The 57,671-nt window shown below is 43.2% G+C and carries 60 protein-coding genes, 1 other RNA gene and 2 other annotated features (2 of these 63 running past the window's edge); of the genes, 49 read left to right on the forward strand and 12 right to left on the reverse strand.

Going from position 1 to position 57,671, the window contains the following annotated elements; all coding sequences use genetic code 11:
- From minD to CSV77_RS07315, 13 genes are all read left to right on the forward strand, one after another.
- On the forward strand, positions 1-660 hold the 3' portion of the coding sequence (gene minD / locus CSV77_RS07255; RefSeq protein WP_099629818.1) for a septum site-determining protein MinD. The gene continues 141 nt to the left of window position 1, outside the view; the window shows 660 of its 801 coding nt (coding positions 142-801); the start codon falls outside the window, past its left edge; the stop codon is at positions 658-660.
- Between the two features lie 99 nt (positions 661-759).
- Positions 760-1,302, forward strand: a complete 543-nt coding sequence (locus tag CSV77_RS07260) for a peptidoglycan DD-metalloendopeptidase family protein (RefSeq protein WP_099629819.1) — start codon at positions 760-762, stop codon at positions 1,300-1,302.
- Positions 1,299-1,916, forward strand: coding sequence for a metalloprotease (locus CSV77_RS07265; RefSeq protein ID WP_099672900.1), 618 nt, complete (start codon positions 1,299-1,301; stop codon positions 1,914-1,916). Before CSV77_RS07260 ends, CSV77_RS07265 begins: the two co-directional genes overlap by 4 nt.
- A gap of 70 nt (positions 1,917-1,986) precedes the next feature.
- Positions 1,987-2,063 (forward strand) — a sequence feature (ribosomal protein L21 leader region).
- A 13-nt stretch (positions 2,064-2,076) separates the two neighbouring features.
- Complete coding sequence (rplU, locus tag CSV77_RS07270; RefSeq protein WP_085131022.1) at positions 2,077-2,385, forward strand: 50S ribosomal protein L21; 309 nt, start codon at positions 2,077-2,079, stop codon at positions 2,383-2,385.
- 6 nt (positions 2,386-2,391) lie between these two features.
- A complete protein-coding gene (locus CSV77_RS07275; protein ID WP_085131021.1) occupies positions 2,392-2,718 on the forward strand; it encodes a ribosomal-processing cysteine protease Prp in 327 nt (108 codons plus the stop codon).
- Positions 2,719-2,730: 12 nt separating this feature from the next.
- The gene (gene rpmA / locus CSV77_RS07280; RefSeq protein WP_099672901.1) at positions 2,731-3,024 is read left to right on the forward strand and encodes a 50S ribosomal protein L27; all 294 of its coding nucleotides are present in this window, start codon (positions 2,731-2,733) and stop codon (positions 3,022-3,024) included.
- A gap of 331 nt (positions 3,025-3,355) precedes the next feature.
- A complete protein-coding gene (locus CSV77_RS07285) occupies positions 3,356-3,889 on the forward strand; it encodes a Spo0B domain-containing protein (protein WP_099672902.1) in 534 nt (177 codons plus the stop codon).
- Positions 3,890-3,892: 3 nt separating this feature from the next.
- On the forward strand, positions 3,893-5,185 hold the full coding sequence (obgE, locus tag CSV77_RS07290; protein WP_099629822.1) for a GTPase ObgE: 1,293 nt from the start codon (positions 3,893-3,895) through the stop codon (positions 5,183-5,185).
- A gap of 31 nt (positions 5,186-5,216) precedes the next feature.
- Positions 5,217-5,672 carry an ACT domain-containing protein gene (locus tag CSV77_RS07295; protein ID WP_029053700.1) on the forward strand — a complete coding sequence of 152 codons (456 nt, stop codon included), beginning with the start codon at positions 5,217-5,219 and terminating at the stop codon, positions 5,670-5,672.
- 31 nt (positions 5,673-5,703) lie between these two features.
- A complete protein-coding gene (gene pheA, locus CSV77_RS07300; RefSeq protein ID WP_099672967.1) occupies positions 5,704-6,588 on the forward strand; it encodes a prephenate dehydratase in 885 nt (294 codons plus the stop codon).
- A 574-nt stretch (positions 6,589-7,162) separates the two neighbouring features.
- The gene (locus tag CSV77_RS17000) at positions 7,163-8,305 is read left to right on the forward strand and encodes a LysM peptidoglycan-binding domain-containing protein (RefSeq protein WP_199203717.1); all 1,143 of its coding nucleotides are present in this window, start codon (positions 7,163-7,165) and stop codon (positions 8,303-8,305) included.
- 6 nt (positions 8,306-8,311) lie between these two features.
- Entirely contained in the window at positions 8,312-9,181 is an 870-nt protein-coding gene (locus CSV77_RS07310; RefSeq protein WP_099672903.1) for a phosphotransferase, read from the forward strand.
- A 12-nt stretch (positions 9,182-9,193) separates the two neighbouring features.
- The gene (locus CSV77_RS07315; protein WP_099629824.1) at positions 9,194-9,919 is read left to right on the forward strand and encodes a YebC/PmpR family DNA-binding transcriptional regulator; all 726 of its coding nucleotides are present in this window, start codon (positions 9,194-9,196) and stop codon (positions 9,917-9,919) included.
- Positions 9,920-10,108: 189 nt separating this feature from the next.
- Here CSV77_RS07315 and CSV77_RS07320 read toward each other — a convergent pair whose 3' ends face one another.
- From CSV77_RS07320 to CSV77_RS07335, 4 genes are all read right to left on the reverse strand, one after another.
- Entirely contained in the window at positions 10,109-11,857 is a 1,749-nt protein-coding gene (locus CSV77_RS07320) for a GMC family oxidoreductase (RefSeq protein ID WP_099629825.1), read from the reverse strand.
- Between the two features lie 17 nt (positions 11,858-11,874).
- Entirely contained in the window at positions 11,875-12,714 is an 840-nt protein-coding gene (locus CSV77_RS07325; RefSeq protein WP_099629826.1) for a gluconate 2-dehydrogenase subunit 3 family protein, read from the reverse strand.
- A gap of 74 nt (positions 12,715-12,788) precedes the next feature.
- A complete protein-coding gene (gene tatA / locus CSV77_RS07330; RefSeq protein WP_099672904.1) occupies positions 12,789-12,992 on the reverse strand; it encodes a twin-arginine translocase TatA/TatE family subunit in 204 nt (67 codons plus the stop codon).
- 564 nt (positions 12,993-13,556) lie between these two features.
- Positions 13,557-14,096: a hypothetical protein gene (locus CSV77_RS07335; protein ID WP_099672905.1), complete on the reverse strand. Its 540-nt coding sequence runs from the start codon at positions 14,094-14,096 to the stop codon at positions 13,557-13,559.
- Positions 14,097-14,334: 238 nt separating this feature from the next.
- Here CSV77_RS07335 and CSV77_RS07340 point away from each other — a divergent pair, with 238 nt between their 5' ends.
- The 7 genes from CSV77_RS07340 (at position 14,335) to CSV77_RS07370 (ending at position 20,727) form a co-directional block, all read left to right on the forward strand.
- Positions 14,335-14,901, forward strand: a complete 567-nt coding sequence (locus tag CSV77_RS07340; protein ID WP_099672906.1) for an NADPH-dependent FMN reductase — start codon at positions 14,335-14,337, stop codon at positions 14,899-14,901.
- Positions 14,902-15,834: 933 nt separating this feature from the next.
- Entirely contained in the window at positions 15,835-16,440 is a 606-nt protein-coding gene (gene ruvA, locus CSV77_RS07345) for a Holliday junction branch migration protein RuvA (RefSeq protein WP_099629830.1), read from the forward strand.
- 19 nt (positions 16,441-16,459) lie between these two features.
- Positions 16,460-17,458 carry a Holliday junction branch migration DNA helicase RuvB gene (gene ruvB, locus CSV77_RS07350; protein ID WP_099629831.1) on the forward strand — a complete coding sequence of 333 codons (999 nt, stop codon included), beginning with the start codon at positions 16,460-16,462 and terminating at the stop codon, positions 17,456-17,458.
- Between the two features lie 18 nt (positions 17,459-17,476).
- Positions 17,477-18,523: a tRNA preQ1(34) S-adenosylmethionine ribosyltransferase-isomerase QueA gene (queA, locus tag CSV77_RS07355; RefSeq protein ID WP_099672907.1), complete on the forward strand. Its 1,047-nt coding sequence runs from the start codon at positions 17,477-17,479 to the stop codon at positions 18,521-18,523.
- A gap of 6 nt (positions 18,524-18,529) precedes the next feature.
- Positions 18,530-19,669, forward strand: coding sequence for a tRNA guanosine(34) transglycosylase Tgt (gene tgt / locus CSV77_RS07360; RefSeq protein ID WP_099672908.1), 1,140 nt, complete (start codon positions 18,530-18,532; stop codon positions 19,667-19,669).
- A 50-nt stretch (positions 19,670-19,719) separates the two neighbouring features.
- Positions 19,720-19,983, forward strand: coding sequence for a preprotein translocase subunit YajC (gene yajC / locus CSV77_RS07365; RefSeq protein WP_099630010.1), 264 nt, complete (start codon positions 19,720-19,722; stop codon positions 19,981-19,983).
- Positions 19,984-20,091: 108 nt separating this feature from the next.
- Positions 20,092-20,727: a DUF421 domain-containing protein gene (locus CSV77_RS07370; RefSeq protein ID WP_099672909.1), complete on the forward strand. Its 636-nt coding sequence runs from the start codon at positions 20,092-20,094 to the stop codon at positions 20,725-20,727.
- Here CSV77_RS07370 and CSV77_RS07375 read toward each other — a convergent pair.
- Entirely contained in the window at positions 20,724-22,241 is a 1,518-nt protein-coding gene (locus tag CSV77_RS07375; protein WP_099672910.1) for a putative polysaccharide biosynthesis protein, read from the reverse strand. The genes CSV77_RS07370 and CSV77_RS07375 overlap by 4 nt on opposite strands.
- A gap of 131 nt (positions 22,242-22,372) precedes the next feature.
- Here CSV77_RS07375 and CSV77_RS07380 point away from each other — a divergent pair, with 131 nt between their 5' ends.
- The 12 genes from CSV77_RS07380 (at position 22,373) to CSV77_RS07435 (ending at position 38,853) form a co-directional block, all read left to right on the forward strand.
- Positions 22,373-22,684 carry a post-transcriptional regulator gene (locus tag CSV77_RS07380; protein ID WP_158232037.1) on the forward strand — a complete coding sequence of 104 codons (312 nt, stop codon included), beginning with the start codon at positions 22,373-22,375 and terminating at the stop codon, positions 22,682-22,684.
- A 130-nt stretch (positions 22,685-22,814) separates the two neighbouring features.
- Positions 22,815-25,082, forward strand: coding sequence for a protein translocase subunit SecDF (gene secDF / locus CSV77_RS07385; protein ID WP_099672912.1), 2,268 nt, complete (start codon positions 22,815-22,817; stop codon positions 25,080-25,082).
- Between the two features lie 72 nt (positions 25,083-25,154).
- Entirely contained in the window at positions 25,155-25,514 is a 360-nt protein-coding gene (locus CSV77_RS07390) for a LapA family protein (protein WP_099672913.1), read from the forward strand.
- Between the two features lie 981 nt (positions 25,515-26,495).
- The gene (recJ, locus tag CSV77_RS07395) at positions 26,496-28,850 is read left to right on the forward strand and encodes a single-stranded-DNA-specific exonuclease RecJ (protein ID WP_483315661.1); all 2,355 of its coding nucleotides are present in this window, start codon (positions 26,496-26,498) and stop codon (positions 28,848-28,850) included.
- Positions 28,841-29,353, forward strand: a complete 513-nt coding sequence (locus tag CSV77_RS07400; RefSeq protein WP_099629840.1) for an adenine phosphoribosyltransferase — start codon at positions 28,841-28,843, stop codon at positions 29,351-29,353. Before recJ ends, CSV77_RS07400 begins: the two co-directional genes overlap by 10 nt.
- 149 nt (positions 29,354-29,502) lie before the next feature.
- On the forward strand, positions 29,503-31,701 hold the full coding sequence (locus tag CSV77_RS07405) for a RelA/SpoT family protein (RefSeq protein ID WP_099672915.1): 2,199 nt from the start codon (positions 29,503-29,505) through the stop codon (positions 31,699-31,701).
- A 15-nt stretch (positions 31,702-31,716) separates the two neighbouring features.
- On the forward strand, positions 31,717-32,157 hold the full coding sequence (dtd, locus tag CSV77_RS07410; protein WP_099672916.1) for a D-aminoacyl-tRNA deacylase: 441 nt from the start codon (positions 31,717-31,719) through the stop codon (positions 32,155-32,157).
- 237 nt (positions 32,158-32,394) lie between these two features.
- Positions 32,395-32,613: a binding site (T-box leader), on the forward strand.
- Between the two features lie 74 nt (positions 32,614-32,687).
- The gene (gene hisS, locus CSV77_RS07415; RefSeq protein WP_099672917.1) at positions 32,688-33,950 is read left to right on the forward strand and encodes a histidine--tRNA ligase; all 1,263 of its coding nucleotides are present in this window, start codon (positions 32,688-32,690) and stop codon (positions 33,948-33,950) included.
- Positions 33,951-34,492: 542 nt separating this feature from the next.
- Positions 34,493-36,262: an aspartate--tRNA ligase gene (gene aspS, locus CSV77_RS07420; RefSeq protein WP_099672918.1), complete on the forward strand. Its 1,770-nt coding sequence runs from the start codon at positions 34,493-34,495 to the stop codon at positions 36,260-36,262.
- Between the two features lie 76 nt (positions 36,263-36,338).
- Positions 36,339-36,519, forward strand: a non-coding RNA gene (gene ssrS, locus CSV77_RS07425) — 6S RNA.
- A 133-nt stretch (positions 36,520-36,652) separates the two neighbouring features.
- A complete protein-coding gene (locus CSV77_RS07430; RefSeq protein WP_099672919.1) occupies positions 36,653-37,420 on the forward strand; it encodes a tRNA threonylcarbamoyladenosine dehydratase in 768 nt (255 codons plus the stop codon).
- A 14-nt stretch (positions 37,421-37,434) separates the two neighbouring features.
- Positions 37,435-38,853 (forward strand): NAD-dependent succinate-semialdehyde dehydrogenase, encoded by a 1,419-nt coding sequence (locus tag CSV77_RS07435; RefSeq protein WP_099672920.1) that lies wholly within the window; start codon positions 37,435-37,437, stop codon positions 38,851-38,853.
- A gap of 47 nt (positions 38,854-38,900) precedes the next feature.
- On the opposite strand, the gene CSV77_RS07440 is transcribed toward CSV77_RS07435, so the two are convergent.
- Together CSV77_RS07440 and ilvA are read right to left on the reverse strand one after the other, a co-directional pair.
- Positions 38,901-39,443, reverse strand: a complete 543-nt coding sequence (locus CSV77_RS07440; protein ID WP_158232038.1) for a GDYXXLXY domain-containing protein — start codon at positions 39,441-39,443, stop codon at positions 38,901-38,903.
- Positions 39,444-39,737: 294 nt separating this feature from the next.
- The gene (gene ilvA, locus CSV77_RS07445) at positions 39,738-41,006 is read right to left on the reverse strand and encodes a threonine ammonia-lyase IlvA (RefSeq protein WP_099629848.1); all 1,269 of its coding nucleotides are present in this window, start codon (positions 41,004-41,006) and stop codon (positions 39,738-39,740) included.
- A 699-nt stretch (positions 41,007-41,705) separates the two neighbouring features.
- Between ilvA and yhfH the strand changes: the two genes are divergently transcribed.
- The 4 genes from yhfH to CSV77_RS07465 all read left to right on the forward strand — a co-directional run bounded on the left by yhfH (position 41,706) and on the right by CSV77_RS07465 (position 43,719).
- The gene (gene yhfH, locus CSV77_RS07450; protein ID WP_099636683.1) at positions 41,706-41,837 is read left to right on the forward strand and encodes a protein YhfH; all 132 of its coding nucleotides are present in this window, start codon (positions 41,706-41,708) and stop codon (positions 41,835-41,837) included.
- Between the two features lie 281 nt (positions 41,838-42,118).
- Positions 42,119-42,535 (forward strand): NAD(+)--rifampin ADP-ribosyltransferase, encoded by a 417-nt coding sequence (gene arr, locus CSV77_RS07455; RefSeq protein WP_099672922.1) that lies wholly within the window; start codon positions 42,119-42,121, stop codon positions 42,533-42,535.
- A gap of 247 nt (positions 42,536-42,782) precedes the next feature.
- Positions 42,783-43,205, forward strand: a complete 423-nt coding sequence (locus CSV77_RS07460; protein WP_158232039.1) for a DUF948 domain-containing protein — start codon at positions 42,783-42,785, stop codon at positions 43,203-43,205.
- Between the two features lie 19 nt (positions 43,206-43,224).
- Positions 43,225-43,719: a DUF948 domain-containing protein gene (locus CSV77_RS07465; protein ID WP_099672923.1), complete on the forward strand. Its 495-nt coding sequence runs from the start codon at positions 43,225-43,227 to the stop codon at positions 43,717-43,719.
- Between the two features lie 454 nt (positions 43,720-44,173).
- Here CSV77_RS07465 and CSV77_RS07470 read toward each other — a convergent pair whose 3' ends face one another.
- Together CSV77_RS07470 and CSV77_RS07475 are read right to left on the reverse strand one after the other, a co-directional pair.
- The gene (locus CSV77_RS07470; RefSeq protein WP_099636681.1) at positions 44,174-44,611 is read right to left on the reverse strand and encodes a DUF948 domain-containing protein; all 438 of its coding nucleotides are present in this window, start codon (positions 44,609-44,611) and stop codon (positions 44,174-44,176) included.
- Positions 44,612-44,616: 5 nt separating this feature from the next.
- On the reverse strand, positions 44,617-45,030 hold the full coding sequence (locus tag CSV77_RS07475; protein WP_233189586.1) for a DUF948 domain-containing protein: 414 nt from the start codon (positions 45,028-45,030) through the stop codon (positions 44,617-44,619).
- 223 nt (positions 45,031-45,253) lie between these two features.
- On the opposite strand from CSV77_RS07475, the gene CSV77_RS07480 reads away from it, so the two are divergent.
- Both CSV77_RS07480 and CSV77_RS07485 read left to right on the forward strand, forming a co-directional pair.
- On the forward strand, positions 45,254-46,252 hold the full coding sequence (locus CSV77_RS07480; protein WP_099672924.1) for an EAL domain-containing protein: 999 nt from the start codon (positions 45,254-45,256) through the stop codon (positions 46,250-46,252).
- 81 nt (positions 46,253-46,333) lie between these two features.
- The gene (locus tag CSV77_RS07485; RefSeq protein WP_099672925.1) at positions 46,334-47,086 is read left to right on the forward strand and encodes an SDR family NAD(P)-dependent oxidoreductase; all 753 of its coding nucleotides are present in this window, start codon (positions 46,334-46,336) and stop codon (positions 47,084-47,086) included.
- 388 nt (positions 47,087-47,474) lie between these two features.
- Here the strand turns inward: CSV77_RS07485 and CSV77_RS07490 are convergent, their stop codons facing one another.
- Positions 47,475-47,900: a MarR family winged helix-turn-helix transcriptional regulator gene (locus tag CSV77_RS07490; protein WP_099629857.1), complete on the reverse strand. Its 426-nt coding sequence runs from the start codon at positions 47,898-47,900 to the stop codon at positions 47,475-47,477.
- A gap of 232 nt (positions 47,901-48,132) precedes the next feature.
- On the opposite strand from CSV77_RS07490, the gene CSV77_RS07495 reads away from it, so the two are divergent.
- Both CSV77_RS07495 and CSV77_RS07500 read left to right on the forward strand, forming a co-directional pair.
- Positions 48,133-49,845, forward strand: a complete 1,713-nt coding sequence (locus CSV77_RS07495; RefSeq protein WP_099672968.1) for a methyl-accepting chemotaxis protein — start codon at positions 48,133-48,135, stop codon at positions 49,843-49,845.
- Positions 49,846-49,952: 107 nt separating this feature from the next.
- Positions 49,953-50,303 carry a YolD-like family protein gene (locus CSV77_RS07500; protein ID WP_158232041.1) on the forward strand — a complete coding sequence of 117 codons (351 nt, stop codon included), beginning with the start codon at positions 49,953-49,955 and terminating at the stop codon, positions 50,301-50,303.
- Positions 50,304-50,337: 34 nt separating this feature from the next.
- Here CSV77_RS07500 and CSV77_RS07505 read toward each other — a convergent pair whose 3' ends face one another.
- Positions 50,338-50,715 carry a nucleotide excision repair endonuclease gene (locus CSV77_RS07505; protein ID WP_099629859.1) on the reverse strand — a complete coding sequence of 126 codons (378 nt, stop codon included), beginning with the start codon at positions 50,713-50,715 and terminating at the stop codon, positions 50,338-50,340.
- Positions 50,716-50,834: 119 nt separating this feature from the next.
- Between CSV77_RS07505 and CSV77_RS07510 the strand changes: the two genes are divergently transcribed.
- From CSV77_RS07510 to CSV77_RS07530, 6 genes are all read left to right on the forward strand, one after another.
- Positions 50,835-51,452 (forward strand): DUF3298 and DUF4163 domain-containing protein, encoded by a 618-nt coding sequence (locus tag CSV77_RS07510; protein WP_099672927.1) that lies wholly within the window; start codon positions 50,835-50,837, stop codon positions 51,450-51,452.
- Between the two features lie 87 nt (positions 51,453-51,539).
- Positions 51,540-52,550 carry a proline dehydrogenase family protein gene (locus CSV77_RS07515; protein ID WP_099672928.1) on the forward strand — a complete coding sequence of 337 codons (1,011 nt, stop codon included), beginning with the start codon at positions 51,540-51,542 and terminating at the stop codon, positions 52,548-52,550.
- 658 nt (positions 52,551-53,208) lie between these two features.
- Entirely contained in the window at positions 53,209-53,679 is a 471-nt protein-coding gene (locus tag CSV77_RS07520; RefSeq protein WP_099672929.1) for a GNAT family N-acetyltransferase, read from the forward strand.
- A 19-nt stretch (positions 53,680-53,698) separates the two neighbouring features.
- Positions 53,699-53,917 (forward strand): LPXTG cell wall anchor domain-containing protein, encoded by a 219-nt coding sequence (locus tag CSV77_RS07525; protein ID WP_099672930.1) that lies wholly within the window; start codon positions 53,699-53,701, stop codon positions 53,915-53,917.
- 22 nt (positions 53,918-53,939) lie between these two features.
- Positions 53,940-54,116: a hypothetical protein gene (locus tag CSV77_RS17005; protein WP_199203718.1), complete on the forward strand. Its 177-nt coding sequence runs from the start codon at positions 53,940-53,942 to the stop codon at positions 54,114-54,116.
- 186 nt (positions 54,117-54,302) lie between these two features.
- Positions 54,303-54,740 (forward strand): hypothetical protein, encoded by a 438-nt coding sequence (locus tag CSV77_RS07530; protein WP_099672931.1) that lies wholly within the window; start codon positions 54,303-54,305, stop codon positions 54,738-54,740.
- A gap of 29 nt (positions 54,741-54,769) precedes the next feature.
- Here the strand turns inward: CSV77_RS07530 and CSV77_RS07535 are convergent, their stop codons facing one another.
- Positions 54,770-55,786, reverse strand: a complete 1,017-nt coding sequence (locus CSV77_RS07535; RefSeq protein ID WP_099672932.1) for a DUF1646 family protein — start codon at positions 55,784-55,786, stop codon at positions 54,770-54,772.
- 99 nt (positions 55,787-55,885) lie between these two features.
- Between CSV77_RS07535 and CSV77_RS07540 the strand changes: the two genes are divergently transcribed.
- The 3 genes from CSV77_RS07540 to CSV77_RS07550 form a co-directional block, all read left to right on the forward strand.
- Entirely contained in the window at positions 55,886-56,146 is a 261-nt protein-coding gene (locus tag CSV77_RS07540) for a hypothetical protein (RefSeq protein ID WP_099672933.1), read from the forward strand.
- A gap of 585 nt (positions 56,147-56,731) precedes the next feature.
- Positions 56,732-57,325: a zinc metalloprotease gene (locus CSV77_RS07545; RefSeq protein ID WP_099672934.1), complete on the forward strand. Its 594-nt coding sequence runs from the start codon at positions 56,732-56,734 to the stop codon at positions 57,323-57,325.
- A gap of 33 nt (positions 57,326-57,358) precedes the next feature.
- Positions 57,359-57,671, forward strand: partial view of a hypothetical protein gene (locus CSV77_RS07550; protein WP_099672935.1) — the beginning only. 470 nt of this gene lie beyond the right edge of the window; only the first 313 of its 783 coding nucleotides appear in the window; it begins with the start codon at positions 57,359-57,361; its stop codon lies off the right edge, out of view.

The following is a 57,671-nucleotide window of genomic DNA, read 5'->3' on the forward strand; positions in this document are numbered from 1 at the left end:
GTAATTCTTGGCCTGGAAAACCGGATTATTTATGATTTGGTCGATGTGGTGGAAGAGCGTTGTAAAGTACATCAGGCCCTCGTGAAAGATAAGCGCTTCGAGGATCGATTGTTCTTGCTGCCAGCAGCACAGACGACTGATAAGAGTGCCGTGAATCCGGAACAAATGAAGAAGCTCGTTTTAGAATTAAAACAGGATTATGATTATGTTTTAATTGACTGCCCAGCAGGAATTGAGCAAGGATTCAAAAATGCGATTTCTGGTGCGGACCGCGCGATTGTCGTGACGACTCCAGAGATTTCTGCTGTACGTGACGCAGACCGTATTATTGGACTGCTTGAAGCGGAAGAAGAACTTGAGCCGCCGAAATTGATTATCAACCGCATTAGAAGTGGTATGATGGAAAGCGGCGAAACATTGGATGTCAATGAAATCACGACGCATTTATCGATTGATTTATTAGGTATCGTAATGGATGATCAAAACGTTATTTCTGCTTCAAATAAAGGCGAACCTGTCGTGATGGACCCGACAAACCCTGCTGCAATCGGTTATCGCAACATTGCACGACGCATCTTAGGTGAGTCTGTGCCATTGATGACAATGGAGAAAAGCAAAGCAGGATTCTTCGGCAAGATCAAGAATATGTTCAGTAAATAATACAAACTCAAAGCTCAGTGCCTTTTACGGTGCTGAGTTTTTTCATTCGTCATTTATTTCTCCTTCTTTTCATACACTGCAGGTAAGGGAGGGGACGTGATGAAGTGGAAAACAAAATGGATCATGGCCATTGTGCTGTTGGTGTCTGTTGTAGGTTTATCAAAACTGGAAGAACGTCAGCTAATCAATATACCTATTACGCAATATGTGACGACAGGGAAAGATTTTGTGGTGATGAAGAAGTGGGTTTCTTCCTTGATATCAGAAGATGAAGTCATCACGGTATCAGGGAATTCGGCATTTAATCCATTAAAGACGTACGAATCGTTCCAACCCTATCAAGACGGAGCTATTATCTCGTATACACAACCTATGTCGATTACTTCACAAGGAAGCGGACTAGTCGTCTTTACAGGCTATACCAGGCAGTCAGGAAAGACGGTGACTGTTCAGTACGATAACGGTGATGAAGTAACGTATGGGTTTGTAGGCTCGTTCTCAACGCTTCCATACACAGCTGTGAGACTTGGGGATGAGATTGCGGTAATGGCCGAGGAGGCAGTATATATCCGCGTGAAACGTAATGGGATACCGCTGGAGCCTACCGTGCTGGCAACGTATATGTCGGGCGGCCAGCAATGAAGTATCGTATTCATCCGGTATTGTTGCCGATTTTTTTATTTTTCATGATTGTCGGTGGTGTGTCATTGTATGCGATGCTCTTATTCTCTTTACTTTTTCATGAACTTGGACACGTTTTGGCCGCACGACACGTCGGAATGAAAATTAGGAGTTGTACCATCTTACCGTATGGAGGGGAATTGCAATTTGTTAATCGGCAGTTGGCAAATAAACAGCAACGGCTGATCGTGGCGCTAGGTGGACCTGTCGCGACAGCCGTTTTATTAGTACTTGGCATATGTTTGACATTCCCGGGTGAAACGCAGTTTTTAAGGATTCAGATGATCTTGCTAAGCGTGAACTTATTACCCATTCTGCCACTTGATGGTGGACAAGTCGTGTCTATTTTGTTAGAGACGGAAGCAACGAAATACACCACTCGCTCAAATTTCCTACTGTATTCTATCGTTGTGTCTGCATCGCTTTGTGCATTTTTAATTGCGTACTTGCCCGATAGTTTGCCACTCGTAATCATCACCTCTTTTTTAGCAGTGCAAAACATTATTTCCTATCGTTTTAGAAGGTATGAGCGAGTCTTTGAACAGCTCACTAAAAAAGAAACTTCCTTCTTTTAAAAGATTCTAGGAAGAATGCTTGACCTGCTCTTTTCTATGTGATAATATTTTACTGTTATTGATTGTAGCACCCGTGCTACAACCGCACTAAACAGGTCCAAGTATTCGTAGGTTGAATCACCTGTCAAGGCGAGTCTGTATAATTAGAGGAGGTGCAAGTATGTACGCAATTATTGAAACTGGTGGAAAACAAATCAAAGTTGAAGCAGGCCAAGAGATCTTCATTGAGAAGATTGCTGGTGAAGCTGATGAAGTGGTAACTTTTGACAAGGTGCTAATGGTGGGCGGAGATGACGTTAAAGTCGGAGCTCCATTCGTAGAAGGCGCAACTGTAACAGGTAAGGTTGTCAAGCAAGGCCGCGCAAAGAAAATTGTTGTTTTCAAATATAAGGCGAAGAAAAACTATCGCAAAAAACAAGGACACCGTCAGCCATACACGAAAATCGTTATTGACGGAATCAATCTATAATCCGGCATGATACATGTCAGAATTATAAAAGAGCCTTCTGGGCGCATCTCAGTTTTTGAGATGGATGGTCATGCAAACTTTGCTGAACACGGACAAGATCTAGTTTGTGCTGGTGCTTCTGCCGTATCATTTGGTGCGGTAAATGCTATTATGCAGTTGACTTCGATTGAACCCGATGTGGATCAAGGTGCGGATGGTGGATACTTACGTGTGGCGTTTCCGGTAACGGAACAAGATGCGCAAGTTCAGCTGCTCCTGCAAGCAATGATTATTTCTTTACAAACGATTGAATTAGACTATGCAGATTATATAAAATTATCCTTTGAAAAGTAGGAGGTGGCAGCTATGTTACGTTTAGATCTTCAGTTTTTCGCATCGAAAAAAGGTGTAGGTTCTACTAAGAACGGTCGTGATTCACATTCGAAACGTCTTGGTGCTAAGCGCGCAGATGGACAAATCGTTTCCGGTGGATCAATCCTTTATCGCCAGCATGGAACTAAAATTCACCCAGGTGAAAACGTTGGACGCGGTGGAGATGATACTCTATTCGCAAAAATCGATGGCGTCGTTCGTTTCGAACGTCTTGGCCGCGATAAAAAGAAAGTCAGTGTCTACCCAGCAGCAACGCAAGAAGCTTAATTGGATAGCATGACAATGTGAAAAAGGACTGCACTTGTTGCAGTCCTTTTTCTTATGTCAAGATTATCGGGGTATGAGCGGACGGCAGGAAAGTATGAGCGCTTAGCCTGGTTGATAGAGCGGATAGCAAGTATGTATGATCGCTTGATCACGGTTATGAGCGGCTAAAGGGTTTATTGATCGCTTACGGGGGAATAATGAGCGCTTGACCAATTTAACATGATGATTGGACATACATTTCAAGTAATTTGTCCCTCCATAACGATTTTTTTAGTGATTTGCGCGCGAAAATGCTATACTAAGAAGTACGAAAACAGCTGGTGGTGAAAATATGGGGAAGAATAAGCTAAATGTGTCGCAGGCAGTGAGATATAGTCGACACGATCACATGAATGATCTGCAATTGATCCTTATGAATATTGATATGGGGAAATATACAGAAGCGCGAAACTGTATACTTGAGAAAACAGCGGACATGCAGCGACAAGCTTTGCTTCAGAGATTAGACATGCCTCTTACTGAGGAGTGGATCACGACACTTGAGTGGCGATATCCGGTTTTAAAGATGCAACTGTATTGTGATATTACTGAAAAAATTGATTCAAGTGAAATGGACCAATTGTTGGTCGACTACTTGGAACAAGTCGTGCTGGCAGTGGAAGCGCAAATTCAGCGCTATGCAGATTGTCCTGTGACGATTGAAGTCACAACAGAAACCGCATCTTGGAGTATGCAACTGACATTTACCGAGCTGTACGCAAAGCAACTAGACATCCCAGAACATTCATCTCAGCTTACGGTCGAAGTCCTCGGTGAACCGAATCAATGGACGTTTACCATCAGTGGACAATTAGGAGGATTATAAATTATGTTTGTGGATCACGTGAAAGTATTTGTAAAAGGTGGCGACGGTGGCGATGGTATGGTTTCGTTCCGTCGTGAAAAATATATAGCCAATGGTGGACCATCCGGTGGGGATGGCGGGAAAGGCGCAGACGTTATCTTTGTCGTGGATGAAGGGTTGCGTACGTTAATGGATTTCCGTTATCAGCGTCACTTTAAAGCGGATCGTGGAGAACACGGTCAAAGTAAGAATATGCATGGTCGTAGCGGTAAGCATATGATCGTTAAAGTTCCGCCTGGCACAGTCGTCAAAGACGCGGAAACTGAAACGATTATTGCAGATTTGGTTGAACATGGCCAGCAAGCAGTCATCGCGCGCGGTGGGCGTGGAGGACGCGGAAACAGCCGTTTCGTTACGCCGCAGAACACAGCGCCAGAGCTTTCTGAAAAAGGTGAGCCGGGTGTTAGTAGGGATATCATCCTTGAATTAAAAGTTCTCGCTGACGTGGGTCTTGTCGGATTCCCAAGTGTTGGGAAATCGACGTTACTATCGGTCGTTTCATCAGCGAAGCCGAAAATCGCGGATTATCACTTTACCACGCTAGTTCCTAATCTCGGAATGATTGAAACCGATGATCACCGTACATTCGTCATGGCGGATTTGCCAGGGTTGATTGAAGGGGCACATGAAGGAGTCGGACTTGGACATCAGTTCTTACGTCACATCGAACGTACACGTGTTATCGTGCATGTGATCGATATGTCGGGACTTGAGGGCCGTGAGCCGTTCGAAGACTATCAGACGATCAATAAAGAACTGGAACAGTACAATATGCGATTGACTGAACGTCCACAGATAATTGTGGCGAATAAAATGGATATGCCAGATGCACAAGAAAATCTAGAGGCATTCAAAGAGGCACTCGGTGATGAAGAGATTCAAGTGTTCCCGATTTCCGCACTGACAAGAACAGGTTTAGATCCATTACTGTATGCCATTTTAGACCTACTTGAAACCACACCGGAATTCCCTATGTTGACAGATGCGGATGAGGAAACAAGCAATTCTGTATTGTATAAACACGAATCAACTGGACCTGATTTCATTATTTCGCGTGACGATGATGGAGCGTTTATGTTGTCTGGTTATACGTTGGAGCGCTTGTTCCAGATGACCGATTTCAACTTTGATCAATCAGTTCGCAAGTTCTCTCGTCAGATGCGTGGAATGGGAATCGACGAAGCATTGCGTGAACGTGGTGCGAAAAACGGCGATATCGTACGTATCATGAGTTACGAATTCGAGTTCTTGGAGTAAGGTCGAAATGGCTCGTTTTGGGGGGAGCGAAATGGAACAAATCGGGGAAGGCCAGTTTTATTTAGTGCGCGAAGATGTATTGACCGAGTCGATGCAGAAAATGCTCGAAGCTAAACGAATGATGGCAAGGGGCGAAGTGACAACGATCCAAGAAGCAACTAAACGGGTCGGTCTGTCACGGAGTGCTTTCTATAAATATCGTGATGCCGTGTTCCCGTTCGAATCAATCGCACGGGACCGGATTTTGACGATTTTTATTCAACTGGAAGATTTAAAGGGTTCTTTAGCTGTGCTTTTGGAAGTCGTCTCAGAGGCGAAATGTAATGTATTGACGATCCACCAGACGATTCCTGTCCAGGGGCGCGCCAATATTACATTATCGCTGGATGTGACGGAAATGGAAATTAAAGTAGAAGCATTTTTACAGCGACTCAAAGCACCTCGATTTATTGATTCCGTTGACTTAATTAGTTCAGGGGTTTTCTGACCTCTTAAATCAGTGGGGAGATGAAAGAATGATGACTGAAAAGAAATATGTACCTTCCGTTGCGTTTTTGGGACCCGAAGCATCCTTCACCCATATTGCAGCGTCCGATTTATTCGGCATGGAAGGCTTAACACCACGTCCGACTATTCCGGATTGTATAGAGGCAGTGACAGAAGGACACGTCGCGTATGCGGTCGTTCCATTGGAGAATGCACTCGAAGGTTCTGTACCGTTGACGATTGATTATTTATTCAATAGTGAAGAGTTGTTTATTACTGCTGAAATTTCCATGCCAATTGAGCAGCATATGTTGGTGAATAAATCGCAGAAGGACCATTTGGATCAATTGGATTCGATTCAGTCCCATCCGCATGCGTTGGCACAATGTCATAAGTTTTTGCAGTATCGTTACCGCAGGATTCCGTTGATTCAAACGACGTCTACTGCAGCGGCAGCAAAATCTATTTCTGAGCAGCCAGAACTGCGTGTTGCAGCAATTGGCAACCGTTTGGCGGCAGAAACGTACGGTTTACATATAGCAGAAGAGAATATTCATGACTTCCACTTCAACCATACTCGTTTCGTCGTGTTGTCGCTGCGTAAGGAGAAGATGGAGCATTCGAAGCATGCTTCTTCATCTAAGACGACATTGATGGTGAAGTTGCCTGAAGACGACCGTCCAGGGATGCTACATCAAATTCTGTCGGTATTCTCATGGCGTCGGTTGAACTTGAGCAAGATCGAGTCACGACCGTTGAAGACGGGTCTTGGTCATTATTTCTTTATTATTGATATTAATGAGTCAGAAGAGCATCCGATGATGAAGGGTGCGATGGAAGAGCTGGCTGCACTCGGCTGCACAGCGCGTTCCCTAGGTACGTATTATGTCTATGAGTCTGGGGAATTTATCTCCTGATATAGGATAGGCTGGCATGGTGTTGTGTAGGGGATTTGCGCTTCGGAGGGGACGCTTTCCTAGAGGGCCCGCGGTGAGCCAACCAGTTCGCAAGTACAAAGACATGCTCCTAACGCTTCGCTTTTACTCGCAAAAGCCGTTCTTCGTAACGGCTCTGGCTCTCTTTAGTTGGACTGATCTTCTCCTCCTAAGCACCAATCCCTTGCATTGGGACTAGATAATACCTATCGACGTTCATGGTAGGTTGGCTTGTGGTAGATACCTTTACCAGAATTGCCCTTGAACTTAACTAAGTTCAAGGGCTTTACTAATTCACACATTATCATAAATAAGTGTTCTACGTCCATCCACTACAGTAGTAGGATTAAAGCGTCCGCCAACTCGATCAGAAATCTCAAGTACTCCTTATATGAACGGACTTAATTCGCAACCATCCTCTATTACCGTGGATGGTTTTTTATTTGGAATAAACAAGTCCCTGATGAATATACATAACAAGAGAGGAAGCCTACACATATTGTCACAAAAGTAGGCGTCCGTTCATACGATGGATTGATGGAAGGGGGAATTGTTAGTGGAAGTTCATATTGTCGTCAAGGGTGATACATTATGGAAGATCGCAAGACAATACGGTATACCGTTCGAGGAATTGAAACGGGTGAATGCGCACCTGGCGAATCCTGACTATATCGTTCCCGGCATGAAAATATTTTTGCCGATGGATAAGAAAAAACCTCATCATAAAGGTGATCACACGAAACCGCATGAAAAACCACACCATGAAAAGCCACACCATGAAAAACCTCATGAGAAACCACACCATGAAAAGCCTCATGAGAAGCCACATCACCAAGCACCGATGAAGCCGCCACACCAGGAGAAGCCTTCTAAGCCGGCGCCTCCACAAACGAAACCACCGAAGCATCACGTGCCGCCGCTTCCACAAGCGCCACAGATGCCACCGATGCAGCAGAAGCCATTGCCACAAGTACCGCCAATGCAACAACAGCCGGCACCGCCACCACCGCCGATGCCGCAACAGCAGGCTCCACCGGCGGCGCCTCATATGCCGATGCCGCCAAGTATGCCGGCTCCACCGATGTGGCAAGCAGTATTCCCGATTTGCGGATGGATGCCAATTTTTGATGCGGACTGCCATCCACATATGCCTCAACAGCCGATGCCGCCGATGCAGCCTATGCCACCGATGCCACCGCCAATACAGGCGCCAATCAAACCGATGCCGCCAAAAGAGTCACCAGAGTGGTGTGAAGAGTCATCTCATCATCATAAACCAGTGCCCGCACCTATGCCAGATGGCTGGCAGTTGATCGAATCGAGTTCATTACAGATGAAACCGATGCCACAACCAATACCACAACCGGAGTCGCCTGAGATGCAGCCAATGCCTCAACAGCCTGCACCGATGCCAATGCCGCAACAACCGACGATGCCGCCTAAAGCAGATGTACCGCCATCATGGTGTCCGTCAAATCAGCCACATTGCTCACCAAATTGGCCGGTTCAACCTCAATGGTCGACACAACCGGAATGCATGCCGGCGATGCAGTGGATGCCGTGTCCGCATATGATGCCGATGCCAATGCCAATGCCTCCGATGTGGCAACAACCTCCAGGTTATCAGGGTGATTGTGGGTGTAATACACCTCCACATCAACCGATGCCAATACAGGAGGACTGGCACCGAAACCAGTAACCGCGTATGGCAGACAATCAACGATTTACAAAAATCAAAAAGAATGTCTGGAAAATGGAAACCGGCGGAGCGGTGTATTCTGTAAAAAAGTATGCATCACTTGCTCAAGCTGTGAAAGTTCGGCAAGTTCATCAATTACTTAGTGCACAACATTTTCCGTATATCTTGCCGATTGTCGATAAATCGGATCCACTGTTGATCATGCAGCCGTGGCTGGAAAATGCGAAAGCGGTCAACTTTAAGCGCAGAATTGACCGTATTGATTCGTTCCGTGCACTGCAAGCATTACATGATACGAAATATACGATTGATTGGCAATCGATTTCCTGCCTACCGCATTATCATATGATTGAAAAGTGGGAAGTCCGGCTTGCGCGATTTGAAGAGTTGCGGGAAATGTGTGGAGCGTTTCTCGCTTCCACAACGATTGACCAGTTGTTAAAGTACGGACAGGATGCGTTGCACATAGCAAAGAAAGAACCGCCTCCTGTACATTCCTTGACGCTTCTGCATGGTGATGTCGTACATCATAATATTTTGCGTGACTCGAACGGGAATATCCGCTTTATCGATTTTGATTTAGCGTGTCTTGGAACGGAAGAGGATGAACGTGTGTTGTGGATGCATCGTGTGTTGCCACAGATTTCCTATAATCCGACTTTTTTGATGGGTGAGCATCCGGCGCTGCAAACTTTATCAAACCAGTCTCTTGCGAAGCTATTATATCCGAATGAAGTACTTCGCGAATGGTTACATCTGTTGTCGTTGCCATTAGTGCAACAGCAACGGATGGCTAGCAAACTTCTGCATTTCACAGATACTGCGCTCTCACATTGGCCAAGATTATGGTATGATATAGAGCGAATGATGAAGTAGGAGGTTTGATCCATGGCAGGCCATTCAAAGTGGAAGAATATCCAAAATAGAAAAGGCGCACAGGATGCAAAACGAGGAAAGATCTTTCAGAAGATGTCGCGTGAAATTTACGTGGCAGCAAAGTCTGGCGGAGATGATCCAGACACGAATCCAGCTTTACGTCTAGCAATCGATAAATCAAAGAGTGCGAATGTCCCGAATGATGTGATTCAGCGGGCAATTGATAAAGCAACAGGTTCAGGTGCGGATGAAAACTATGAAGAAGTAATCTATGAAGGGTACGGACCGGGCGGTGTTGCGGTCCTCGTATATACCTTGACAGAAAACCGCAATCGTACGGGACCCAATATGCGCGTGGCATTCAATAAAAATGGCGGTAGTTTAGGAGAGACTGGCTCCGTCAACTATTTATTTGAACGCAAAGGCCGTCTGTTCATCGAACGTACGCAAGAAACGGACGAGGACGCAGTCATGCTGGCGGCTTTGGAAGCAGGGGCTGAAGATGTTATTTCGACAGAAGACGGATTTGAAATTCTGACGGAATCCTCTGAATTCCTGAATGTAAAAGAAGCGCTCGAAGCAGAAGATTTAGTATTTATTTCAGCAGAAGTAGATATGGTTCCGTCCGTTTATGCGGATTTGAGTGAAGAGCAGCAAGAACAGTTTATGCAGATGATCGATGCGTTAGAAGATGACGATGATGTCCAGAACGTCTATTCTAATGCATCGGATGAGTAAGGAATGTTAGTCCGTCAACAACTTGTAAGTAAAGTTGTTGACGGGCTCTTTGTTATTCACAAGGACAATGGGATTCATTATCGACCGAGTTAATTGCTTCTGAATGGACCGGCAGATGAATGTGCAGTGGAGTCGAAAAAAATAACCCCTCACTTTCATACTGCCAAGTGAGGGGTTGTGTTGTAGCTATTAGGCTTTGACGCTAGATGCTTTTGGTTGCGTTAAGAGACCGCCGTTTTCTTTTAAGTATTTATCAATACCTTCAGCTGCACGGTATGCAAGCGCACCGATTGTTGGTGTAGGGTGATGACTACTAAAGTGAGGTAGAGCAGATCCGCCAACGACGAATAAGTTTTCCATTTCCCACAGTTGCAAGTAGTTATTTACCGCAGACGTCTCTGGATCTTCACCCATAGCTACGCCGCCAATATAGTGCATACCGAAGTAAGAGTGGTCAAATTGGTCTGGTAATTCGTCCTTATCAATAATATCCGCACCCATTGCTTCAACGATTTCAGCACATTTTTCGATACCGAATTTCGCAATGTTCTTATCTTGGTCTGTTAGTTTGTTTGTAATACGTAATAATGGATCTCCGAACTCATCTTTATAAGTAGGGTCTAAGTCCATATAGTTGTGCCACCAAGGCATAACTGCTGCCGAGTACCACACCGTTAATGTGCGGAAAGCATAGAAGAGTGATTTCTCTTTAAATTCTTCACCCCATGTTGGTGTGCCTTTAGGAACAAAGTTATTCTTAATTGCCGCATCTCCGTATTGACGAAGTTCGATTCCGCCACCGTGAATGAAGTCTAAATTAGTGTGGTCAAATAAGTCAGCGTCATAATCGCTTAAAGCGCCACCTAATCCACCAGCACCCATGTAGTAGTTGAATTTTTTCTCGTTAAAGAATCCTGTAGCGCCTAGGAAAGTACTGTTGAATTGACCCGTAAAGTTACGGCCAATTGTTCCTTTTCTAGTCTCAGGGTTATAGATTTCACCGATATCCGATAACATCAGTAAGCGGTTATTTGAGAATGTGAATGCCGCAAGAACGACAACATCAGCTGGTTGTTCGAATTCTTGACCAGTTCTTGTATCCGTATATAAAACGCCCGTCGCTTTACCATCTTTATGTATAACTCTTCGGACAAGTGAATTGGTTCTGATTTCACAGTTACCTGTTTTCCGAGCAGTCGGAATAACGGTTGCAAGAGGATCCGATTTTGAACCGAAGTCACAGCCGTACATCGTACAGAATGAACAGAACATACATTGGTTCAATGTTTCACCGTCAGGATTCGTATAAGTTTGCGACATGTTTCCAGAAGCCATTTGATACGGGTGTAAGCCGAGTTCTTTTGCCGATTCTTTAAATAGTTTAATCGCAGGTGAAGCTAACATTGGTGGGTTTGGATACTCGTTTGATCTCTTGTCGCCAAGTGGATCTGGTTCTCCTGAAATCCCAGCGGTTTGTTCCCATTTCGCATAATAAGGCTCTAGTTCATCATACGTAATTCCCCAGTCACGGATTTGCATCCCTTCTGGAATTTTACCTTCTCCATAACGTTCAATGGTTTTTGAACGAATTTCGAAGTCATAAGAACGCCAGCGGTATACGGAACCTGCCCAGTGCATACTTCCGCCTCCAAGATCCGTCCCCGTATTCATGTCTTTTTGTAAGCGTACAGGTAATGCAGCATCACCTATCGAAACACGAGACGTAATCGTATCGCCAGTTAATTTTTCAATCATTTCATATCTATTTGAATAACGTAGTTCGTCTTTAACACCTATAAAATCTGAACGTGTTTGATCTTTACCACGTTCCAACATTACGACTTGATAGCCTGCTTTGGAAAGTTCAGCTGAAACGATACCGCCAGCCCAACCACTACCAACGACTACAACGTCTACTTTTTCTAATTTTTTAGCCATTTATGCGTCCTCCTCAATTAAAGCCCTTGGTAGTTACGTAAACTTGAAGGCTCCATTACAATAAACTCTTCTTCTTCAATTTTATCTAAAAAGCTCATGATTGGCCCAGGGTATTCTTTCATCCTCCAAGCTTCCATATTACGATTTCCACCGTAAACAGGATCTGCATAGACGCCTTCGATAGTTGTTTGACGCAACAATCTAAAGAAGTCTGAGGAATCTACACCACTGAACTTCACTTCACCTTTTTCAAACATGTGTAAAATTTCATCTTGCTGTTCAGGTTCAAGATTGACAAATCGATCACCAAATTTATCTTGTGAAGTTTTCTCCATAGCGGTAAGCCCTTCAAGGAAAAATGTGCCTCTTGTCATTTTAGTTTGATAGTTAGCCGTTCCAGCAGGTACTTTCACGACGGAAGACGATGTGATGACTTCGTTATTTTGTCGTTTTTCTTCTTGATATCCGTCAGTTTTTATGACCGTTGGGAAAGGACCGTGCATATAATCATCCGCATTTCTTCCCCAGTTGCTCGCACATTGACGGTCAATGAAGTACGGCACACCTAGTTCAATTGCACCCATTCCATTTTTATTCTCTGGATAGATTCTTTCAGTTGCAGCAGATAGCAACGCAAAGTCTTCATTTCGACTGAAAAACGTACGTGCATCAAACGAAACTGGTTTGTCTGCTTGTGGTGTCGCTTCATCCTTCGTTCCTTTTTGGAACTGATTTGTTAGTAAGCCACCAAAGAGAGAGCCGCCTAAAAGTCCACCAGCGACAAGACCGCCACTCTTTAAAAACTTTCTTCGACTTAAATCTTGAGTATCTTGATTGGAATTTTTATTATTCGTCATCGTTTAGTTCCTCCTTCACATTTGTCATTAAATGTGGCGACATTTGCCGAGGCAAGTGTAATCGCACCGTCTACTTACTTTATTGACTCAGACTTTACCAATTCAGTTTTCTTGTCTTTGTCGTCTTCTTCTAAAATGTCATTTGTTGCCTTTTTAAATTCTGCTAACGTTTTCCCGACAGCGGAACCAATTTCCGGCAATTTTCGCGGTCCGAATAAAATTAAGATAATTACTAATATAATTATTAATCCTGGTACACCGATGGACGCCAAACTCATCTAACTCCCTCCCTTTAATAGTAGTTTTACATATTTATAATGTATGGGTAGAGCTCTGGCTAGTTTGCTAAATTCGTATAGGAATTCTGGCCCTCATATATGATAGTGTTATTCGACAAAAAATGCAAAGTAATTTTACAAAGCATTTTACGTATTTTTATTGTATGAATACATGAAATAGTCTGCATAAGTAATTGACTATGAATACCTTGAGATATTCATAGAAGTAGAAGTAACGGCAGCTTTGAAGTTGGCGAATGACATATCTTGCCTAATTGTAAATCTAAGATCGATTAATGAAAAAACCAAATAGTGGGGAAATGATAAGTGTCATATGTGATGAATGGTTGCCATATAAAATAGTACCTCTTTCATTCAATTGAAGCTTTTACTAGATTGAATACAAATATAGAATAGCGATAGGACATAGAAAAGAAGAAAACGTAGCTACTTCAAAGAGAGGAATAGTCTATGTAGAAGAGGATTCGGAGTTGGTAGATCCTAGTGGCTTGCATGTGTACGAATCAATTAAAGAGGTCAAGAAATTCTTTTGGTTACTTTTTGCTATTTACGCACTTCTAATGTCTCCAACATCTGTTCGAATCGTGCACCATGGCCTTCTTGTGCTTCAAGGAAATAGTTCTCTTTAATAAGCAATGTGCCTCCCTTTACTTCTATTATATAGATCGTCACGACTTCACTATCGGATTTTTCTCCTGCAGTCCCGTGCAATGAAAGGGCGTGTACCGGTGCGGAAATAGTCTGTTCTTCAAGCGGCATCCGGTATTCTTGTTTCACATCTTCCTTTACATTTTCTGGAGTTTGATCTTCGAGGTATAGAAATGTCATATGTACCTCAGGATAATCAGTAGGCGTCTTGGCAATCGGGGTGAGTTTATCCTCTTTCTCACCGTTCTCAAACGTATAACGCTCGGGATCGATATAAAACGAATACAGTGCACCGCTACCTTCGACGAGGTTCATTGTGATAGTGGTGTCTTCACCTTCGACAGATAGTACAACATCCTTCGTCGGTTCACGTTCTGGCAATGATGTAGGAACATTAGCTATTTCTTCGATCACCGTTTCATCGGATGGCTTCACTTCATGAGTAGTTTTTTTGGTTTCTGAATTGCAACCGACTAGTAGCAGCGACAGAGCAAAGCTTACGTAAATAGTTTTTCGGATAGGGTTTCCTCCTTTAAGATGAGGTGTGGCACTTCTATATGTATACGTTTACATGGTGATCAAGGTTTCAACAGCTAAGCAAATCATTAGAAATAAAAATAAGCAAGCGCTATGATAAAGCCTGCAGAGATTAAACACAAGGGAGATTTTCATCATGACAATTAAAGTCAAAGCGGTAATCGGAAGTACAAGTTCCACTTCATACAATTTAAAGTTAGTGAAATTCATGGCGGAGCGTTATAAAGAGGAATTGGAAATTACACCGGTTCTCATCAATGACTTAGAAATGTTCTCTATTGATATTGAAAGCGAACCAACTGTAGCCGTACAAACATTCAAAGATGACGTGAAAGATTCAGATGCAGTGATGTTCGCGACACCAGAATATAACTTCTCTATTCCAGGCGCAATGAAAAACGCGTTGGATTGGTTGTCACGTGGCGGCGACTTTACATTACACGGCAAAACAGGTTTTATTGTTGGGTCATCAATGGGAGTTTTCGGTTCAGTGAGAGCACAGATCCACTTACGCGAAATTCTTTCTAACCCAGCACTAGCGCCAAACTTATTGCCAGGTAATGAAGTATATATCGGTGCTGTTCATACAAAAATGGATGAAGAAGGAAATATCACGGATGAAGCCACGATCGCATTCCTTGATACTGTCGTACAGAATTTCATCGAATTCCATAAGAAACAACAAGCAATCGCTCACGCATGAGTAGGATGAATGGAGCTGTCCAAGTCGTCATTATTTTAAATGACGACTGGTGACAGCTCTTTTTTGGCGCGAAATAGTATGCGATAGAAAAACAAAAGGCTGGCAGAGGACTAAGGGGAAGGATTGGTGCTTCGGAGGGGACGCTATCCTAGAGGGCCCGCGCAATCCCTTGCAATGGGAGCGGATGATACTTTTGTTGCCTATTGAAGCTAGGATTGTAATTGGTATTGAACTCCTGTACTTGAACTTAAATAATTCAAAAAGCAACAACAGTTCACACATCAACTCCAGTAAGTAGTTTAGATTCCTTCTACTATCAACGTTGGATGGAAGCGGAAGTTGGGGCGACTCCTGGAGGATCAGCGTGAGCTCGAGACCCTGGACTGAACGAAGTGAGGGAAGCGGCTCGGGCCACGCCCTCAGGAAAGCGTCCCCAACTGGAGCTTCCATCCCCTCATACTCACAAATTCACTCATCAGTCTACTACTTTGCTTTTGAACTTAACTATGTTCAATAGACAACAATAATTAACACTCTATCTCCAGTAAGTAATTCAAGTACCCCTACTATCCACGTAGGATGGAAGCGGAAGTTGGCAGCGAGTGCAAAGATGTGCTCCTAACGCTTCGCTTTTACTCGCAAAAGCCGTTCTTCGTTACGGCTCTTCCCGATGGATCAGCTCGAAAGGTGAGACAACCAAAAGAGAGCGGAGCGAACTGGTTGGCTCACCGAGAGCCCATGGAAAAGCGTCCCCAACTGGAGCTTCCATCCCATCACCCTCACAAATTTCCTCACCACTCCAAAGTATTCGCTGTTGAACGTAAATTAGTGAAAGTACATTCCTATTTTATTTATGCAAATTTCTAGAGGTTGAACAAGTAGAAAACCCGTTCGTATGCTATAATAGCAGGTATACTTTAGGGGGAGAATAATTTGTACGATTACATAAAAGGCCATGTAACACGCGTGACACCTGAATATGTTGTGCTGGAGCAATCGGGAATCGGTTGGCAAGTTATGACGCCGAATCCATTTGCGTTCCACATAACCGACGAGGTGCAGCAAGTGTTTACGTATTTGCATGTGCGTGAAGATACGCAGTTATTGATTGGCTTCAAGACGCTGGAACAACGTGAACTGTTCCGTAAACTGATTACCGTCTCGGGAATCGGTCCTAAAGGCGCGCTCGCAATTCTTGCGAACGGCTTGCCTTCTCAAGTAGTGAGTGCGATTGAGCGTGAAGATGAAGCATTCCTCGTGCAATTTCCGGGTGTCGGCAAGAAGACAGCGCGTCAAATGATTTTGGATTTAAAAGGCAAATTGCATGATCTATTTACAGAGATTGATTTGCCAGATTCAGAAGACACACTGCTAACGCTTGCGGAGAGTGATGAGCTCGATGAAGCGATGCTTGCGTTGACTGCACTTGGTTATTCTGATCGTGAACTGAAGAAAGTGAAGCCTAAACTCGAGAAAGAAGAACTCGATACAGAAGGCTATATGCGACTGGCATTAAAATTACTATTGAAACAAGGCTAATACGATGGAGGTGGTTCCAATGGATGAACGCATACTGACGAATGAAGTGACGGATTTTGATGAAGGCTTTGAACAATCATTACGCCCGCAATTATTGCAACAATATATCGGTCAGCAGCAGGCGAAAGATAACTTATCCATCTTTATCGAGGCGGCAAAAAAACGGGAAGAATGTTTGGATCATGTGTTGCTATATGGTCCTCCTGGGCTTGGAAAGACAACGCTCGCTACGGTCATCGGCAATGAAATGGGTGTCAATGTCCGCATGACGAGTGGCCCTGCAATTGAACGTCCGGGTGACTTGGCGGCAGTGGTATCTTCATTGGAGCCGGGTGACGTGTTGTTTATCGATGAAATCCACCGGCTGAACCGGGCCATTGAAGAAGTGTTGTATCCAGCGATGGAAGATTTTTGTCTAGACATCATGGTTGGGAAAGGTCCGACAGCGCGTTCTGTGCGACTGGATTTGCCGCCGTTTACATTAATTGGCGCAACGACGCGTGCAGGGGCATTGTCTGCACCGTTACGTGACCGCTTCGGTGTACCGCTTAGACTAGAGTATTATGAAGTGGAATCATTGACTGAGATCGTGATTCGAAGTGCTAATTTGTTTGACGTGCACATCGATCCGCAAGCAGCTGTAGAACTAGCGAAACGCTCTCGCGGAACGCCGCGTATTGCGAATCGTCTACTGCGAAGAGTGCGCGATTACGCACAAGTGCGCGGTAACGGAATCATTACGCTTTCCATTGCGCAAGAAGCACTTGATATGCTACAAGTAGATCATCATGGACTCGATCAAATCGATCATCAGTTGCTCCATAGCATGATTGAACGGTTCCGTGGCGGTCCGGTCGGTATCGATACTCTCGCAGCGAGTATTGGCGAAGAGTCCGTAACGATCGAAGACGTTTATGAGCCATATTTATTACAAATGGGATTTATTCAACGTACATCAAGGGGGCGGATGGCGACGGAAAAGGCTTACGAGCATTTCGGCTATCCGCTTCCTGAATGACAGATAGGAGTTAGCATGATGGAAGTAGAAGACTTTGATTTTGATTTACCAGAACAGTTAATAGCCCAAACCCCGCTTTTGGATCGCACAGCGAGCCGTTTACTTGTCATGGGACGCGATAACGGTAGCGTGACACATAAGCATTTCCGTGATTTAGTGGATGAACTGGAATCAGGGGATTTGCTAGTGTTGAATGATACAAAAGTATTGCCGGCGCGCTTGATCGGTACGAAAGAAGAAACCGGTGCGACGATTGAAGTGTTATTGTTAAAAGAAACAGGGGATGACCGCTGGGAAACGTTGGTCAAACCTTCAAAACGTATAAAAGTGGGGACGGTCGTGACGTTTGGTGACGGCTTGTTGCAGGCGGAATGTACAGCACTCGGTGAACAAGGTGGGCGCGAGTTCAAATTTAGTTATGACGGTATTTTCTATGAGCTACTCGATCAGCTCGGACAGATGCCGTTGCCGCCTTATATTACTGAGACGCTGGAAGATCAGACGCGTTATCAAACGGTTTTTGCAAAAGAGCGCGGCTCTGCAGCAGCACCTACAGCAGGTTTGCATTTCACGGATGAAATTTTAGATGCATTGCGTGAAAAAGGTGTTCAAATCGCTTTCATTACATTGCATGTCGGACTGGGTACATTCCGTCCCGTTAGTGTGGATTCCATTGAAGACCATACGATGCATGCGGAATATTATGTGATGACGGAAGAAACGGCGGCACTGGTTCGAAAGACAAAAGCTAGTGGTGGCAGCGTAGTGGCGGTGGGTACGACGTCTACTCGGACGCTTGAGACAATTGCTTCGGAGAATAATGGAGAAGTAGTCGCAGCAAGTGGCTGGACTTCGATTTTTATTTATCCTGGGTATGAGTTTAAAGCGATTGACGGGTTGGTGACGAATTTCCACTTACCTAAATCTACGTTATTGATGCTGTTGTCGGCATTTGCCGGACGCGATCATGTGATGAATGCATATGAACAAGCAGTGGAAGAGCAGTATCGCTTTTTCAGTTTTGGGGACGCGATGTTCATCCGCCCTGCTACAAGAAAGGAATGAGATTAATTGGCAGCTATTACGTACGAACATATCAAAACATGTAAACAAACGGGTGCGCGACTTGGAATGGTTCATACGCCACACGGTTCATTTGAAACACCTGCTTTTATGCCAGTCGGAACACAAGCTACGGTCAAAACGATGGCTCCGGAAGAATTGAAAGCAATGGGTGCAGGCATTATTTTAAGTAATACGTATCATTTATGGCTACGTCCAGGTAATGAAATCGTCAAAGAAGCGGGCGGACTACATCAGTTCATGAACTGGGATCGTCCGATTTTGACGGATTCCGGTGGCTTCCAAGTGTTTTCACTTAGTAAATTCCGTGATATTAAAGAAGAAGGCGTTCATTTCCGTAATCATATCAATGGAGATAAGCTGTTTTTAAGTCCGGAAAAAGCGATGGAAATCCAAAATGATCTTGGAGCCGATATTATGATGGCGTTTGACGAATGTCCTCCATTCCCCGCGACGCATGAGTATATGAAAGCAAGTGTCGAGCGTACGTCACGGTGGGCAGAGCGTTGCCTAGAAGCACACGGACGTCCTCATGATCAAGGATTATTCGGTATCGTACAAGGCGGAGAGTTTGAAGACTTACGTAAACAAAGTGCACGTGATTTAGTATCCATGGATTTCCCAGGCTATGCAATCGGTGGATTGTCTGTCGGAGAGCCAAAAGATATTATGAATAATGTGCTGGATTTCACGACACCTCTTCTTCCGCAAGATAAGCCTCGTTATTTGATGGGTGTTGGATCACCGGACTCGTTGATAGAAGGTGCAATGCGTGGAATCGATATGTTTGACTGTGTCTTGCCGACGCGTATCGCACGTAACGGTACGTTGATGACAAGTGAAGGTCGCGTAGTTGTCAAAAACGCAAAGTACGAAAGAGATTTTGGTCCGCTTGATCCGAACTGTGATTGTTATGCGTGCAAAAACTATAGTCGGGCATATATTCGTCATTTAATTCGTACGGGTGAAACATTTGGCATACGTTTAACGTCCTACCATAACTTGCACTTTTTGCTGAATTTAATGGAGCAAGTACGCCAGGCTATACGTGAAGATCGCCTCGGTGATTTCCGTGAAGAGTTTTTTGAGCAATACGGCTTTAACAAACCGAATGCAAAAAACTTTTAAATCTTGTATAATAAAAAATGATGCATCAGGAAGGGGGAAAATGTATAATGATGGAACAATACGGTGGTATTTTTACACTAGTAATCATGGTAGCTATTATGTGGTTTTTACTCATTCGTCCTGCTCAAAAGAGACAAAAGGCAGCGAAAGAGATGCAAACTAGTTTAAAACGTGGAGACGAAGTAGTGACAATCGGTGGTATTCACGGAACTGTGGATGCAGTAGATGAGACTTCTGTTTTCTTGCGTGTATCTGACACTACAGTTTTGCGTTTTGACAAGCAAGCAGTAGGCAGAGTTGTAACAGCGTCATAAGTAAAAGCGGTTATCTAGTGGTATATCCATAGATTGCCGCTTTTTTGTTTGTGTACGTATAGAAAAAAGATCTGCCGGCACACTAAGTGTGAAGGAGGCAGATAGACTGTGCACGAGTTACTCATCATCGGATTACGTACGGTATTTTTATATATTTTTCTTCTTGTGATATTACGTATTATGGGGAAACGAGAAGTCGGTGAATTGGGTGTTATCGATATCGTCGTCTTCATTATCATGGCGGAAGTAGCTGCGATGATTGTGGAATCTCCCGATAAACCGATTATCAAAGGGGCCCTGCCTATACTTCTATTGCTGATCATTCAATATATTTCGTCGATGATTTCTTTAAAAAGTAAAAAGTTTCGAGATCTAGTCGATGGCGATCCTTCGCTGATTATTCGACATGGGGTAATCCAAGAAGAAGAGATGCGTAAACAGCGTTATAATCTCGATGACTTGTTTCAACAATTACGCGAAAATCAAGTCGGTTCGATTCACAATGTAACGTTTGCGTATCTCGAATCTTCCGGAAATTTATCTGTATTCACAAAAGACGGTGACTTGCCGATTGTCGGAATCGTGCTCGACGGTGAAATTCAGCCCGATCATCTGGAGTTGATCGGCAAGACGGAAGAATGGCTGTTGCAAGAGTTGCATGCAAAAAACATCACCGATTTGAGTAGGATTTTCTATTGCTCATATGAACAAGGGCAAATAAGAGTACAATTGAAACGTGATTAATAGCGTTTAACTAAATTTCGTAGCATGACAAAGTCCTGTGTTTTGATTTGTCTTGTCAGCAATAATAAAGCGAACAGGATACCCGACGTAATGGAGCATTCGATAAATAGATGATGCGAACCGACAGGAATGAAAATCGGGCGGATGATGACGGTTAGCAAGAATACGATATAGGTCATCGCGAACATTGAAAATCCAGTGGCAGTCGATTTGTTTTGACGGAGTGTGGCAATATGCAGGAAAGATGTAACGAGTACACCGAAACCGATTGCGAGAACTGCGCCAGTTTCTTGAAGTCCTGGTTGCGATGCCAAGATGAACATTACCGCAAGTTTTGCAATCCCCCCGTAAACCGAGTTCATCATACCGGCCTTCGCATCGCCCGTCGCTTGTAAAATCGAGTAAAGTGGACTTTGTATATAATAAAAGAAGAAGATCGGTGCAAGCAATGTCATATAGCTGCCGCCATCTACAATGTGGAACAGTTTTTCAGCAAGTGCTTGCCCGTGCATATAAAAAACTGTAGCCGCAAATGCGCCCGTTAAGGCGGATAAACGCAATGCTAAATGAATACGTTCTTGCAACTTTTTGACGTTGCTAGAAGCGGCTGCGCCACTGACCGCTGGAACGAGCACGACAGATAATGCATACGGAATGAATGCGGGAAACAATAATAGAGGAATAAGTACCCCGGAAATTACTCCGTACAAGGATGTTGCGGCTACTGTTCCGACGCCCGCCATAGAGAGAGCGCGTAAAAAGATTATAGGCTCAAGGAACCATGTGAACGTCCCGAATAGACGACTGCCTGACGATGGAAGTGCCACCTCAAGAATGGGCTCCATCGGATATCGCGGTTCTTTTTTTTGTGGCTTCGGTTCTTTCTTTTGCTGCTGACGGTATTTGTACAGAAGATAAAGTACCGATACGACTTCAGCGAGGAATGTCACCGCCATAGCATACGCTGCATTCATCATCGGATCGTTAGGAGCTAGAATGTACGGAAGCATCCATGTGATCAATAAAATCCGGAAGATTTGTTCGATGACTTGTGCCCAGGCAGTTTCTTCAATACGGGAAATCCCCTGGAAATATCCTCTGATTAACCCACCAAGTGAAGCGATAGGTACGATGGCGAGGGCTACATATAACGCAGTGGAAGTCGCGCCGTTACCAAGTAAAGTCTCGGCTAGAAAAGGAATGAACAGAATACATGCGGGAATGAAGACTGCACCGGATAAAATGGTGATAAATGTGGCGGTTCTCATAACTTGTCGTAATTGTACCGTACCACCTTGCGCTTTTATTTCCGCTATGACCTTCGCAATCGCAATGGGTACGCCAAGCTGTACTAAGGAAAGGAAAAAGATGAACGCCGGATATGCGGTCATATAGATCCCGACGGTTTCTTCTCCTGCAACCCGCATAAATTGAATTCGATAGACGAAGCCGAGTAATTTTGATAAAAACACGGCCGCCATCAAAAAGATCGTCCCCCGAATAAATGATGACACCCTACACCACTCCTTCTGATTTGCCACGTTTTCGGATATAATACGAATGCTTGTGCAAAACCCAAATATAGTTAAGTGTATGTGATATAATTAACTTTATTCCGGAACTATTCACGAGGGGGGAAGTGGCATTGGATCAACAGTTGACAGATTTATACAGACAGTTGCTCCCTGCACTAGAAAGCAAAAAGCAAGAATTGACGTTTTATGGCTACTCGGAGATTACGGAAGAAGATTTACTGAAATATTTAGTGGAGAAGAAGTGGCGGAAAAAAGAAGTTTCTGCGATGCGTTCGTATGAAATGATTTCAGATGTTTTGGCAATTACTGCGGCACAGTTCATGACCCATAAGCAAACAGAGGCTCAACGGAACAGTGAAGACGTTTTGGAATTGAGTGAAGAAGAATGGTCTGTTTTATTTTCGCCCAAAAAAATGGATTGATTTGCAATTCTTATCATGAAGTATTTGACACGGACAACCTACTGTTTCATAATTGGTATGTTGTACAATGAGAGAAGAAAGTACATAACAGGTGCTATGCCGCTCTAGTATATGAGGGGGAAAAGGAAATATGAAAAACAGAGGAAGGATCGTCGCGTTTTTGCTGCTTATCGTCATTTTGGCATCAACGATATTTTCCACGACGAGTCCGATTTTAAAAGATGTCAAGCTTGGTCTTGACTTGCAGGGTGGTTTCGAAGTTCTTTACCAAGTGGAACCATTGAAAGAAGGACAAAAGATTACGGAGTCGACGGTTGCCGATACGGCCCGTGCATTGACGAATCGTATTGACGTGCTCGGTGTAAATGAACCAAGCATTCAAATCGAATCAAACAACCGAATCCGAGTTCAGCTTGCTGGGGTAGAAGATCAGAAAACTGCCCGCGAATTATTATCCACTCAAGCCAATCTTTCCTTCCGTAATGCGGATGACAAATTGATGCTAGACGGTAATGATTTGAAAGCAGGTAAAGCAAAAGCCAATTTCGATGAAAATAACAATCCTGTTGTTACATTGGAAATGAAAGATCCAAATAAATTTGGAGAAGTTACATCTGAAATTGCAGCCATGAAGCCAAACAACGTGCTAGTTATTTGGATGGACTTCATTGAAGGTGAAAACTCCTTTGCTGAAGAAGCTGCAAAACCGGAACCCGCATTTATTTCGGCTCCGTATGTTTCTAGCACCATCAACTCTTCAAATGTCGAAATTTCAGGAAACTTCACTATTGAAGAGACGAAAAACTTGGCTGGTATTTTGAACGCAGGTGCATTACCTGTTCATTTAGAGGAAATTTACTCGACATCTGTTGGTGCGCAGTTTGGTGAACAAGCACTGGATAAAACGATATTTGCTGGAATTGTCGGTATCAGCTTAATCTTTATCTTTATGGTACTCTATTACCGTTTGCCAGGGATTGTGGCAGTTGTCACTTTGTCTGTTTATATCTTCTTAATTTTGCTAGTGTTTACATTGATCAATGGGGTGTTGACACTCCCAGGTATCGCGGCATTAATGCTTGGGGTCGGTATGGCAGTCGATGCCAATATCATTACCTATGAGCGGATCAAAGAAGAATTACGTGTCGGAAGATCAGTTAAAACGTCCTTCACAGCCGGAGCGAAGTCTTCGTTCGCCGCAATACTCGATGCGAACGTCACGACAATTCTTGCGGCAGTTGTATTGTTCGTTTTCGGAACAAGCTCTGTTAAAGGTTTCGCAACGATGCTCATCATTAGTATCTTGGTCAGTTTCCTGACAGCGGTTTGGGGATCGCGTCTATTGCTCGGACTACTCGTTCACAGTGGATACCTCGACAATAAAGTTGGCTGGTTCGGATTGAACAAAAAACATCTTCATTCGGCAGATGAAGGCTATGAGACACTTGATCTCACAACCAAATTCGACCGTTTCGATTTCGTTCATTCAAGAAAACGTTTCTATACACTCTCTATTATCCTATTAATTGTCGGTGCGATCATGCTCGGTGTCTTTAAGCTCAACTTGGGGATCGACTTTGCTGGTGGTACACGTGTGGAAATACTTGCTGAACAACAGCTAGATGAGACGGAAGTAACGAATCTTCTTGAAGACATCGGCCACCCAACGTCTGACGTCGTCATTTCGGGCGATGCAAAGAACATTGCGGTTGCGAGATATAAAGAAGACTTCACACAAGAAGAAGTCAATAAGATCAAAAAAGAGTTATCTGAAACATTTGGTTCAGAGCCGAACGTTTCAACAGTTTCCAATAAGGTAGGTAAAGAGCTCGTACGTAATGCGATTTATGCACTGGCATTTGCGGCTCTTGGGATCATCATCTATGTAGCGTTACGTTTTGAATGGCGCATGGGTCTAGCGGCGATTATTGGTTTACTACATGACGCGTTCTTCATGATTGCCGTCTTTAGTATCTTGCGACTCGAAGTAGACATCACATTCATTGCGGCGGTACTGACGATTGTCGGTTATTCCATTAACGATACGATCGTCACCTTTGACAGAATTCGTGAGAACTTAAATCGCTCGAAGCATATTAGCGAAGAAAATGAATTGGCAACGATTGTCAATAAATCATTGCGACAGACGCTTGGCCGTTCAGTTAACACAGTTCTGACAGTAGTCTTCGTTGTCGTGGCGTTGATGGCACTCGGTGCAGAATCGATTCGACCGTTCTCCATCGCATTATTGATCGGTTTGCTTGCAGGTACGTATTCTTCCATCTTCATCTCTGCACAACTTTGGTTCGATTTAAAGAGAAAGCAAATTTTGAAAAATGGCGGAATAAAAGTAGAAAAAGAGAAAAAACAATGGGGCTCAGACGAACCGGTTGTATAATACGTTTGAACCATATTCAAAGCAGGGTATACTTCGGTATATCCTGCTTTTTTGAATGGAGGAACGATCAATATGAAATTCCAGTGGACGGTTTTAGTCGGTTTGTTATTTGCTGTGTTCATTGCATTATTTGCTGTTTTTAATGTAGAATCTGTTCCAGTTAATTATTTCTTTGGCACGGAGATGATTCCGCTGGTGTTGATTATTCTTGGATCAGCGTTGCTTGGTGCGATTATTAGTGGTTTCTTTACTATTTATAAGTCCTACCGAAATGGACGACGTGTTAAGGAATTGGAGAAACAGTTGCAATTGAAGGAGAAGGAATTGACTGCGCAGCGTAAGCAGATGCAGGAGATGGAGGACCGAATCGACGCGTTGATGGAGCCACCGTTAGTTAAGGCGGAGATTATTCCGCCGCGAGAGTTGTATTGAATAGGTGTTGCCGCAGTAGGTCGCGATTGGCGACTTGTTGTGGCTTTTTTTGCTGTTGTTTCTTTTAATGTGCTTTTAGTTGGGAAGTAAGAAGTGGCAGGGGGATGGCCTTCGTTGGAAAGTGTGTAGGGCAGTGCTGGTAGTTGTTTTTTATCGATTAAGTGCTTAAGTGCTTAAGTGCTTGTTGGATTATGTTTCTGTTAGGAGTGCGTAATAAGCGGAGCTGGGGTGTGATTTTGCTGGCAATGGAGGCGGGGCGTTCATTGTCCCCACTATGACGCTGGTGGATGGCTTTCGCAAGGAGCGAGACAGGAATTGCGCCTGGTTGTCTCCTTGCTTCGCCTACCACAGCAGGCGCCTTCGTTAGATTGTGTGTAGGACAGTTCATACACTTCACTCGCAAGAAATAAGTGATAGGTATCACAATGTCGCTGTTTTTATTTCTGTTAGAACCGCAACTTATATCATTACCCCGCAGTAGCGCAGGCACAACTGCGGGGTAGGCCGTGGCCCTAAGACAACTGGCAGCTCTATCGCCAGCTGGCTCAGGGCTGGAGGCAATCCCCCACGTGCCTGCGCGAGTCCAGAAAGTGAACACTCGCTAATTTTAGTACCAGATAATCAGTCGAGCCACGTCCCCAACAAAATGTGAGCAAGACCGGCAGCCGCGTAGTCGCTCTGCCATAAGGATTTCTCTGTTGGGTAATATACAAAATTTCTTATTTTGCTAGAACCACAATCTACATCATGACCACTCAGTAGCGCAAGTACAACTACAGCACTCTCAAATTCGCAAATCGAAGCCCACTCGAGCAACAGCCTACTATGCCTATGACGCTAACTGCTATCTCTCACTCTTTATATCACTACCTCTGCAGGTCTTATAGGAAGAAAACGATGCTATCCTGTTCTTACTCCCCATCTTTCCATCCCGTTTCCTTTCAGTCTCCATCTTCATTAGCTATAATAAGAACAGAGGATGTGAGAGCATTGATACAATCCAAAAAAAGATGGCAAATTGATCGGCCAGATGAAGAACTCGTCAACCAGCTCGCGAAGGACTTGAAGCTTTCCACAATGCTAACGAAAATACTCGTCGCACGCGGAATCACCACAAGCGAACAAGCAAACGCGTACCTGCACATGGACGAGTCCAACTTGCATGATCCTTTTTTATTACATGACATGCAAAAAGCCGTCGATCGCATCCAGCATGCAATCGACACACAACAGCAACTTACAATATTTGGAGATTATGACGCGGACGGTGTAACAAGCGTCACGGTGCTCATGACAGCGCTCGAACGTCTCGGTGCAAAAGTGAACTTTGCCATCCCGAACCGTTTTGAACACGGTTACGGACCGAACAGCGACTTCTTTGCACAACTACATACAGAAGGCACAGAAGTTCTGATCACAGTAGATAATGGAATTTCAGGCATTGAGCAAGTTGCATTCGCGAAGTCGCTTGGAATGACGATTATCGTGACGGACCACCATGAAATGGGCGATGTCCTACCTGATGCGGATGCGGTTATTCACCCGCGTCATCCGGAAGGCAATTATCCATTTGGAGAACTTGCAGGTGTAGGTGTGGCGTTCAAACTAGCTTCTGCCTTACTAGGAGAGCCACCGCTAGACTTGTTGGAATTCGTAGCTATCGGTACGATCGCGGACTTGGTACCGTTAGAAGATGAAAATCGGTATATGGTGAAAGAAGGAATCCGCAGATTACGCCGAACACAACGTCCTGGCATTAAGGCGTTGATGCAAGTGAGCGGTCATGAGCAGAATGCTTTATCGGAAGAAACGATCGGTTTTACGATCGGTCCTCGTCTAAATGCGCCGGGCCGACTTGGTGATGCAGATCCAGCGGTTGAGTTATTAAAGGCGGAAGATGAGCAGCAAGCACTGGGAATTGCGGAAGAATTGAATGATTTGAATAAAGAACGGCAACAATTAGTGAAAGAAATCGCAAAGGAAGCGCAAGAGCAAGTGGAAGTTCGTTATGGCGATCATGTGCCTCACGTGCTAGTCATAGAAGGTGAAGGCTGGAATCCAGGTGTCGTGGGCATCGTGTCATCGAGACTGACGGAGAAATACTACCGTCCTTCGATCATTTTGTCGCTCGATCGTGAAACGGGAATGGCGAAAGGTTCCGCTCGCAGTATTGAGGGCTTTGATTTGTATAAGGAACTTTCAAAGAATGCGTCGATTCTGCCACACTTCGGAGGTCACGCGATGGCTGCTGGGATGTCATTGAAAATAGAGGACGTCGAATTATTGCGTTCGAATTTAAATGAGCAGGCGAAAGAAGTATTGAGGAAAGAGGATTTACAACCTATTTTATCCATCGATGTACCACTAGCATTGGATGAAATTGATATTGCCTCTATTGAAGCGCTAGAGAAAATCCGGCCGTTCGGAATGGGATTCCCGAAACCTGTTTTCTTATTGGAACAGCTTGACACGATCTCTGTCCGTAAAATCGGTTCAGCGAAAGATCATTTAAAGCTTGAAATGGGCGATCGTAATGAGCGGCTAGATGCAATATATTTCGGTGCGGGGGCACTGGCTGACGAAATGGCACCACAAAGTAAGCTGAGTTTGACAGGTGATTTACAGATTAATGAATGGAACGGTAATAAGAAAGCACAGCTACTTGTCGAAGATGTGAAGTGTGACGAGTGGCAGTTATTCGATTACCGTGGAATCCGAGAGCCTGCTAGATGGTTACCGATGATTCCGGATCAAGCCCAATTTATTGCGTTCAGTGAAGAAGCCATCCAACATTTTACTCCGTTCTTTAAAGACATTTCGATTGCTTTAGTTGGACGCGATACCCTTCATCCATCTTCTGCTATCGTATTGCTCGATATGCCTCAGGCAGAAGAACAGTTGAAGCAAGTGATGGGCGTAACGCTTGCTGACCGAGTGTATCTTCATCTGCATGTGCATGATTCGATGTACTTCGAAAAAATACCAGATCGCCAACAATTTGGTTGGTATTACAGCTTTTTGAAGAAACGTGAGACATTTGATATATACAATCAAATCGATATGCTTTCCAAACATAAAGGTTGGAAAAAAGATGTGATAAAGTTTATGACAAAAGTGTTTTATGAACTAGAATTTGTTACACTAGAGAATGGTAAGGTGACGATGCTTACTTCTGCCGGCAAACGAGATTTGGCAGAAGCGCCATCTTATAAAAAACGCCAACAGCAGATCAAACTAGAAGAGTTATTGCTTTATGCTCCGTATCAGGACTTAAAGAACGTATTCGACTCTTTGCGTGAGACGAAAGCTGTTGAGGAGGAAAAATTGTGGACTTAAAAAAGTTTGTAACGACTGTAGACGATTATCCGAAACCGGGTGTGAGCTTTAAAGACATCACGACGATCATGGATAACGGAGAAGCATATAAGTATGCGACAGACCAAATTGTCGAGTATGCGAAAGGATTGGACGTAGATATCATCGTGGGACCGGAAGCACGCGGTTTCATCATTGGTTGTCCTGTTGCCTATGCGCTTGAAATCGGTTTCGCACCGGTTCGTAAGCCTGGCAAATTACCACGTGAAACCATCTCCGTCTTTTATGACTTAGAGTATGGACAAGATGAGTTAACGATTCACAAAGATGCTATCAAACCAGGTCAACGTGTGCTTATTGTCGACGATTTACTTGCAACTGGCGGTACGGTCGGTGCAACAGTCGAATTAATTGAGAAACTTGGCGGGGTAGTAGCAGGCTGTGCATTCTTGATCGAACTATCGTACTTGAACGGTCGAAAAAAATTGACGAATGAAAACATCAAGGCGTTAATTACGTACTGATAGGGGAATCCTTCGCTTAATGCGGAGGATTCTTGTTATATAAATATAGGCACTGGGTTTGATTCGCTTTACATATAGGTGATAATATACATATACTACTAAAAAATATTTTCTAAATATTTACGGAATAGGATGAAAGGGGTAAGTCGATGGCGAAAAATCAAGACCTGACAGAGCAAGACATATACGACCTGGTCGCCAAATATATGAACGAAGAACACGTCGACTTCATTAGACGGGCATATGAAATGGCTGAAAAGTCACATGAAGGACAGTTTAGGACTTCAGGTGAACCGTATATCAACCATCCGATTCAAGTCGCGGGAATTTTAGCGGGTCTTCAAATGGATCCGGAAACGGTCGCAGCGGGCTTCTTGCATGATGTGGTAGAGGATACCGAAATAAGCCGCGAAGACATTATTCGTGAATTCGGTGATGAAGTCGCGATGCTTGTTGACGGTGTAACGAAGCTCGATAAGTTAAAATTTAAGTCCAATGAAGAAAAACAAGCGGAAAATCATCGCAAAATGTTTATCGCGATGGCACAGGATATCCGTGTCATTTTGATTAAACTTGCGGACCGTCTGCATAATATGCGGACATTGAAGCATGTTCCGGCAGCGAAACAACGTCGAGTGTCGGAAGAAACATTGGAGATCTTCTCACCACTCGCACATCGCCTCGGAATTTCCACGATCAAATGGGAACTCGAAGATATTGCGTTGCGCTATTCCAATCCGCAACAATATTATCGTATCGTGAATCTGATGAAGCAAAAGCGGACGGAACGCGAACAGTATTTGAAAGACGTCATGAATCAGATGCGCGTCGAACTGGACGAAATGGGTATCGCCGCAGAAATTCATGGCAGACCGAAGCATTTGTATTCTATTTATCAAAAGATGGTTATCCAGAAGAAAGAATTCAATGAAATTTATGATCTACTGGCGGTACGTATTGTCGTGAAAAGCATTAAAGACTGCTATGCGGCGCTTGGAATCATTCATACATTATGGAAGCCAATGCCAGGACGATTCAAAGACTATATCGCGATGCCGAAACAAAATTTGTATCAATCCATCCATACAACAGTTGTCGGACCTGCAGGAGATCCACTCGAAGTACAAATTCGGACAGAAGAAATGCACCGGATTTCAGAATTTGGTGTGGCAGCTCACTGGGCATATAAAGAAGGTAAACAAGTCGCGAAACTAGCGAGTGATATTGATTCGAAATTGACATGGTTCCGTGAAATATTGGAAATTCAAAATGAATCGTCCAATGCTCAGGAATTTATGGAGTCACTGAAGTTCGACTTATTTTCGGACATGGTGTATGTATTTACACCGGACGGGGATGTTGTCGAATTGCCCCAAGGGTCGGTTCCGATTGACTTTGCCTATCGCGTGCACTCCGAAATTGGAAACCGGACGACCGGGGCGAAAGTGAATGGTAAAATCGTACCGCTCGATTCGTCATTGTCGACAGGTGATATTGTAGAGATTCTGACTTCTAAACAGTCGTTTGGTCCAAGTCGTGACTGGTTGAAATTGGCCCATACATCGCAAGCGAAAAATAAAATTCGCCAATATTTTAAGAAGCAATTGCGTGACGAGAACATCGACAAAGGTAGCGAGATGATTCAGAAGGAACTGAAAGATGAAGAGTATGATATCAAAGAAGCGTTGAGTAAAGAAAATATGCAGCGCACCATTGATAAATTCAGTTTTACTTCTGAAGAAGACCTGTATGCTGCAGTCGGCTCCGGTGGCATTACCGCGCAACAAGTGGTCAATCGCCTAGCTGAGCGAATGCGCAAGGAACGCGTGCAAAAAGAAACGATTGATAAAATCGTCTCGGACATTCAAACGCCAAAACCAGAGAAACAGACGGAATCAGGCGTAATCGTCAAAGACATCGACAATATGCTGATCCGTATTTCGAAGTGCTGTAACCCGGTACCAGGCGATGAAATCGTCGGTTTCATTACACGTGGTCGTGGCGTTTCCGTACACCGTACCGATTGTCCGAACGTATTGTCTGAGCAAGGACAGCAAGAACGTATCATAGAGGTCCAATGGGCATTGCCAGACGGTCAAGTTCGCAAAGAATTCCAAGTGGATATTGAAATTTCCGCATTCGATAGACAAGGTTTGCTCAACGAAGTGATGATGGTCGTCGCCGATATGAATACGCCAATTATCGCAGTGAGTGGCAAAGCGGATAAGGATGATATCGCGCATATCCATATGTCGATTAAGATCCAAAACATCGCGCATTTGCAACGCACCGTGGATAAGATTAAACAAATCAAAGACGTTTATTCCGTAGAACGGGTCATGAACTAAATAGGAGGTGTGAACATGCGAGTTTTATTACAGCGTGCGAAAGACGCTTCCGTAACAGTTGGTGGGGACATTACAGGCTCCATTTCAACTGGCTATGTGTTGCTCGTCGGCATCACGCATGACGATACCGAACAAGATGCCAACTATCTTGCCAATAAAATCGCCGGCTTGCGGATCTATGAAGACGACGAAGGGAAATTGAATCGTTCAATCACAGAAGTAGATGGCGCGGTTCTGTCTGTTTCCCAGTTTACTTTGTATGGCAACGTTCAAAAAGGGCGTCGTCCAAGCTTTATTGAGGCGGCGAAAACCGATGTAGCAGAACCTTTGTGGGAATACTTCAATGAACAGTTGCGCGGTCTCGGACTTCACGTTGAAACAGGACAGTTTGGTGCCATGATGGACGTGCAGTTGACGAATGACGGTCCAGTGACGCTGATGATTGAGTCTAGGTAAGTGAGAGTAGAGTGTATGAGCGGTTGCGGGGCTTGATAGAGCACGGGACGTGGGTGTATGAGCGGATAACAGGTGCGATAGAGCGTTCGGGACGTTTCATAGAGCGCTTATGGATATCAATAGAGCGGATATAGGTTTTGTAAGAGCACATTCCAATTCCAACCAATATATATAATTCGCCAAAGAAGTTGACAGTAGTAGAGGTTACGACTAACATAGATAGTAATCGAATTAATTCATACACCAATGATGTGGAAAATACCTTTACTATAGGCTGGAAAGAGAACGGGGAACTTGGCTGAAATTCCCTGACAGAACCGTAAAGCGAACAACACCACGGAGGATTCATGCTGAAATTAGTAGGCGTGGACGGAACCGGCCGTTATCCGGATTCGAGTGGGCACTTGTGTGTCAATTTGGGTGGAACCGCGGAAGCTACAAGCTCTCGTCCCTGTTTTATTAGGGATGGGAGCTTTTTTGTGTTCTCGGAATGTTCACCCATTATCAGATCATCGAAAGGAGTTTTACTAATGAATTTTAAAGTTCCCCGCGGTACACAGGATATTCTTCCTGACGTTTCCTGGAAGTGGCAGCGCGTTGAAAAGATTGCTCGTTCGATTTGTGATGTCTACAACTACAAGGAAATCCGCACACCAATTTTCGAACAAACGGAATTATTCCAGCGCACGGTCGGCGACACGACAGATATCGTGCAAAAAGAAATGTACACATTCACCGATCGAGGAGATCGCTCAATGACATTGCGCCCGGAAGGTACAGCGCCTGTCGTGCGTTCATTCGTCGAACACAAAATGTTTGGCTACGCAGATCAGCCTGTAAAGCTATACTACACGGGGCCGATGTTCCGCTATGAGCGTCAACAAGCCGGCCGTTACCGTCAATTCGTCCAGTTCGGCGTAGAGGCAATCGGCAGTGATGATCCAGCAATCGATGCAGAGGTAATCGAGTTGGCAATGAACATTTATAAGAAAACGGGTCTTTCTGATATCAAACTCGTATTGAATTCACTTGGCGACAAAGAATCACGCGATGCACACCGCGAAGCGTTGATTGCACACTTCAGCCCAAATATTGGGGAATTCTGTTCGGACTGCCAAAACCGTCTCGAGAAGAATCCATTGCGAATTCTGGATTGTAAAGTGGATAGAGAACACCCATTGATGAAAACAGCACCTTCACTTGCTGATTATCTCAATGAAGAGTCAAGCGCGTACTTTGAGAAAGTAAAGAACTACTTGGACATTGCAGGTATCGAGTACGAATACGATCCGAATCTTGTGCGTGGACTGGATTACTATAACCACACCGCATTCGAAATCATGAGTACGTCTAAAGGCTTCGGTGCAATCACCACACTTTGTGGGGGCGGACGTTACAATGGACTTGCTGAAGAAATCGGCGGCCCGGCAGCACCGGGTATCGGCTTCGCTCTCAGCATCGAGCGGCTTTTACTCGCACTGGAAGCGGAAGGAAAGTCCTTTACAGACCAACCTTCACTTGATGTCTACATCGTCACTTTAGGCGACGCAGCACGAGAAAAAGGCTTCGAGATTCTTGGCAAGCTACGCGAGAACGGTTTACGCAGCGAAATGGACTACATGGACCGCAAGATGAAGGCCCAAATGAAATCCGCTGACCGCTTGAAAGCAAACCACGTCATCGTCATAGGCGAAGACGAAGTGAACGAACACGTCGTCCAGCTGAAGAACATGGCGGACGGCGAGCAGAAAAAAGTTACGGTTGAAGAATTGGTTGAGGAATTGAAAAAGTAAGTGCAAAGATAGGGTGTGGGATTTGCGCTCCAGAGGGGACGCTTTCCCAAGGGCCCGCGGTGAGCCAACCAGGTCGCTACGCTTCCTTTGGTTGTCTCACCTGTCGGGCTGATCCTCCGGGAGTCGCCCCTCTTACGCTCCAATCCTGCAAAAAGACTTTAGGTAGTAGAAAATGTTACTAAAGTCAATAAGCGAATTCTTTTACTGTTCTTGTACTTTTTTATAATACAATTACAAAATCAAATTCAAGTACAGTTACAACGTATTTCATTGTTCTAATTTGGGATTTTCGTTCCGAGCGGCGACTCCCGCGGGAATAGCATGAGCCTTGAGACCCCGCAGATGCCTTAATTTCTGCAGAGTACGCAGAAATACGGCAAAGCGAACCCTTCACCGTTCGCTTGGCTCAAGCCATGCCCGCAGGAAAGCGTCCGCTCGGAACGGAAATCCCCAACCACAACACTAATTTTACTTTCTACTTATTCTTACATTAAATAAAAACAAAAAACAAACTCAAACATCAGAAGGGTAGTGTAGTCACTATGCAACGCACACATTATTGTGGGAACTTATCGGAACTACAAATCGGAGAAGAAGTCACGCTCAAAGGCTGGGTGCAGAAGCGCCGTGACCTAGGCGGGCTCATCTTCATCGACGTCCGCGACCGTGCAGGCATCGTCCAAACGGTCTTCAACCCGGACATCTCAAAAGAAGCACTCGAAATCGCTGAAACATTGCGTAACGAATACGTCATCGAAGTAACAGGTCTCGTCATCGAACGTGAAGAGCGTACAAAGAACAAAAACATCGCAACAGGTGCAATCGAAGTGCAAGTGGTAGAAGTGAAAGTCATTAACGAAGCGAAAAATCCGCCATTTACAATCGAAGACGAAACGGATGTGGGCGAAGAAACACGACTGAAGTATCGCTACTTAGACTTGCGTCGCCCTGAGCTTGCAAAAGTGTTCAAAATGCGTTCAGACATTACGAAAACCGTACGTAACTTCTTGGATGACGAAGGATTCATGGAAGTAGAAACACCGATTCTAACGAAATCGACGCCTGAAGGCGCACGTGACTATTTAGTGCCAAGCCGTGTTCACGAAGGTGAATTCTACGCTTTGCCACAGTCACCACAGTTGTTTAAGCAGTTATTGATGGTATCTGGCTTCGACCGTTACTACCAAATTGCTCGTTGTTTCCGTGATGAAGATTTACGTGCTGACCGTCAACCGGAATTCACGCAAATTGATATGGAAATGAGTTTTATGTCAATCGAAGAAATTTTGGAACTCAACGAACGCTTGATCAAGAAAGTAATGAAAGATGTTAAACAAGTGGATGTTGAAACTCCGTTTAAACGTATTCCATATGATGAAGCAATGGGGCGTTTCGGTTCAGATAAGCCAGACACTCGTTTCGGAATGGAATTGACGGATGTATCGGAAATCGTCAAAGACTCTTCATTCAAAGTATTCGCTGGCGCAGTTGAAGCGGGCGGACAGGTGAAGTTGATCAACGTTAAAGGTGCGGCAGATAAGTATTCACGTAAAGATATTGATGCACTTGGCGAGTTTGCAAAAGTGTATGGCGCGAAAGGAATGGCATGGCTGAAAGTGACGGAAGACGGCTTCAATGGTCCAATTGCGAAATTCTTCGACGGAGAAATCGGTGAAGCACTTAAAGCAGCTGGTGACGGAGAACCTGGAGATTTATTCTTATTCGGAGCAGATAAAAAATCTGTTGTAGCGGATTCACTCGGCGCATTACGTCTAAAGCTTGGAAAAGAATTAGACCTGATTGACCAGTCTCAGTATAACTTCCTATGGGTAACGGATTGGCCGTTATTTGAATACGACGAGGAAGATGGCCGTTACTACGCAGCGCATCACCCATTCACAATGCCGGCTGACGTGGAAGAATTGAAAACTAGCCCGGAAACTGTGAAGGCACAAGCCTATGACTTAGTGTTGAACGGGTATGAGCTAGGTGGCGGGTCATTGCGTATTTACCAACGTGATGTGCAAGAAGCGATGTTCAAAGCACTTGGCTTTACGGATGAGCAAGCGCGCGAGCAATTTGGATTCTTGTTGGATGCGTTTGAATACGGTACACCTCCACACGGTGGAATTGCGTTCGGTCTAGATCGTATCGTGATGTTGCTTGCTGGATCTACAAACTTGCGTGACACGATTGCGTTCCCTAAAACAGCTAGTGCGAGTGATCTATTGACAGAAGCACCAAGTACGGTGGATGATGCCCAGTTGAAAGAACTTGGGATTAAAGTGGTCGCTGAACCTGTGAAAAAGTGAGTAAATAACTATTTTTTAAAGACTTTATTCAAATTGATTGAATTATAAAAAAGCGTGTGATAAGATGAGGTTAGTAGAAATCCTGAAGTGTTCGTCATTTGTAAATTAGTTTTGACCCAACATCTTATCGTCGGGAGTTCAACGTTATAGCTTGGATGACATGCCTTTAATCGGGACCTCAAAAGAGTTATACAGGACACCCACCTGCTATTAGCGGGTTCAAAGCGATATTCAAAGACGGCACAGTCGGGATTTCACTTTCTAACAACTATTCACCTTCTTGCATAAGCGAGAAGGTTTTTTACTGTCTAAAATGTAGGTAGTTGCGTAAGAGCAGGTGACTGCTTTAGTATAAAGTGAAGACAATTTATGATAAAGGATGCGATCGAGATGTTACATCAATTCTCAAGAAATGAATTATCGATAGGTAAAGAAGGCGTAGAGAGAATGAAAGGAAAGACTGTTGCAATTTTAGGTGTCGGCGGAGTTGGTTCATTCGCAGCTGAAGCGTGCGCGCGGACTGGAGTTGGACGTATTATCTTGGTCGATAAAGACACTATTGATGTCACCAATATCAACCGCCAACTGGTCGCTTATTTATCGACGGTAGGGCGTTCGAAATCCGCTGTTATGAAAGAACGGATTGCGAATATTAACGCGGAGTGTGAAGTGATCGATCTACATATGTTCTACACAGAAGAAACGTCTGAAGAATTCTTCTCGTACGAGCCGGATTATGTAATCGACGCATCGGATACGATCAGCTATAAAATTCATTTGATCCAGCAATGTGTCGAGCGCGGAATTAAAGTGATTTCGAGCATGGGGGCTGCCAATAAAACCGACCCGACACGTTTCCGAATTGCTGATATTTCGAAAACCCATACGGATCCATTAGCGAAAGTGATACGTCTTCGTTTGCGCAAGTTAGGCATTCCTAAAGGTGTGCCTGTTGTATTTTCTGATGAAAGCCCGATTGTTGTGCGCGAAGATGTCCTTGAAACGGTTGGAAATGCCGATGCGTCGATTCGAAAAGCACAAATGCCTCCAGCTTCTAACGCATTTTGTCCATCAGTGGCGGGTTTAATTCTCGCTAGTTGGGTATTAAATGATATAGTGGCAGATATTCCTGTAGAACGTGTCAATGACGCTAAATAAAGGAGAGGTTAACCATGGAAACGACCGAAATGATCATTAACGGCAAGCGACTTGGTTCGGATCTACCGCAAATCGAAGTAGTGAATCCTTCAACTGGTAAGACAATCGGTGCTGTACCTAAAGGTGGAAAAGCGGAAGCGATGCAAGCTGTAGATGCGGCTTCTGCGGCATTTTCAGACTGGGCAGCGTTGTCTGCATACGAGCGCAGTGCGTATTTAATGAAATGGCATGCGTTGATTGAGAAACATGAACAAAGTGTAGCCGAAATTATGACGACTGAGCAAGGCAAGCCGTTAGCAGAAGCGCTTGGCGAAATGCGTTATTCAAACGGATACATCAGCTGGTATGCAGAAGAAGGTAAGCGGATTTACGGTGAGACGATTCCCGCTACGCAATCCAATAAGCGTTTATTCGTGCAAAAGCAACCAGTCGGCGTCATTGCATCCATTACGCCATGGAACTTTCCAGCCGCAATGATTGCGCGTAAAGTGGGTCCTGCTCTTGCAGCTGGCTGTACAGTCGTAATGAAACCGGCTTCTCAAACCCCGCTAACTGCGATTCGTTTAATAGAGCTAGCACAAGAAGCAGGTATTCCAGACGGTGTGCTGAACATCGTAACGGGCAGTGCGAGTGAAATAGCAGAAGCATGGCAGGAAGACGGTCGTGTGCGCAAGTTGACGTTTACAGGATCTACTGAAATCGGTAAAACGTTGATGAAAGGTGCAGCCGATACGATGAAGAAGATTTCATTGGAACTCGGTGGACAAGCACCCGCAATTATTATGGCGGATGCAGATCTTGATAAAGCAGTAGATGGTGTCATGGCGGCGAAATTCCGCAATGCGGGACAAACGTGTGTCTGCGCGAACCGTATTTATGTTCATTCATCAATTGCTGAAAAATTCACAAAGCGCATTGCAGAAGAAACGGATAAATTGAAAGTCGGCGACGGTAAAGAAGAAGGTGTCGTAATAGGTCCGTTAATTGACCAGGATGCGATCGATAAAGTGGACGAACATGTGCAAGACGCGAAATCCAAAGGGGCAACAGTCGTTACCGGCGGTGAACATATCAAAGGTCTATTTTACCAACCTACTGTTTTGAAAGATGTAACTGACGATATGCTTTGCATGGAAGAAGAAACATTTGGTCCAGTCTTGCCGATTGCGACGTTTGAGACACAAGAGGAAGTCATCGAGCGTGCGAATGATACAGTTTTTGGACTTGCAGCATACGTCTTTACGGAGAATATCACACAGGGAATTCAGATGTGTGAAGCGTTGGAATATGGTATTGTGGGTTTGAATGACGGCTTGCCATCTGCGCCACAAGCACCGTTTGGCGGCTTTAAACAAAGTGGTCTTGGACGTGAAGGTGGACATCAAGGTATGGATGAATATCTAGAAGTTAAATATATCTCACTAGGTTTATAATAAAAGGAAGCAAAAAGGGAGAACGGTACTCTTCCTCTTTGCTTCTTTTAATTGGTTTGGAATTCGCGTAAAATGCTATTGCCGTCAAGTACTTTAAAATGTGCTGTCATCGTGCGATTTTGTACACTCTCTGCCGCAACGCGATGGCCGAAATCGGGAACATAGACGCGGTCAAGACCAAAATTCACGATATAATGATCGTTCTGGCGATACTCTCGATCGGTCGTCTGCGCCAGCCAGCCCATTAAATAGACACCTTTAGCAGGTTTTTTTTCGCTTAATGAAACCAATTCAGCGACACCGTCCTTTTGTTCCAATACGCCAAATACTCGTGTCTGACCGAGTTCATCTGGTTTTTTTAATGTGGTCACTAAACTAGGAGTCATGCGCTCCTTTGGTACTTTTTCGATGTCGTAGCGAAGCATGACATAATTTTCATTAGCATCTTGCTCGGTAATGGTTTCTGATTGAAGGTAGATATCCGTTCCGTCTTGAATCGTTGTGAAGTAAGGAATCGTAAGACTAGCTAATAGTAGCAGGGGAACTATGAAGAGTATAGATATACTGAATTTACTATGTTTGGGTCCCATTTCGGAGTCACCGCCTATTCTGCAGTTTTCATAAAAAGTGTTCTTCTTATGTACAGATAGCATGTGCAGTTTATGTGTGTTTTAGTAGTTAATTACCCAGTTTTTTTATTTCAGAAACCTTTCGCAATCGTTATGTATACATGGGAGTGGAATGGGTAAGGGGGAGTGATGAGCGGTTTTGATGGGGTGTTTAGTAAGGCGCGGAGTCCAAAGGGCAACGCGCCTATATTATTCATTATTTTCTAACATAAAACTGCCGCAACAAGTCGTAATGACTCTTGCGGCAGTATTTTATTAAATCAACAATCCAAATAACGAACTATCTTTGTTCACTTCTTTGTAAGGGAAGCCGTTCTTTTCCATGCGGGCAATCAGGCCGTTGTAGTCTTCTTTGTGTTTAATTTCAATTCCGACAAGCCCTGGACCGCTCTCTTTATTGTTCTTCTTCGTATACTCGAACATGGTAATATCATCATCTGGTCCAAGTACACCATCAAGAAACTGGCGTAGTGCACCTGCGCGTTGTGGGAAATCGACGAGGAAATAGTACAGCAAACCTTCGTAAATCATCGATTTCTCTTTAATTTCCTGCATTCTACCGATATCGTTGTTTCCACCGCTGATCACACAGACGACGCACTTGCCTTTGATTTCATTTTTATAGAAATCGAGTGCTGCAATGGGAAGGGCACCTGCTGGCTCTGCGATGATCGCATGTTCATTGTATAGATCAAGAATTGCCGTACAAACTTTACCTTCAGGGACACTGACGATATTTTCAAGATAGTTATTGCAAATGTCGTAATTCAGATTGCCTACGCATTTGACAGCTGCACCATCGACGAATTTATCAATCGTTGCCAACGGTACGATCTTTTGCGCGTCGATAGAAGCCTTCATGCTAGCTGCACCTGCTGGCTCTGCACCGATCATCTTCGTATGCGGAGACAAGTTTTTGATGTATGTACTAATTCCTGACATCAGTCCACCGCCACCGATACTTGCAAATACGTAATCAATTGGTTCTTCGATATCATTCATGATCTCAACAGCTACTGATCCTTGGCCTGCAATGATATCCTTGTCATTAAATGGATGAATGAAAATACGCTTTTCTTTTTCCATCAATTCGACCGCGCTTTCGAAACAATCATCGAAGGTATCTCCGACTAAAATAATTTCAATGCGATCGCGTCCGAACATTTTCACCATATTGATCTTTTGTTTAGGAGTAGTTTGCGGCATGAAGATCTTGCCGTCAATGTCGAGTTTTGCACATGCGAACGCTACGCCTTGTGCATGGTTTCCTGCACTCGCACAGACAATTCCTTTTTTACGTGCTTCTGTTTCGATGCGTTTCATCTTATAATAAGCACCGCGTAATTTAAAGGAACGGACATGTTGCAAATCTTCCCGTTTAATATACACATGACAATCATACTTTTCCGATAGACGATCATTTTTCTGTAAAGGCGTATGAGCTACGACATCTTTCAGTAGCTGATTAGCGATTAAGATATCTTCTACTTGAACACTTGGAGTTTCCATTTTTTTCACCTTCATAACTTATCATTTAACCTCCGTTATTGAGTCAACGTTTACTCATAATAACATGAAAAAAACTGAATGAACATATGAAAGTTCTAAATTGCGCATTTACTTTGAGAATAGTGACTTTATTTTGAACAATCTGGAAATGTAAGCGATTACTTGATTGGCAAGGACTTTCAATAAGTTGGATAGATCAATTTTTGTTTAATTTATATAGTAAGAAAATATATCCATATCCTACAATAGCGTTAAAAAAATAGTTTCTTGCATTTTTTATTCAGAATTCTTTTCAGACCGTACACAAATATGTAGTGTTTAATTTGCAAACAGAAGGGAAAACTAATGAATAAGGAACTAACAAGCCAGAAAGGAAGCGTTTATTCATGCAGAAATGGGATAGCAGACCAGAAAAGCCAGACAATATGCAATGGACGGTGTTTGTTATAACTCTTGTCATCATCGCGGCTGTAATAGTGTATGGAGTGATGATGTAAAGAAGCAAAAAATGGTATGTCACGATATTGACATACCATTTTTAATTTCATTTTTTTGTAATCCCTTCATTCGTCGTGCTCTTTTGGATTCTATCGCAAAATAACACATCTCGTCTAAAAAGAGTGACAAGTCTGACGATACTGTTATATATTAGTATTAAGAAAAGTTGCTGTATCAGTACAGCGGATCACAAAAAACCGAATGGGGGAAAGAACGATGAAAAAGAACACAGAGCAGAAAAGACAAATGGTGGAGAAAGTTTGTACGGAATGTGGGAACCAGTTCAAGGAAAAGCAAGAGTCTGTAATGTACGAATGTGAGCGTTGTGTAGGACGACATGAGCATTAATAAAGAATTCTATGCTCCCTTATATGGGGCATAGAATTTTTTTGTTCTGGGGATCATGTAAAGGAAGCAATTCGCATAAGGCAGTGATTTCCTAGCAGAAAAATTTAGGAGTCTGTGTGCATACGGATTATATGTAAGTTTTAACTGAGAAACATCCCAACAGTAACCTAACGATACATCATGTCATTTCATGCTCTTATCCGGTCTGTTAGAATGAATAGATAGATCGGGTGAGTGAATAAATCACTTGAATGTAATTAACATATATAGGGGGTATCAGGATGAATGATAAAAGAGATGTCTTAGATAGTGGTCCTTTCTTTCATGGAACGAAAGCAGAACTCAAAGTTGGAGATTTATTAGAACCACAATTTCTTTCAAATTATCAAGATAAAAAGTCCAATTACATATATTTTACTGCAACATTAGAAGCGGCTAAATGGGGCGCTGAATTAGCAAGATCTAAATCAAAAGAAAGAATTTATATAGTGGAGCCATTAGCTGATTTTGAAAACGATCCAAACTTAACTGACAAACGATTTCCTGGAAATCCAACACGTTCTTATAGGTCTAAATCGCCTTTAAAAATAGTAGCCGAATTAAGTTCATGGGAAAGACATTCCGACGAAGAAATAAATCATATGATTTCTTCATTACAAGAGTTAAAAGAAGCAGGCAAAGATGTAATATTGGATTAATCCTTAATATCTCTTAAGAGACATCCCGAAATGAAGCATAAGTAAAAGTCTGCGTTCTTTGTATGTAATCGAGAACATGGGCTTTTTTTATATCCTGAGAAAGAGCACGTTAACGAAAGGTATTATGCGGAATAAATGACATCCTTAGCCCAAGTTAAAGAACTTCCGATGATTAATGTTTTAGAAAAACTGAGAGTGGTATAGAATGATAAGATGTATTAAGTATGTTGGAGAGGAGGATGTGTGTATGGCGTACATTGGTTTATTATTCATCGCAATCTCAGTATTGATTGTCGCCATCTACCTTTCATTGTTGCTGACGAAGTCTTCGAACTTATTGCTAACAGTTATGGGAACAGTAAAAGGGGTAGAGGCAGAGCTCGATAAAAGCATTGAGCAGTTATATGGAACCTTAAATGAGACTGAACAGCTGGCGACAGATGTTCAAGTGAAACTTGCTGCAACGACACCTTTATTTTCTACTATCGAAAATATCGGACGATCAAGCCAGTACTTGAGTGAAGAAGTAAACAAGCGGACAAGGCAGTTTGAAGAGGATGGTTCTCTTCCGGGGACAGAAAAGTTTGTCCAAGCCATCCAATATGGAGAGTTTGGTGCCCAAGTTTACGAATCATGGCAACGCGGCAAGGAGAGTATAAAAAATACGTAAAAGGAAATGAGGGTTGAGAATGGATCTCGTTGGAATTGGCGTCATACTTATCGGTATCGCCTTCGTCATTTTAGCTATCTATTTCGCTAAGGTATTACAACAAGTTGGAAATATTCTACAGGACGTCGACAAGACAGTAGGAGCGCTTCCGAAACAACTTGACGGCATCTTGGATGAAACAGGAAACCTAATTAAAAACAGTAATGATTCACTAGCAGACATTAATACAAAAATTGAGAATCTGACTCCATTGTTCCAAGTAATCGGTGACCTTGGAGAATCTACACACCAACTAACGTCTTCATTAGTGGACGTGTCTTCGTCTGTTCAACAAAAGGGAGATCACACGGACACATCAGAGCAAAACAAGAAACTAGGTGGCCTCTACGGTTCCGCTATGTTAGGTTATTATATCTTTAAGAAGCGTAAACAATCTGTGAGTGCGGCGAAGGATCGTGCAGAGCAGGCGGCCCCACGAAAAAAGTTACCAGCACCGGAAAATGCGTCCTACTAAGTACTGACAAAGACTGAAGGTCAAGCCCAATTGGGCTTGATCTTCAGTCTTTTTTTAGGTTAGGGATGTTGGGAAGATGACTTTGATTGGAAAGTTAGACGAGAAGTGGATTTGCGCATTAAACTAGATTCGAAGCTGATGGATGACTCTAGTGCTCAGTCAAATGTTCCAATATACAATCAGGCGCAATTGCGGTATTAGGGAAGGGAGAGTAGTACATTTAAGGAAAAATGCTGAATTAATTTCCCATCTCCTATCCTTTTCATTTGGGTTACTACACTTGCGACAAATTTAACAGGAGACAAACGACTTACAAGAGAAAATAAATCGCCTGATTTGCGTGATAATTAGATGGTTAAAAAATGGGTACATAGCATTTAAAAGACCACTAATTCATTTGCGAATTAGTGGTCTGTTTTATGTTTTATATGAGTGGACGGAACAAGTCTTCCACTTACGGGCGCATCTTTTTAAGCTCTTTACGCTGTTGCATTAAATAAAACACCAACGTAGCTACTCCATACAACCCTTTATACTCTTTCTCGCGGACGAACTCACTCGCATTCCCTACACGATCCTTAAACCGAATCGTTGTATCGAGTGCGGCATTCGTCACTTCACGTGAAGCCTCGCCGACATCTCCGACAATCTGAAAGACCGGTGTCACTTCATAAATTTGCTTGTTTACATTGCTAATTGTATCATTCGTCGTATGAAGAATTTGCTGTGTCTGACCCGTCACTTCCTCTACCGTTGACGGCAGGGCATCGGTCGTCTTCTTGACACTTTCCAATACTTCGGTCAGTTTCCCAAGTGGTTTAATTAACACGATAGAGACAATAATTAGCGCGATGCCGATCAGCAATACGCCTATACCTAGTACCCAATCCATCAAATTCACCTCTCTCTGTTATTCTGTTTCATCTTATAGTACATTTTTGACGCTACTTCAGACAATGCAGTCGTTTGCTCCATCAACTTGGCATACTTGCCAGGGGGCGCTGATACTTGATCCGCCATTTTAGCGATAGAGTTCTGCACATACTGGGTAGATTCGCGAAGTTCTTTCGCTGAAGCTGCCAATCCTTCTACTGATTGCAGTTTTGCGTTCGCATCATCCGCAATTTGGTTCGTCTGAGTCATGAGCTGATCGGCTTTATCTGTGATACCGCCCACTTTCAGTTCCACTCGTTTCATCGTTTCTTTTACATCTGTCATTGCTTCTTTGACCGCTTTGGCTGTTTTAATAATAGCAATTGCGATAACTACTAAAGCCGCAACGGCGACTATGGCACTAATATACAAGAGCACCTTCAATCTAGTCACCTCCACATAATAAGTGCGTTTCTAACTTGAACGCCTAACTTCCGTCGAAACGGGTAAACGTTCTATATCCTTGTCATTCCACAAATGAAAGTAATCTAAACACTGGTATGCTAATTAACTAGAAAAACTATATTTCTATACCTACATGGGAGTACAACACCTGAAATATGATATAATCTTCAAAACAAACATTAAAGGGGTGAAATGAATGCCTTGTAAAGGTTGCGTGATCCAGGACATTGTGTATGAAGTGTCATTTGATAAGTGTAAGCAAACAGCATTATTCGATTCAATAGAAGATCATTTGAAGCGAGTCCTTATGCTGGTGAACCAGGAAGATCAAACATTTCATGTAAAAGAACAAGGGATAAAAGAATTATACGACTTTTGTGTCGATCATGCAGTAGAAATGGATTCAATTCGTTTTCGTCTTGACCAAACCGACTGGCGGCCGCTCTCTGAAGTCATGCAAGTAGTCGAAATGCAGTGGATTGATCAAGTCATTTCAGATCAACAATTGACGAGCCATTATCAGCCTATTGTTACACCTGACCTCGAAATTTATGCGTATGAATTACTCGCGCGTTTCTATCATAAAGACGGTAGAGTGATTTATCCGAATGAAATTTTCACCGCGGCAAAAGAACGCGGTAGATTATATGCCCTTGACAGAGTATGTCGTCTGACGGCAGTCCGCTATGCAAAACATATTGCGCAAAAAGCATTTATTAATTTCATTCCAACATCTATCTATTCGCCGGAGTTTTGCTTGCGATCGACGATTAATGTAGCCTACGATTTGGGAATTGACCCACACCGTTTGATTTTTGAAGTAGTGGAGTCGGAAAAAGTGGAAGACATGGACCATCTAAAAACTATTTTGGAGTACTATCACTCAAGAGGATTCGAATATGCGCTCGATGATGTGGGGGAAGGCTATAACACGGTTGAAGTGCTCTCTTTCCTTCGTCCGAACTATATGAAGCTTGATATTAAGTATGTACAAGGTGTCGCGACTGATTCCGATAAGCAACTTATAGCAGCGGAGTTTCTAGAAAAAGCGCTGGCGGTGAATTCGATTCCGTTAGCAGAGGGGATTGAAACGGTAGAAGATTTTGAATGGTTGAAAGCGAAAGGGTATCAATTATTCCAAGGCTATTTATTTGGTAAACCATCAGCCGTTCCGCAAGTTGAAATTACCATCTAGTGCAGGCGAGTTGTCGAGGACAATTCGTTTACACCGAATTTAGTTTAATGTTAAACTAAATAGGAAAAGGAGATGGTATATATGAAATTAAATAAAAAAATCGCAATGATCACAGGCGGTGCTGGCGGCATCGGATTAGGAATCGCTACAGCCTTTGTGAAAGAAGGAGCGACCGTCGCCATCGTCGACTTGAACAAAGATGCAGGCGAAGCGGCTATTGAACAACTGCAGAAAATCTCTCCGCAATCGATCTTTCTTCAAGCGGACTTATCGGTACAAAAAGAATTACCGTCACTTGTTGAGCAAGTCGTAACAACACTCGGTAAACTGGATATTTTAGTAAACAATGCACATGCCTCACGTATGAAATCCATCGAAGAGATGACGCAAGCGGACATAGATCTCTCATTCAATACAGGATTCTATCCGACGTTTTATTTGATGCAAGCTGCTCTTCCGCATTTGAAAGAGTCAAAAGGAACCGTTATCAACTTCGCTTCTGGCGCAGGATTAAATGGCGATGTGAACCAAGGTTCATACGCTGCAGCGAAAGAAGCCATTCGCGGGATCACTAGAGTGGCGGCGAATGAATGGGGACAATACGGCATCACGTGTAATCTGATTTCACCCATTGCCAAAACACAAGGAATTGAGCAATGGGGACAAGAGAATCCCGAATCTTACAAAGCGATCCTTGCGAAAAATCCACTTGGGCGCCTTGGTGATCCGGAACAAGACATCGGTCGCACCGCAGTATTCCTAGCGAGCGAAGACGCTTCTTACATCACGGGTCAAACGATGATGGTAGATGGCGGTTCTATCAAATTACGCTAATAAACTTTTACGGCTATCCTGATTTTTTGGGTAGCCTTTTTTGTATGTGGGAGTATGAGCGGGTGGGGCTGTAGATAGAGCGGCTAGCGTGTGGTGTAGAGCGAACGTGGTGGGAGTATGAGCGGGTGGGGCTGTAGATAGAGCGGCTAGCGTGTGGTGTAGAGCGGTCGTGGCGGGTGAGTATGAGCGCATGCGGCTGTAGATAGAGCGGCTAGCGTGTGGTATAGAGCGAACGTGGCGGGGGTATGAGCGTATGCGGCCGTTGATAGAGCGGCTAGCGTGTGGTTTAGAGCGGCCGTGGCGGATGTATGAGCGCATTCGCAACAACCTAACCATTATCTCCCCCAAACCTCTAAAAAAAGCTGCTCCATTAACGGAACAGCTTTTTTCAAACGAATGTGTTATTTAACTTCGTGTAAATTTGGACTAAACTATTTCGTTCAGCAGCCGATAAATGACTGAAGAACTCCGATCGCACCTGTATTCCGAATTTCTGCGCTTCGGTCAAAATTTCTAAGCCTTCGGGTGTTATATTCCAATACTTTGTTCGACGGTCTTGTTCATCATTACGTAACGTAATATACTCGCTTTTAATGAGTTTTGATGACAAATGCGTTAATGAGGCGGGTGTGAAGCCTAGTGTCTCAGCTAAATCAGAAGGACGTTGCTCACCTTTTTTATGTAACTCTAGCAACACGAGAATATGGGAGATTCCTAGAGACAGCTTGGATTCTTGCTGGAAACGGATCAACATTTTATTTGTCACTTGATCCATCAAATGTACCAAATTGAAAATTGTCTGGTCTTCATTCAAAAAAGAACACCTCCCTTTCCTTCAAAAAACTTTATGCTTATATATTATTATCATACCTATAGTATATATGAAATAAAACAGTTGTGACACGATTAACATACTTACATCCCATACAATATGTTAAAATCAAAAAGTTTTTTATTTTCTCCTTTTTAATTATAGACTGATAGCGTATGATAAAGACAACGAATGAACTAGATGAAACAAATAGGAAGGGTGGGCATAAGGTTTGATGAAAGTTAAAGATTCGTTAACATTTCAGCTAGGTACGATTATAGCTGGGATCTTGGTAGTGATGTTAGCCATTACATCACTAGCTACATATAAGACGGCTTATGATAAATTGTATGACGCTGCAGGAATTGAGGCATACGGCTGTGCCAATATTACTACTGGATTGATTCGACCTGGTGATTTGGAAAAGGCATTGGCTGGCGATGTCGATACACAAGATGAGCTGGGAAAGACGTTGAACTGGACAACCGAACATAAGAATATATTTGAAACACAATATATTTTGGATTTGGATGGAAAGCTCGTTGCTCTAGATGATAATTTGAGAGCTAAAGGGTTTAAGCCGGGAGATCAGTTCCATTTAGATGAAGAAGCGATTGCAGATCTACTAGAACATCGACATTCGACATATTCTCAACCTTACGAGTATGGCGACATGGAGCGGCTTTCAGGTTATGCGCCACTATATAAAGATCAGGATGCCAGTAAGGAAATCATCGCATTCAGCGTAATTGATTTCGATGCCGACATTGTCAAACACCGTACATGGGATGTCGTTCGCGACGGAATTTTGATCAGCATTATTCCTATGATACTTGCTTCAATCGGAACAGGATTCCTCATTCGCCGGAAGACGAAGCCGATTACAAGCTTAATTGAGCAGGCGAAGAAAATTGCGGATGGCGACTTGGCGGTTCAACCGACAGAAGTGAAGTCACAAGACGAAGTGGGAGACTTGGCTCGTACACTGAATCGTATGACGGCGAATCTACAAGACATGATCGCGACGATGAATACGACATCGCAGCATTTATCTGAAAACGCGGGAGAAACTTCTGCATCACTTTCTGAAATGCGTGAAGCGATTACGATGGTTGCGAATAATATCGAAGAAGTCGTCACGGCCGTCACGGATGGTACGTCAAATGCCCAGCATGCAACAGGTATTCTTGCGGGATTGGCAAGTGGTTTGAGCAACACGAAACAAAGTGCCGATTCAATGCTCGTTAACTCCAATGAAACGATGAAAATTGCACTAGAAGGCGCAAAACGCGCAGAAGAAATTAGCCACGATATGGAATTAATTCGAAATGGATCGCAAGAAGTTGGAGATACAATCCAAAACTTGGTTGAATCTACGACGAAGATCCAAAATATTACGGGGTCCATCGCGGGAATCGCAGCTCAAACGAATTTACTTGCGCTGAATGCATCAATTGAAGCGGCACGTGCAGGTGAACATGGTAAAGGCTTTGCGGTAGTGGCGGAAGAAGTACGGAACTTGGCTGAGCAATCGAATCAGGAAGTACTTGAAGTAGAGAAGCTGGTGAAGGATATTTCTGACCGTATCCAGCAAGTCATTACTTCCACATCGGAAAATACGAAACACATCACGAAGGGTACAGAAACAGTGAAGCTTACGTCTCAGTCATTGAGTAATATTTCCGTGGCGGTTGGAGAAACCGTTAAGGAAATCAAGAATATCTCGAACTTGATGACGTCGGAAGCTATGAAATCAACAGAAGCAGTGCAGTTGATCGAACATTTAACACACGCTGTACAAAATATTGAAGACATGACGAATAATATTGCAGCAGCCGCTGAGCAAACGACAGCGAGCATAGAAGAAATTTCAGAACGTTCTACGCAGACCAATCAAATGGCGCGTGAACTAGAAGTGTTTGTCGGTTCATTCAAATTACCTAAATAAACACTCGGCCATCGCTCGCAAAGCGATGGTCTTTTTAACCATTGATTTTAGAATGTATGTTCTGTATAATACGAACGTACATACGCTTGAGAAATGGGGAATATCTGATGGAAAGGAACCGAGATAGAGGGAAATTGAAGTGGACGTCGCTCATGCTGCCTGAACACCTTGAAAGACTACGTGATTGGCAACGGGAAGATGAGTATATAGAACGGCCTGAGTTAACCGATTGGGAGCTACAAACGATGCAGGAGACACTTGAAGTGGCGTGGCGCAGGCGTGTCGAGACATCGATTAAAACTTGGCATGATGGGGAAGTTCGCTTTCATCAGGGAGAGATTGAAGCGCTCGACTTGCGGACGATGACGATCAGGCTGCGCGATCCGTTCGGAACGGAAAGAATTCATGTAGAGGATGTGATAGACGTCCAGTTATCGAAAGAAACGGGTGGTGTATAGGCAAAAATAAAAGCCGTCTGCAAAGGCAGACAGCTTAATCTCTGAAAAATACTTTTTCTACGTTGTACTTTGCTTGTTCCGTATTGATTACGTACGTTTCGTAGATTTCGCGTTCCATTGGATCATCGATGATAATAGCAGAAATTTTCGCTACTTCTTCACGGTGATTACGTAATGGAGACACTTGGTCTTCAAAATGCTTTTTCAGACGTGGACGCAATTTTCGTGCTTTTCCTACGAATAATAACTCGTCGCTTTGGTTGAAGAACAACAAAAGGCCGCCTTTATCACGTGGAATATCATGAAAATCGATGAAACCATAGATTGGCTTAATCGGTGTTTCATCCGGTCCCATTTCTTGTTTTCTGCGAACGATTGTTACGTCCGGTTTAGGTAGTGTAATATTGATCATTTTACTTCACATCCTTATATCAGTCAGTGTTTATCCTATCATACGACCAAAAAAAAAGCGAGAAACTTTCTTTACATCCCTTGCATATAGTAAACAAATGTCTCGGGAAGGATGAACTGATGAGAAACCCTGCCGTTATAGAAACGTATCACATATCGAATACCAAGCCGAAAGTGGATGTGTATTATCCCGTCATCACGCAGCTGGATGATCCAAAAATTCAACAGAAACTAAATCAAGTGCTATTCAAGGAAATGAATAACATGCTAACAGACAATAATTATTATGATCCAAGTCTTGTCGAGATGGTCGCAACGTATGAAATGAAAAATAATCAACGTGATCTTTTCAGTATCAACTTGATCGTCTACTCGTTTACTGGTGGAGCGCATGGAATGACTTACGTTAAATCTCTGACATTTGATACGAAGACGGGAAGGCAATACAATTTGCAAGATATGTTCAAGCCAGGCAGTCCTTATGTGCAGCGGATATCTGAATATATTAGACGCCATATTCAGCAATGGAAAACTCCAGTGCTTGAGCCATTCACTAAAATCAAGCCTGATCAGGATTTCTATATCGCAGACACGAGTCTGGTTGTCTATTTCCAACTATACGAAATTTCACCTTACGTAGCCGGCTTCCCTTATTTTCCGATACCTTTGCTTGATTTACAAGATATCATCAAACCAAATAGTCCAGCAGACCGAATGTTGCCGTTTATAGGAAATTAAAAGATCTGTATAAACAAATGTATGGGCTTACATGACAGAGTAGTGTTATAATTTTGACATAAGAACTACACAAAAGAGGTGGAAACTATGCTAAGAAATTTCTTTATCGGTTTATCTGAAAATCAACTACTGAATCAAGCTGCCCAAAAATACGGCTTTCAATTAGGAGCACAACAAGTGGTGGCGGGAACTAACATCGAAGAAATGATTGACAGTGTCAAAGAGCTCAATCAAGCAGGTATTTCATGTACGATTGATAATCTAGGTGAATTTGTGTACGAAAAGAGCGAGGCTGTTGAAGCGAAAGGACAAATCTTAAGCGTAGTGGACGCAATCCAAGAACATCGAGTGGATGCGCACATCTCGATCAAACCATCACAACTCGGATTGGATATTGATTATGCATTTTGCAAAGAACAGGTAGAGGAAATCGTTAAATATGCAAATCAAGTAGGTATATTTGTTAATTTAGACATGGAAAATCACTCACGACTTGAACCAACGTTCCGTTTAGTAGACGAATTAAAAGCAAAAGGCTTTGAAAACGTCGGAACCGTAATCCAAGCCTATTTTTATCGCGCATTAGATGATACGAAAAAATACAACGACACACGCATGCGTCTAGTAAAAGGTGCGTATAAAGAGTCACCGGATGTTGCGTTTATCAATAAACAAGAAATCGACGAAAATTATATAAAAATTATTGAAGAACACTTATTACATGGAAACTTCACGTCGATTGCGACGCATGATCATACGATTATTCATCATGTGAAGCAGTTTGTAAAAGAGCATGATATTTCATATGATCAATTCGAGTTCCAAATGCTTTACGGTTTTCGCCATGATTTACAGCTACAATTAGCGAAAGAGGGCTATAATTTCTGTACATACGTGCCGTTTGGCGAGGACTGGTACGGGTACTTCATGCGAAGATTGGCGGAGCGTCCGCAGAATATGAACTTGATGGTGAAGCAAGTGTTTAACAAGAAGACGAATACTATGATTGGCTTAGTCGCCGGCGCATTTGTGCTGGGACGATTGAGCAAGCGTAAAAGTGAAGAGAAACCAGATGATGGTTGGGTAAAGTATCGCTAAATAGTAGAATAAAGCAACGTGAATCGACGTTACAGGTGGATGCCGCTCATAGATTCGTTCAAGCGCTCATAAAATATGTTTGAACGCTCTATGATACGTGATATCCGCTCTATCGTCGTCCGCAAGCGCTCTATGACGATCGATTACCGCTCTATCAAGGCATGTAACCGCTCAATGTAGGGTCGCGTCTTTACTATTTTGAAACGTAAAGCGAAGCGTTAGAAGCTTATCTTTAACTTAAATCCCGGACCATCTAACCATGATCCTTTGACTTTCCAGCGTCCAAAACACTGCTTTCCTTGCAGTGTTTTTTGTATCCGCTTTACAGAAAACATGGGAAATAGTAGTGTTAAAGATAGTTAAAGTACTATTCACTCTTCATTACACTAAAGATTAGGGGAAGAGCTGATGAAAGCCAGGACGATTACAATGTGGATTTTACAAATTTTGATGTAGAAAGCGATAGCGACACATTGTGCATTCTGTATGATAAGAATCAAGACAAAGAAGAATCGAAAATTTTTCAGGGACAGCAATTCCGCGAAGTATAAGTAGACAAAGAGTATAAGATCATCGAACTATTCTAGTATGGAGACATGGCAGCATCCACTTATGTCTTTTCATAATGTGTATAAAACGAAACGAAATGAGGACGGTTATGAACATTATCGAAGCGAACATTTCCGATATCCCTGTCATCCGTGACGTGATGATCCGGGCGTTCCGGGAATACGAGAAGGCCACACCACCGACGAGCGCGTTGGAGGAGACCGTCGAGAGTATCACGGCTGAAATGCAAAACGGTGTACAGGCGTTGATTGGCTACATGGAAGAAGAACCCGTCGCGATGGTCCGTTTTCGATTGGAAGACGAAAGCCTCTATTTCTCTAGATTCTCTGTCGTGCCGGAAAGACAAGGACAAGGTATTGCGAAAAAAATACTGCGGTTTTTAGAGGAGTATGCGACGCAACAAGGGAAGAGAGTAGTAGCATGCAAAGTACGCGCGGATGTGCCGAAAAACATCTCACTCTATCAATCGATCGGCTATCACGTGCGTGAGGAATCGGTATTACATAGAACGGATGGCACGTCGATTGTCGTAGTTTCCATGGAGAAATCACTTTCCTAAGCAATGGGAGGTAGTGCAAGTGGCAAAACACAAGAAAATTACTCGCGATGTATTGCAATATTTGGGACTCTTTATTGTATTGGGAACAAACATTGTGCGTCTGGTACTCTATAGTACTGGGGTTGCGTATACGATTCCAGAAACGACGTTTAATGTGTGGACGTATACAGCAATGGGAGTAGCAATGGCTTTGTTGCTAGTGTCTTATCTGTTTCCGAAAAGGAAGCAGTCAGCATAAATTGTGAGAGGAGGAGATACATATGCACCACAACAACTTATTTTTTTCGTTTCTATCTATTTTAAATGTATTCATTTACATCATTCCGCTAGCATTCCTATTATTCACTATATGGTTTGCGCTGAAATTCCTTAAACTACAAGAACGCAAGAATGCAATCCTTCAATCAATCGCAGAGAGACTAGACAAGCAGAAATAAAAAGAACCATTTTCAAATCAAATTCTGCATGTCTCGGATGTAGCGGATCGACATCAGATGTACATTTTAAGCTCATTGAAGAAAAGAAAGAGCGCATTTTTTAATGCAGATAGGATAAGAAATCAAATAAGGATTGAATATAGCCGACAATAGGATATTCAATAAAATAGATAAGGAGAGGATCTCGTGCTTCGAAAACTATTTTATATTACGTTTTTGGCAGTCATATTGGTAGGTTGCCAGACAGCAGATAAGAATACTACATCGAATACCCCACGAGAGGCACTGGAGCAGCTTCATGCAGAGGAAGGTTTTGCGGAAGTGGTGAAAGTGTATCGTACGTTGGAAGTCGATAATAATAAAGTAATCAATGTCTATAAAGGGATACTGGACGGCACGGAAGAAATATTTATTGCAAAGTTGAACAAAGAGAAAGATGACACGTGGACGGTAACGGATGCGATTGGCATCGGCATGCCTTCCGAGAAGAACTTAGGTGAAAGTGTCAAAACTTCTTCGTTTGAAGCGGGTTTTACAAAGAAAAATAACGCACCGAGTCCCAATACTAAATTGGTTCAGACGGATGATAAAAAGTATCGGGTATGGGTGAAAGTACTCGAGTAAAATGAAAAGACCGCCTGCGCGGTCTTTTTTCATTGTCTGCCAAGTAAAATCACGAAATAGACAACCATCGCAAGTAATCCAAGGGGTACACCGACCCGCGCCCACTCCCCACTGCGGATATTGAGTTTACCTGCCGCAATGATATTCGGGATATTTCCGGGAATCAACATCCCGCCACTAATTAGCAAGCCGAGTAGTAGCGCTTGGATCGTTGATGCGTCCATCGCGGGACTGATTTCTGCAGCAGCAAGCGTCGCGTTGTCGAGTACAGCTGAAATCATATTGATCCAGTAAAGCGTCAATGGCTGAAGATCGAGTAAGTAAAGGGTGATCAATGGCTCAAATCCTGCACCAAGCAGTGTCAATGCCAAAACAAATATATACACTTTTACGCCACGTCCGAAAATACTTATGTACGACTCTGCCGCTTGTCCGGAAGAACGGTACCGCGAGCGGTTGCGTGGGCGAATCAGGAAGAATGCGAGCAGTCCAAAGACGAAGACACCGGCTATAATATCGGTTCCAAGCAAGTTCATTAAGTAATAAAAGTCTTCATCCAGTTTATTCGTCGCAATCGTTGAAAGCGGCTCCCCGATTGGTGTCAGCACCGCACCCATGCCGATTGCGTAACACGCCAAGATCACAAAACGAATTTCTGAACGTCTGTCCATTTGCAAGACGGACGCGATGGCCACGAGGACTAACGCTGCAATAATGGCCGTGATAACACTAGAAATCAATCCCAATCCCATAATAATCAGCGCCAAGAATAATCGGAATGGAATAATTCGGCTACCTGCTACTACCGCTTTCTCAAATGGATGTCGTATCCAGCGAAAGACTATTCCCGCCACAAGAACGGCGAGCGTAATATGCAAGGGATCGCGTAACGCCTTATTCCACAACTCCCACTGCAACACCCCACTAACAAATGCCGCAGCACACCCCATAACGAATAAAAACAGCTCCAAATTACGTTCAATACGAGAAACCGTAAACGGCAGCAATAACACCAAACCTAAAATAATGAGCAAACCAGTGACCATAGGTATCTCCTTTCATCAATCTTTCTTCTACACTGTATGCAAAAAGCCGATTCATCTTGCATAGAGTCTGAATAGAATAGATAAAGAGGGGGACACGCATTGGAAGTTTCAGATATTGTACTGATCCCTGTTATTATTGGGTTAACGGAAATTTTAAAGATGTATGGTCTGCCGAAAAAACTGATTCCGATCTTTTCCTTACTATTAGGCATCGGTGGCGGGATCTTCTACCTGTTTCCAAATGATTGGAAGTCGGGGATACTGGGCGGGATTATTATGGGATTGTCAGCAAGCGGGTTGTATTCGAGTGGGAAGACGATTGTTAAGAAGCCACCGTGTGATGAGGAAGATGAGAAGTGACTTCTATAGAAAAGAACTCCCTGTTTATGTCGTGACTGGACATGAATGGGGAAATGAAGGAAAAGTTGTAGGTGGAAATTTCAACACTTCAACAGACATGACCTAGATTATTCACCAGACAATTAAAAATCCCACTAAAAAGCATTCGCGTCGGCTTTTGAGTGAGTTGGTGAATAATCAAGGTTATTGTTTGTTTCGCAACCCCAATGATACACGAAATTTTATAGTGGCATTTTTTATTTACATTTAGGTGGCTAACCTGATTCTACAATTGACCTCTAGTAGTTTGATGGAGATTTTGTCCTCTGTATCATATAAATGCAATCTTATGTATTACGTTTTAGTGAAATACAATAAGTTTAAAAATTCATTTATGGAGTACTGGTTAAACATCTAAGTATTCAGTTTATTTATAAATATAAATTCTGTATGTCTAAATTGCTTAAAGAGAAAGTGTAACTATATGTTGTTGTAAGCGTTCTAATGGGTTATACAAGTAAATATTTTTTGATTGGGGGGCCTGTCTAAGATTCCGAGTAGTCGGATAATAATGATTTTCTAATCTATTTTGAGGAAGTAATAATAGTGGTTAGAAGAAAAACACAATACTACTACTTTGTATTCATAATTTGGTTTATGATGTTATTTCCTTCAGTATCACATGCGGATATATTCCCAAGAAATCGAGCAGATAATGGACATGTTCAAGCATTTTTTAGTAGTTCAGTAGCCACATATGGATATACCACTATTTACAGGACTGCACAAGATAGGTGGCGAGGAATTTCAAGTAATGTAACTCTTGAGAGAACATTATCTACTAATGGTTCTCCAGATTTATACAATGTGTCAGGGTTAAGGAAGGAAGGAGCTGGAGGGGGAAGGTTACTTGGTCAAGCGGCTTATTACTCTGCTTCAGATTCTCCAACAGGGAATCAAACCGACTGGCAGTATGTTGTGATAACTCTATACCATAATAATTATGAAGATCTTAAAATGACTCCTAATCAAAGAATCGCAACTGCGGTTCATGAAGTAGGACATACGTTAAAATTGGAACACCCTGGACCGCAAGTACCATTAAATGGTCGAAGTTCGATAATGGTTCAAGGTATAAAAGATGCCACTTATCCTCAAGGTTATGATGAAATAGAGTTACGTAGAAAATGGGGTAATTAAAAATTCAACATCAAAAGAAAGGGGTTGGTCGCTTTGACTTTGAAAATAAAGAAGATACCTTTATTAATTATTATTTCTATATACTTAACTGCATGTGGTACCGCAAATACAAAACAGACCGATTTGTCCGGAGTTGATTTGAATGATGGAGAGAAAGAATGGTACGAATATGAACTAGTGATGCCCTCGGCTGATTTTCTCGAACCACAAAACTTTGATGAAATTCAAAAAAACAGCTCTGCTATAGTAATAGCAAAAACGAATGAATCACTATCAGAAAGGAAATCAACTGTTCGTAACAATGAAACTGGCCATGTAGAAACATTTTATACTGACACGACAATTG

The sequence above is a fragment of the Sporosarcina sp. P16b genome (assembly GCF_002743065.1).
Lineage (GTDB): Bacteria > Bacillota > Bacilli > Bacillales_A > Planococcaceae > Sporosarcina.

Bases quoted from the DNA above. Each gene is read 5' to 3' on its own strand.
- rplU (WP_085131022.1), top strand. From the start codon at position 2,077: ATGTACGCAATTATTGAAACTGGTGGAAAACAAATCAAAGTTGAAGCA.
- CSV77_RS07285 (WP_099672902.1), top strand. From the start codon at position 3,356: ATGGGGAAGAATAAGCTAAATGTGTCGCAGGCAGTGAGATATAGTCGA.
- ilvA (WP_099629848.1), bottom strand. From the start codon at position 41,006: ATGAAGGTGAAAAAAATGGAAACTCCAAGTGTTCAAGTAGAAGATATC.
- CSV77_RS07275 (WP_085131021.1), top strand. From the start codon at position 2,392: ATGATACATGTCAGAATTATAAAAGAGCCTTCTGGGCGCATCTCAGTT.
- CSV77_RS07435 (WP_099672920.1), top strand. From the start codon at position 37,435: ATGGAAACGACCGAAATGATCATTAACGGCAAGCGACTTGGTTCGGAT.
- CSV77_RS07440 (WP_158232038.1), bottom strand. From the start codon at position 39,443: ATGGGACCCAAACATAGTAAATTCAGTATATCTATACTCTTCATAGTT.
- CSV77_RS07485 (WP_099672925.1), top strand. From the start codon at position 46,334: ATGAAATTAAATAAAAAAATCGCAATGATCACAGGCGGTGCTGGCGGC.
- CSV77_RS07510 (WP_099672927.1), top strand. From the start codon at position 50,835: ATGAGAAACCCTGCCGTTATAGAAACGTATCACATATCGAATACCAAG.
- CSV77_RS07535 (WP_099672932.1), bottom strand. From the start codon at position 55,786: ATGGTCACTGGTTTGCTCATTATTTTAGGTTTGGTGTTATTGCTGCCG.
- yajC (WP_099630010.1), top strand. From the start codon at position 19,720: ATGGAACAATACGGTGGTATTTTTACACTAGTAATCATGGTAGCTATT.
- queA (WP_099672907.1), top strand. From the start codon at position 17,477: ATGGAAGTAGAAGACTTTGATTTTGATTTACCAGAACAGTTAATAGCC.
- CSV77_RS07390 (WP_099672913.1), top strand. From the start codon at position 25,155: ATGAAATTCCAGTGGACGGTTTTAGTCGGTTTGTTATTTGCTGTGTTC.
- CSV77_RS07480 (WP_099672924.1), top strand. From the start codon at position 45,254: ATGCCTTGTAAAGGTTGCGTGATCCAGGACATTGTGTATGAAGTGTCA.
- CSV77_RS07515 (WP_099672928.1), top strand. From the start codon at position 51,540: ATGCTAAGAAATTTCTTTATCGGTTTATCTGAAAATCAACTACTGAAT.
- CSV77_RS07260 (WP_099629819.1), top strand. From the start codon at position 760: ATGAAGTGGAAAACAAAATGGATCATGGCCATTGTGCTGTTGGTGTCT.
- CSV77_RS07505 (WP_099629859.1), bottom strand. From the start codon at position 50,715: ATGATCAATATTACACTACCTAAACCGGACGTAACAATCGTTCGCAGA.
- CSV77_RS07460 (WP_158232039.1), top strand. From the start codon at position 42,783: ATGGCGTACATTGGTTTATTATTCATCGCAATCTCAGTATTGATTGTC.
- CSV77_RS07520 (WP_099672929.1), top strand. From the start codon at position 53,209: ATGAACATTATCGAAGCGAACATTTCCGATATCCCTGTCATCCGTGAC.
- tatA (WP_099672904.1), bottom strand. From the start codon at position 12,992: ATGAGTTTGGCGTCCATCGGTGTACCAGGATTAATAATTATATTAGTA.
- aspS (WP_099672918.1), top strand. From the start codon at position 34,493: ATGCAACGCACACATTATTGTGGGAACTTATCGGAACTACAAATCGGA.
- CSV77_RS07495 (WP_099672968.1), top strand. From the start codon at position 48,133: ATGAAAGTTAAAGATTCGTTAACATTTCAGCTAGGTACGATTATAGCT.
- CSV77_RS07310 (WP_099672903.1), top strand. From the start codon at position 8,312: ATGGCAGACAATCAACGATTTACAAAAATCAAAAAGAATGTCTGGAAA.
- CSV77_RS07315 (WP_099629824.1), top strand. From the start codon at position 9,194: ATGGCAGGCCATTCAAAGTGGAAGAATATCCAAAATAGAAAAGGCGCA.
- dtd (WP_099672916.1), top strand. From the start codon at position 31,717: ATGCGAGTTTTATTACAGCGTGCGAAAGACGCTTCCGTAACAGTTGGT.
- arr (WP_099672922.1), top strand. From the start codon at position 42,119: ATGAATGATAAAAGAGATGTCTTAGATAGTGGTCCTTTCTTTCATGGA.
- CSV77_RS07470 (WP_099636681.1), bottom strand. From the start codon at position 44,611: ATGGATTGGGTACTAGGTATAGGCGTATTGCTGATCGGCATCGCGCTA.
- CSV77_RS07295 (WP_029053700.1), top strand. From the start codon at position 5,217: ATGGAACAAATCGGGGAAGGCCAGTTTTATTTAGTGCGCGAAGATGTA.
- CSV77_RS07500 (WP_158232041.1), top strand. From the start codon at position 49,953: ATGGAAAGGAACCGAGATAGAGGGAAATTGAAGTGGACGTCGCTCATG.
- CSV77_RS07325 (WP_099629826.1), bottom strand. From the start codon at position 12,714: ATGACGAATAATAAAAATTCCAATCAAGATACTCAAGATTTAAGTCGA.
- pheA (WP_099672967.1), top strand. From the start codon at position 5,704: ATGACTGAAAAGAAATATGTACCTTCCGTTGCGTTTTTGGGACCCGAA.
- obgE (WP_099629822.1), top strand. From the start codon at position 3,893: ATGTTTGTGGATCACGTGAAAGTATTTGTAAAAGGTGGCGACGGTGGC.
- secDF (WP_099672912.1), top strand. From the start codon at position 22,815: ATGAAAAACAGAGGAAGGATCGTCGCGTTTTTGCTGCTTATCGTCATT.
- CSV77_RS17005 (WP_199203718.1), top strand. From the start codon at position 53,940: ATGCACCACAACAACTTATTTTTTTCGTTTCTATCTATTTTAAATGTA.
- hisS (WP_099672917.1), top strand. From the start codon at position 32,688: ATGAATTTTAAAGTTCCCCGCGGTACACAGGATATTCTTCCTGACGTT.
- CSV77_RS07405 (WP_099672915.1), top strand. From the start codon at position 29,503: ATGGCGAAAAATCAAGACCTGACAGAGCAAGACATATACGACCTGGTC.
- rpmA (WP_099672901.1), top strand. From the start codon at position 2,731: ATGTTACGTTTAGATCTTCAGTTTTTCGCATCGAAAAAAGGTGTAGGT.
- ruvB (WP_099629831.1), top strand. From the start codon at position 16,460: ATGGATGAACGCATACTGACGAATGAAGTGACGGATTTTGATGAAGGC.
- CSV77_RS07465 (WP_099672923.1), top strand. From the start codon at position 43,225: ATGGATCTCGTTGGAATTGGCGTCATACTTATCGGTATCGCCTTCGTC.
- CSV77_RS07265 (WP_099672900.1), top strand. From the start codon at position 1,299: ATGAAGTATCGTATTCATCCGGTATTGTTGCCGATTTTTTTATTTTTC.
- CSV77_RS07430 (WP_099672919.1), top strand. From the start codon at position 36,653: ATGTTACATCAATTCTCAAGAAATGAATTATCGATAGGTAAAGAAGGC.
- yhfH (WP_099636683.1), top strand. From the start codon at position 41,706: ATGAAAAAGAACACAGAGCAGAAAAGACAAATGGTGGAGAAAGTTTGT.
- CSV77_RS07320 (WP_099629825.1), bottom strand. From the start codon at position 11,857: ATGGCTAAAAAATTAGAAAAAGTAGACGTTGTAGTCGTTGGTAGTGGT.
- CSV77_RS07340 (WP_099672906.1), top strand. From the start codon at position 14,335: ATGACAATTAAAGTCAAAGCGGTAATCGGAAGTACAAGTTCCACTTCA.